Source organism: Flavobacterium sp. YO12 (genome assembly GCF_004119495.1).
Classification (GTDB): Bacteria; Bacteroidota; Bacteroidia; order Flavobacteriales; family Flavobacteriaceae; genus Flavobacterium.
In genome coordinates this window covers 1-57,671 of record NZ_NRQU01000013.1, presented here as the reverse complement: position 1 = coordinate 57,671, position 57,671 = coordinate 1, and the positions used below count along the sequence as shown (strand labels likewise).

Annotated in this window: 46 protein-coding genes, 1 tRNA gene, 1 other RNA gene and 1 pseudogene (1 of these 49 running past the window's edge); 25 read left to right on the top strand and 24 right to left on the bottom strand. The window is 33.3% G+C overall.

The annotated features are described in order from the left end of the window. The 4 genes from BOW55_RS06265 to BOW55_RS06250 all read left to right on the top strand — a co-directional run. Positions 1-1,355: the 3' portion of a hypothetical protein gene (locus tag BOW55_RS06265; protein WP_129023437.1), read on the top strand. 211 nt of this gene lie to the left of the window's left edge; the window shows 1,355 of its 1,566 coding nt (coding positions 212-1,566); its start codon lies off the left edge, out of view; it ends in the stop codon at positions 1,353-1,355. A gap of 11 nt (positions 1,356-1,366) precedes the next feature. Further along, entirely contained in the window at positions 1,367-1,879 is a 513-nt protein-coding gene (locus tag BOW55_RS06260) for a protein-disulfide reductase DsbD family protein (protein WP_129023436.1), read from the top strand. Between the two features lies 1 nt (position 1,880). Then, positions 1,881-4,652, top strand: coding sequence for a pitrilysin family protein (locus tag BOW55_RS06255; protein WP_129023435.1), 2,772 nt, complete (start codon positions 1,881-1,883; stop codon positions 4,650-4,652). 249 nt (positions 4,653-4,901) lie between these two features. Beyond that, positions 4,902-5,903, top strand: a complete 1,002-nt coding sequence (locus tag BOW55_RS06250; RefSeq protein ID WP_129023434.1) for a redoxin family protein — start codon at positions 4,902-4,904, stop codon at positions 5,901-5,903. Positions 5,904-6,467: 564 nt separating this feature from the next. Here BOW55_RS06250 and ssrA read toward each other — a convergent pair. Both ssrA and BOW55_RS06240 read right to left on the bottom strand, forming a co-directional pair. Then, positions 6,468-6,865, bottom strand: a transfer-messenger RNA (tmRNA) gene (gene ssrA / locus BOW55_RS06245). 166 nt (positions 6,866-7,031) lie between these two features. Then, on the bottom strand, positions 7,032-8,234 hold the full coding sequence (locus BOW55_RS06240) for a serine hydrolase (RefSeq protein WP_089053155.1): 1,203 nt from the start codon (positions 8,232-8,234) through the stop codon (positions 7,032-7,034). Between the two features lie 240 nt (positions 8,235-8,474). Between BOW55_RS06240 and BOW55_RS06235 the strand changes: the two genes are divergently transcribed. Continuing rightward, on the top strand, positions 8,475-9,677 hold the full coding sequence (locus BOW55_RS06235) for an NAD(P)-dependent oxidoreductase (RefSeq protein WP_129023433.1): 1,203 nt from the start codon (positions 8,475-8,477) through the stop codon (positions 9,675-9,677). A gap of 182 nt (positions 9,678-9,859) precedes the next feature. On the opposite strand, the gene fumC is transcribed toward BOW55_RS06235, so the two are convergent. Then, positions 9,860-11,245 (bottom strand): class II fumarate hydratase, encoded by a 1,386-nt coding sequence (gene fumC / locus BOW55_RS06230; RefSeq protein WP_129023432.1) that lies wholly within the window; start codon positions 11,243-11,245, stop codon positions 9,860-9,862. A gap of 307 nt (positions 11,246-11,552) precedes the next feature. Between fumC and BOW55_RS06225 the strand changes: the two genes are divergently transcribed. Then, a complete protein-coding gene (locus BOW55_RS06225; RefSeq protein WP_089053158.1) occupies positions 11,553-11,726 on the top strand; it encodes a hypothetical protein in 174 nt (57 codons plus the stop codon). Between the two features lie 527 nt (positions 11,727-12,253). Here BOW55_RS06225 and BOW55_RS06220 read toward each other — a convergent pair. After that, positions 12,254-14,716 carry an outer membrane beta-barrel family protein gene (locus tag BOW55_RS06220; RefSeq protein WP_129023431.1) on the bottom strand — a complete coding sequence of 821 codons (2,463 nt, stop codon included), beginning with the start codon at positions 14,714-14,716 and terminating at the stop codon, positions 12,254-12,256. Between the two features lie 92 nt (positions 14,717-14,808). Continuing rightward, complete coding sequence (gene arsC / locus BOW55_RS06215) at positions 14,809-15,153, bottom strand: arsenate reductase (glutaredoxin) (RefSeq protein WP_129023430.1); 345 nt, start codon at positions 15,151-15,153, stop codon at positions 14,809-14,811. Positions 15,154-15,267: 114 nt separating this feature from the next. On the opposite strand from arsC, the gene BOW55_RS06210 reads away from it, so the two are divergent. Further along, positions 15,268-16,200, top strand: coding sequence for a CPBP family intramembrane glutamic endopeptidase (locus BOW55_RS06210; protein ID WP_129023429.1), 933 nt, complete (start codon positions 15,268-15,270; stop codon positions 16,198-16,200). Between the two features lie 8 nt (positions 16,201-16,208). Beyond that, positions 16,209-17,251, top strand: a pseudogene (locus tag BOW55_RS06205) (AMP-binding protein). An 81-nt stretch (positions 17,252-17,332) separates the two neighbouring features. Here BOW55_RS06205 and BOW55_RS06200 read toward each other — a convergent pair. The 3 genes from BOW55_RS06200 to BOW55_RS06190 all read right to left on the bottom strand — a co-directional run bounded on the left by BOW55_RS06200 (position 17,333) and on the right by BOW55_RS06190 (position 22,164). Beyond that, the gene (locus tag BOW55_RS06200; RefSeq protein ID WP_129023428.1) at positions 17,333-18,550 is read right to left on the bottom strand and encodes an RsmB/NOP family class I SAM-dependent RNA methyltransferase; all 1,218 of its coding nucleotides are present in this window, start codon (positions 18,548-18,550) and stop codon (positions 17,333-17,335) included. A gap of 137 nt (positions 18,551-18,687) precedes the next feature. Further along, the gene (locus BOW55_RS06195) at positions 18,688-20,667 is read right to left on the bottom strand and encodes a KUP/HAK/KT family potassium transporter (protein WP_129023427.1); all 1,980 of its coding nucleotides are present in this window, start codon (positions 20,665-20,667) and stop codon (positions 18,688-18,690) included. A 204-nt stretch (positions 20,668-20,871) separates the two neighbouring features. Continuing rightward, positions 20,872-22,164, bottom strand: a complete 1,293-nt coding sequence (locus tag BOW55_RS06190) for a hypothetical protein (protein WP_241686494.1) — start codon at positions 22,162-22,164, stop codon at positions 20,872-20,874. A 238-nt stretch (positions 22,165-22,402) separates the two neighbouring features. On the opposite strand from BOW55_RS06190, the gene BOW55_RS06185 reads away from it, so the two are divergent. Next, a complete protein-coding gene (locus tag BOW55_RS06185) occupies positions 22,403-23,464 on the top strand; it encodes an oxidoreductase (protein WP_129023426.1) in 1,062 nt (353 codons plus the stop codon). Positions 23,465-23,538: 74 nt separating this feature from the next. On the opposite strand, the gene BOW55_RS06180 is transcribed toward BOW55_RS06185, so the two are convergent. The 4 genes from BOW55_RS06180 to BOW55_RS06165 all read right to left on the bottom strand — a co-directional run bounded on the left by BOW55_RS06180 (position 23,539) and on the right by BOW55_RS06165 (position 26,297). Next, positions 23,539-23,997, bottom strand: coding sequence for a sensor of ECF-type sigma factor (locus BOW55_RS06180; RefSeq protein WP_089053167.1), 459 nt, complete (start codon positions 23,995-23,997; stop codon positions 23,539-23,541). A gap of 18 nt (positions 23,998-24,015) precedes the next feature. Then, positions 24,016-24,429: a hypothetical protein gene (locus BOW55_RS06175; protein WP_129023425.1), complete on the bottom strand. Its 414-nt coding sequence runs from the start codon at positions 24,427-24,429 to the stop codon at positions 24,016-24,018. 33 nt (positions 24,430-24,462) lie between these two features. Further along, positions 24,463-25,005 carry an RNA polymerase sigma factor gene (locus BOW55_RS06170; RefSeq protein ID WP_129023424.1) on the bottom strand — a complete coding sequence of 181 codons (543 nt, stop codon included), beginning with the start codon at positions 25,003-25,005 and terminating at the stop codon, positions 24,463-24,465. A gap of 74 nt (positions 25,006-25,079) precedes the next feature. Then, on the bottom strand, positions 25,080-26,297 hold the full coding sequence (locus BOW55_RS06165; protein ID WP_129023423.1) for an SRPBCC family protein: 1,218 nt from the start codon (positions 26,295-26,297) through the stop codon (positions 25,080-25,082). Between the two features lie 431 nt (positions 26,298-26,728). Here BOW55_RS06165 and BOW55_RS06155 point away from each other — a divergent pair, with 431 nt between their 5' ends. Then, positions 26,729-27,109 carry a nucleoside triphosphate pyrophosphohydrolase family protein gene (locus tag BOW55_RS06155; protein WP_089053172.1) on the top strand — a complete coding sequence of 127 codons (381 nt, stop codon included), beginning with the start codon at positions 26,729-26,731 and terminating at the stop codon, positions 27,107-27,109. Positions 27,110-27,426: 317 nt separating this feature from the next. On the opposite strand, the gene BOW55_RS06150 is transcribed toward BOW55_RS06155, so the two are convergent. Beyond that, entirely contained in the window at positions 27,427-28,497 is a 1,071-nt protein-coding gene (locus BOW55_RS06150) for a branched-chain amino acid aminotransferase (protein WP_129023422.1), read from the bottom strand. Positions 28,498-28,807: 310 nt separating this feature from the next. Between BOW55_RS06150 and mnmD the strand changes: the two genes are divergently transcribed. After that, entirely contained in the window at positions 28,808-29,473 is a 666-nt protein-coding gene (mnmD, locus tag BOW55_RS06145; protein ID WP_129023421.1) for a tRNA (5-methylaminomethyl-2-thiouridine)(34)-methyltransferase MnmD, read from the top strand. Between the two features lie 166 nt (positions 29,474-29,639). Next, complete coding sequence (locus BOW55_RS06140; protein WP_089053175.1) at positions 29,640-29,837, top strand: hypothetical protein; 198 nt, start codon at positions 29,640-29,642, stop codon at positions 29,835-29,837. Between the two features lie 35 nt (positions 29,838-29,872). On the opposite strand, the gene BOW55_RS06135 is transcribed toward BOW55_RS06140, so the two are convergent. Next, the gene (locus BOW55_RS06135) at positions 29,873-30,814 is read right to left on the bottom strand and encodes a LysR substrate-binding domain-containing protein (protein ID WP_089053176.1); all 942 of its coding nucleotides are present in this window, start codon (positions 30,812-30,814) and stop codon (positions 29,873-29,875) included. A gap of 109 nt (positions 30,815-30,923) precedes the next feature. Between BOW55_RS06135 and BOW55_RS06130 the strand changes: the two genes are divergently transcribed. From BOW55_RS06130 to can, 4 genes are all read left to right on the top strand, one after another. Beyond that, on the top strand, positions 30,924-31,403 hold the full coding sequence (locus BOW55_RS06130; RefSeq protein ID WP_089053277.1) for a Dps family protein: 480 nt from the start codon (positions 30,924-30,926) through the stop codon (positions 31,401-31,403). Positions 31,404-31,608: 205 nt separating this feature from the next. Next, positions 31,609-31,821: a hypothetical protein gene (locus BOW55_RS06125; protein WP_233207038.1), complete on the top strand. Its 213-nt coding sequence runs from the start codon at positions 31,609-31,611 to the stop codon at positions 31,819-31,821. A gap of 82 nt (positions 31,822-31,903) precedes the next feature. Then, on the top strand, positions 31,904-33,541 hold the full coding sequence (locus tag BOW55_RS06120) for a SulP family inorganic anion transporter (protein ID WP_129023420.1): 1,638 nt from the start codon (positions 31,904-31,906) through the stop codon (positions 33,539-33,541). A gap of 123 nt (positions 33,542-33,664) precedes the next feature. Then, positions 33,665-34,300 (top strand): carbonate dehydratase, encoded by a 636-nt coding sequence (gene can / locus BOW55_RS06115; RefSeq protein WP_089053179.1) that lies wholly within the window; start codon positions 33,665-33,667, stop codon positions 34,298-34,300. 50 nt (positions 34,301-34,350) lie between these two features. Here can and BOW55_RS06110 read toward each other — a convergent pair whose 3' ends face one another. Further along, on the bottom strand, positions 34,351-35,553 hold the full coding sequence (locus BOW55_RS06110; protein WP_129023419.1) for an LETM1-related biofilm-associated protein: 1,203 nt from the start codon (positions 35,551-35,553) through the stop codon (positions 34,351-34,353). Positions 35,554-35,661: 108 nt separating this feature from the next. Then, complete coding sequence (locus tag BOW55_RS06105; protein WP_089058713.1) at positions 35,662-36,189, bottom strand: superoxide dismutase family protein; 528 nt, start codon at positions 36,187-36,189, stop codon at positions 35,662-35,664. A 212-nt stretch (positions 36,190-36,401) separates the two neighbouring features. Between BOW55_RS06105 and BOW55_RS06100 the strand changes: the two genes are divergently transcribed. The 4 genes from BOW55_RS06100 (at position 36,402) to BOW55_RS06085 (ending at position 38,947) form a co-directional block, all read left to right on the top strand. After that, a complete protein-coding gene (locus tag BOW55_RS06100) occupies positions 36,402-36,752 on the top strand; it encodes an META domain-containing protein (protein WP_241686493.1) in 351 nt (116 codons plus the stop codon). Positions 36,753-36,897: 145 nt separating this feature from the next. Beyond that, positions 36,898-37,416 carry a DUF4251 domain-containing protein gene (locus BOW55_RS06095; protein ID WP_129023418.1) on the top strand — a complete coding sequence of 173 codons (519 nt, stop codon included), beginning with the start codon at positions 36,898-36,900 and terminating at the stop codon, positions 37,414-37,416. A 61-nt stretch (positions 37,417-37,477) separates the two neighbouring features. After that, entirely contained in the window at positions 37,478-38,374 is an 897-nt protein-coding gene (locus tag BOW55_RS06090) for a transporter (RefSeq protein WP_241686492.1), read from the top strand. Positions 38,375-38,461: 87 nt separating this feature from the next. Continuing rightward, complete coding sequence (locus BOW55_RS06085) at positions 38,462-38,947, top strand: hypothetical protein (protein ID WP_129023416.1); 486 nt, start codon at positions 38,462-38,464, stop codon at positions 38,945-38,947. 57 nt (positions 38,948-39,004) lie between these two features. Here BOW55_RS06085 and BOW55_RS06080 read toward each other — a convergent pair whose 3' ends face one another. From BOW55_RS06080 to BOW55_RS06045, 8 genes are all read right to left on the bottom strand, one after another. Then, the gene (locus tag BOW55_RS06080; RefSeq protein WP_129023415.1) at positions 39,005-41,518 is read right to left on the bottom strand and encodes a mechanosensitive ion channel family protein; all 2,514 of its coding nucleotides are present in this window, start codon (positions 41,516-41,518) and stop codon (positions 39,005-39,007) included. A gap of 88 nt (positions 41,519-41,606) precedes the next feature. After that, a complete protein-coding gene (locus BOW55_RS06075; RefSeq protein ID WP_129023414.1) occupies positions 41,607-42,698 on the bottom strand; it encodes a glycoside hydrolase family 18 protein in 1,092 nt (363 codons plus the stop codon). Positions 42,699-42,927: 229 nt separating this feature from the next. Next, positions 42,928-44,733: an acyl-CoA dehydrogenase family protein gene (locus BOW55_RS06070; RefSeq protein WP_129023413.1), complete on the bottom strand. Its 1,806-nt coding sequence runs from the start codon at positions 44,731-44,733 to the stop codon at positions 42,928-42,930. Positions 44,734-44,916: 183 nt separating this feature from the next. After that, positions 44,917-46,098, bottom strand: a complete 1,182-nt coding sequence (locus BOW55_RS06065; RefSeq protein ID WP_129023412.1) for an acetyl-CoA C-acyltransferase — start codon at positions 46,096-46,098, stop codon at positions 44,917-44,919. 4 nt (positions 46,099-46,102) lie between these two features. Continuing rightward, positions 46,103-48,493, bottom strand: a complete 2,391-nt coding sequence (locus tag BOW55_RS06060) for a 3-hydroxyacyl-CoA dehydrogenase/enoyl-CoA hydratase family protein (RefSeq protein ID WP_129023411.1) — start codon at positions 48,491-48,493, stop codon at positions 46,103-46,105. 135 nt (positions 48,494-48,628) lie between these two features. Continuing rightward, positions 48,629-49,087 carry a MarR family winged helix-turn-helix transcriptional regulator gene (locus BOW55_RS06055; protein ID WP_129023410.1) on the bottom strand — a complete coding sequence of 153 codons (459 nt, stop codon included), beginning with the start codon at positions 49,085-49,087 and terminating at the stop codon, positions 48,629-48,631. 221 nt (positions 49,088-49,308) lie between these two features. Further along, positions 49,309-50,346, bottom strand: a complete 1,038-nt coding sequence (locus tag BOW55_RS06050; protein ID WP_129023409.1) for a YafY family protein — start codon at positions 50,344-50,346, stop codon at positions 49,309-49,311. Positions 50,347-50,624: 278 nt separating this feature from the next. Then, complete coding sequence (locus BOW55_RS06045) at positions 50,625-51,248, bottom strand: hypothetical protein (protein ID WP_129023408.1); 624 nt, start codon at positions 51,246-51,248, stop codon at positions 50,625-50,627. Between the two features lie 396 nt (positions 51,249-51,644). Between BOW55_RS06045 and BOW55_RS20770 the strand changes: the two genes are divergently transcribed. The 5 genes from BOW55_RS20770 (at position 51,645) to BOW55_RS06025 (ending at position 57,541) form a co-directional block, all read left to right on the top strand. Next, positions 51,645-51,761: transfer RNA gene (locus BOW55_RS20770), tRNA-OTHER, on the top strand. Between the two features lie 246 nt (positions 51,762-52,007). Continuing rightward, positions 52,008-54,248, top strand: coding sequence for a hypothetical protein (locus BOW55_RS06040; RefSeq protein WP_129023407.1), 2,241 nt, complete (start codon positions 52,008-52,010; stop codon positions 54,246-54,248). Between the two features lie 215 nt (positions 54,249-54,463). Further along, positions 54,464-55,885 (top strand): RtcB family protein, encoded by a 1,422-nt coding sequence (locus BOW55_RS06035; RefSeq protein ID WP_129023406.1) that lies wholly within the window; start codon positions 54,464-54,466, stop codon positions 55,883-55,885. A 358-nt stretch (positions 55,886-56,243) separates the two neighbouring features. Continuing rightward, positions 56,244-56,744 carry a hypothetical protein gene (locus BOW55_RS06030; protein WP_129023405.1) on the top strand — a complete coding sequence of 167 codons (501 nt, stop codon included), beginning with the start codon at positions 56,244-56,246 and terminating at the stop codon, positions 56,742-56,744. Between the two features lie 434 nt (positions 56,745-57,178). Further along, complete coding sequence (locus BOW55_RS06025; protein ID WP_129023404.1) at positions 57,179-57,541, top strand: hypothetical protein; 363 nt, start codon at positions 57,179-57,181, stop codon at positions 57,539-57,541. Positions 57,542-57,671 lie beyond the last annotated feature (130 nt).

Here is a 57,671-nt window from a genome sequence, read left to right as displayed (position 1 = left end):
TACTAGAAAAATACTTCACATCTGTAACAACAGTTGATGCTCGCGAATATAAGGAGGCAATGTCAAAAAATTATGATGTTACCATTTTTGATGAAATGACTACAAAAATAAAAGACAGAGTTATAAAAAATGATCCAGTAACCGGTGAATTAATAAGTTTTGAACCTACTAAGTTTTTAAGCGACGATTTTAACAGCGCATCTATTTTTATAGGGCACACTGCTTCAGTATTAGGTGCTAGTTTAGGTTCTAAACTAGATTGGTACTGCCTATGTCTTGACAGGCATGCACATCATACCAATACCAGCCACGAAATTTTTAAAGGACCTTATAAAACTACTGTAACCATGAAAGATATGGATACACCTTATGGTGTACTTGAAGCTTATGATGGTCTTAATGAACCTGCAAAAATACCAATGTGGGAAGTAGACAAAGAAGGTTACCAAAACGGAAAAGGATATCGCATTGGGTTAGTAGCACGCGGATGGGGTTTTGAAGATGCTCCAAACTCAGAAATAATTTCTGGCGGAGTTTCTTCTAAACAAAAAACGGCAGTTGCTTTAGGCAGACACGGCAATTTCTTTTTATGGGGTTTTGCAGGATCACCAGATTACATGACCGAAGAAGCTAAAGTTGTTTTTGTAAATACGGTAGCGTATATGTACAAGCATAAAAACGATCAGTTAATAGTAAGAAAGTACAATGAGCGTATCGCCACAAAAGATTTTGCTGACGAATTATATTTTTATACCACTGCAAAGTCGTACGAATTCTTTTGTAATGCAATTAATAGAGGCAACGAATCAGATAAAAAGGCTAAAGCAAGAGTGCAAGCCAAAAAAGATCGCGGGGAGGAATTAAATGAAGAAGACAAAATTATTAGTGAAAGCACGGCAAGTCCGTTACTAACCAGAGAAGAATATCTTAAAAAGACCTTTGAAAGAACTTCATGGGGTAAAAGTGTAGGTATAGATACGTTGAAAATAAGAAATTTTATAAAAGAGAATAGACCTTATTTTTATTCTCAGCCTAATGCTTCTTATGATTTAATAGTAGATCAGGATATTAAAAGCTTAAAAACAGCTAATACAGATAGTAAAGTTTTAGATAAAGCCATTACGCTTTTAGAACAAGGAACAGACGTTCAAAAAGCAAAACGAATTTTATTACGCTATACCTTAGAAAATTTTAATTCAGCAAAAGAATGGCGCAGCTGGTATACAAAAAACAAAAAAGACCTGCTCTTTACTGAGGTAGGAGGTTATGTTTGGATTAATAAAGATGAAAATAAAAATCCTAAAACCAGACCAAGAAATAAAGCTCAAATTGAAGAATTAACAAAGTCTCTTTAAATAAAAAAAATATGAGCCTAAAATATTATTTAATTGCCTGCTTGTTTGCTGTAAAAATGTGCTGGAGTCAAAATTTTATGATCCAGCCAAAGTTAAAACAAGATGCATTACAAAAAGTAAAAGTATTGCAAACTGATAAGACAAACGATTTAAATCCAGTTACAGTAAATGCAGATATAGTTTGGTCAGAAGATAAATCACAGTTGGCAATTATCCTTAAAGCTTCAATTAACCCAGGATGGCATACCTATGCTTTCGTGCCAGATACGGAGCCTTATGTTGCTGCTGAGGCTCAATTTACAGTGCCAAACGGTTATTTAAAACATGATAAAGTAGAAGCTTCTCCAAGCAAACCCTATGAAAATGGCGTTTATATCTATGAAGATCAGTCTTATTTTATACAATATTGTAAAGTTGAACAACCTGCTAAAGGTGTTGTAAGTGCGGGTCTTTATTTTCAAGTTTGTGATGCCCGTAAATGTTTTCCACCAGTATTATTATCAAAAGAAATTATTATAAATTAAAATGAAAAAGAACTTTTTATACCATAGCGCTTTTATATTGCTGGCAGCAGCAGCGTTAAATGCACAATCTAATCCAGCTGACTTTAAAAAAGTTCAGGAGTTAGGCGGAATTGAAGAATACCAATACCAACCCAACGGAATGAACATCTTGCTGATACAGGACAATTCTGCTCCCGTAGTTACCGTGCAAATTGTGTATCGTGTGGGATCCAAACATGAAGTTACCGGTAATACAGGTTCTACCCACCTTTTAGAACACCTGAATTTTAAAGGAACCCCTACATTTAACAAGCGTAAAGGAACAGCAATATTTAGCGTCTTGCAAAACATTGGTGCTAATATGAATGCTACTACTTGGTATGACCGTACCAACTATTACGAAACTATTCCTTCAGATCAGATTGAAGTAGCCATGCATATCGAAGCCGACCGTATGCGTAATTCTTTACTTTTAAAAGAAGACAAAGATTCGGAAATGACTGTAGTGCGAAATGAGTTTGAGCGTGCTGAAAATAATCCCAATACAGCGCTTGCTACCGAAATTATGGCTGCCGCTTATATGGCATATCCGTACCATCATGCTACTATTGGATGGCGTGCGGATATTGAAAATATGCCTATGGAAGCCTTGAAAAAATTCTATGATACCTATTATTGGCCTGACAATGCAACCCTAACCATTATTGGTGATTTTCAAAAGGAAAACGTTTTTAAATTAGTAGATAAGTACTTTGGTAAAATTACTAAAGCACCACACAGTATGCCGGAGCCTTATACTACAGAACCAGTCCAGTACGGTCCTCGTCGTGTTGTTATGAAAAAACCAGGACAGCAGTCTGTAGTGCTGGTAGCCTATAAAACACCAGGTCGTATGCACGCCGATAGTCCTGCTTTAGCCGTTTTGTCCGAAATTATTGGTTCAGGCACTTCTTCGCATATCAATAAAACATTTGTAGATACGGGAATTGCTATGTATGGTTATGCTCAAGCTTCCAATTTTAAAGAAGTTAATTTGTTAACAATCGGATTGGGATTAACTCCTGATAAAAAACAAGAAGAGATCAGCTCTCAATTGGCAGCCATGATTGAAAGAATCAAAAAAGATGGTGTCACTCAAGCAGAAGTTGATCGTGTAATAGCAAAACTAAATGCTACAACCATTCTTTCGCGTGACGGTTCAGCGGCTATTGCTGACGAACTTAATGAAGCTATTGCCGGCGGTGACTGGAAAGATTACATAACAGGTTCTGAGCGTTTGAGCAAAGTGACCGTTGCTGATGTCAATCGTGTTGCCAAACAATATTTGGTAGAGGATCAAAGCACTACAGGGTATTTTATTCCAGTTCAAAAAGGTGAGCAGACCAAGACAATGGCTCAAGCCAATAAAGTAAATGAGAATGACTCTAAAGTATTCTTTAGAAATCCAGAACTGGCTGAAACAGAAACAGCAATCCCTTCAACAGTTCAGGCTATGGAGCAAATCCAATCGAATTATGAGACTATTGTATCTTCGGTAAAAGGTGAAAATTATGTCCGAAAATCTGTTGCAGGTATTGATGTTGTATCAGTAAAAACGGGAGCAAAAGACCTTGTAACGGTATCGGCTAGTTTTCCTATTGCTGATTATTTCAATAAAGGCGGTAATAGTTTAGTACCAGGTTTTGTGACTCAATTATTAGAAGCGGGTACTACTAAAAATAATAAATTCCAATTTGCTGAAAAATTAGAAAAAATAGGACTTTCAATAAATGTAGGAGCTGATAAATACAACATTAATATCAATTTCAAATGTCTTAAAAAAGACCTTAACCAAGCGATTGCTTTACTGTCTGAAGAATTGCGTTATCCGTTGTTTGATGAAAAAGAATTCCAGCTTGTTAAAAAACAATTTGCAAGCAGTTTAAAACAACGTTTAGATAATCCTAAAACACAAGGAGGACAGACTTTAATGCAGGCTTTGTACACTAAGGGCAATCCGAACTATAGTTTAGATACTGACGCATCATTAAAAGAATTAGAGGCTATAACTTTAAATGATTTGAAAGCTTTTCACAATACTTATTTTGGAACCAAGGGAATGCATTTAGTAGCAGCAGGTGATGTAGATACTAAAACGTTGTACACTTCTTTAAATAATAATTTCAAAGGATTCATGTCTGGTGAAGTAGCAGGAATTAAATCAGTTGAACCAACAAAAGTGAATGGGCAGACTAAAGTTGTCTTCATCCCGCAAAAATCTTCTGCCGAAATGTTTATTGGCCAGTATACTGGGATAAAACGTAAGGATAAAGACTTTTTGCCTTTTTATATTGCAACGGGTATTTTAGGAGGTGATTTCTCTGGACGATTAATGATGACGGTTCGTGATAATGATGGACTAACGTATAACATCAGCTCTGCACATAGCGGTCATGATTATGCAGGAGGATACTGGTATGTAAATGCATCATTTAATCCTCAATTGTTTCAAAAAGGACTTGATGCAACGATGGTTCAAATAAACAAGTGGGCAAAAGATGGTGTAACAGCAGAAGAACTTACTGCTAAAAAAGCCAACCTTATAGGAAGTTTTAAAGTAGGCTTAGCTACAACATCAGGGTTGTCAGGCACTATTCTTAAAAACTTAGAGCGCGGAAATAATCCAGAATATCTTGAGCAATACGTAAAAGATATTGAAGCAGTAACATTGGATCAGGTTAACCAGTCGATTAAAAAATATGTTGATTTAGATAAACTGGTGATCATCAAAGCAGGTACTTTGGAAGAAAAATAATTAAATGCCATGTAGTTTTTCTAGAGTCGAGATTAAATTGGATAGATTTAAGAAGACTCAAATCAATGAGCAGTGATTGGAAAAATTTAATGGTATTGGGCTTTTGGATTTTGAATTAGTAAGTAAAAATACAAGGCGATAGGGCTGATGTAATAAGCAGCCCTTTAATTTAATCTAAAATGAAAAAGATAGTTTTTGGAAGGAGTATTTAAAATGACTTACAGAAGGAATTAATAAATTGAAATAAAAATGAAGAAAATACTTTTAATACTTGCAATAGCCATTGTTGTTGCAGCCGGAAAAAAAGACACTGCTATTGAGTATGTGACTTTGTCTGGAAAAATCACGAATAAGAACTCAGACTCTTTGGTGATTGGACAGAGAAAAATTATAAAAAAAATAAAAGTTAACAGCGACGGAACTTTTTCAGACACCTTAAAAATAAAAGAAGGAAATTATGTTCTTTTTGACGGAAAAGAAAAGACAAACGTATACCTAAAGAATGGTTATGATTTACAAGTAACTCTTGATGCAAAGCAGTTTGATGAGACAATTAAATATACAGGTAAAGGTGAGTTGGAAAATAATTATTTAGCTGACCGTGCTCGTCTTGAAGAAAAAAAAGTCAATTTTGAGAATTTAATGGCTCTAAGCAGTCTTGAATTTCAAAACAGTATTAAAAGTATAAAAACAGAATTGAGTTCTCTTCTTAGTAATTCAAAAAATATGGAACCGGTTTTTGTAGAAGCTCAGAAAAAAGAAATTGAAAGTTTAGTTAAATATTTGAGTGAAACATTTGAAAGCAAACAAAAACTGCTTGCCTTTAAAGGAAAAGAAACACCAAAATTCAAAGATTACGAGAATTTTTCGGGTGGAAACGTATCGCTGGACGATTTAAAAGGTAAATATGTTTATATTGATTTATGGGCAACTTGGTGCGGACCATGCAAAGCCGAAATTCCATTTTTAAAAGAAGTAGAAAGTAAATACCATGATAAAAATATTGTATTTGTAAGTATATCTGTTGATAGGATAAAAGATCATGATAAGTGGAAAAAAATGGTAATTGACCAGAAACTTTCGGGTATGCAATTGTATGCCAAAGGAGATCAGAATTTTATGAAAGAGTATATGGTTGATGGTATTCCAAGATTTATTCTAATCGATCCAAAAGGATATATTGTTTCAGCTGATGCGCCGAGACCTTCAGAGAAATCGCTTTTAGAATTATTTAAATCATTAGGAATTTAATTTTCGGTTTTAAAATTCTATATTAGTTAAAAAAAGAGATGAGGTTATACTCATCTCTTTTTTTTGTATTTTTTCGCGAAAAATTTATTGATTTTGGTCAACACGATTTTTAAATTGATCAGTACAGTATCATCTCGAACAAATGTTTCGGATTTCGCACCAATAGTGAGAGATTATCATCACCAATACTTAAAAAAAAGACTCAATTATTGATTAACTAAAGTGAATTAATCTCTAATATATTTGAATCCAAAATCGCAATGGTTTTTCTAGTAATTTTTTTAGAATAGTCTACGGGATTAAAGTGACTTTTTTTACTTATCGAACACCTTTTTATATTCTTTTTAGTTTAAATTAAGTTTTTTTTAGAGTTTTTAACTTTTTTTTGAAGTGTTCGATAAATTTGTAAAAATTTAATGAAGTGAAAAACGTGAAGTGCCGTAAATAAAGAGATTTTTAGTTTTTAAAAATTACGAATTTGTGAAATTGAACACTTGTGAGAGCGTTATTTTGTTAGTGGTTAACAATAAAAAAAGCCTGTAAACAAAGAGTTTACAGGCTTTTTTGTGGAGTCGCCGGGAATCGAACCCGGGTCCAAACAAGCAACTAAAGAGCTTTCTACACGCTTATTTCCTGATTAGATTTTCGTTGTTGAGCTAGGCCAGAAACAACCACCCAACACTTATCTTCTTAATTTTCGAAATCCACCCGAAGCTCATGGAAATCTAGGTTTATTTTTACGGTTCCCCTTGACAGAACGCCACAAACCAAGGCTTTCTAGGAGAATCCAGCTTCTCTACCTTGTAGAGACGTGGCGCAATCTTACTATGATTCGGATTATGCAGCTAAAGCGTAATTATTTTCGCCGTGTAAAAGTGTGAGATCTTATATTTACGAGCAAGGTCTCAATGCTCGACGTGCTTACTGTTCAATTCGACTTGCTGTCAAAACCAGTCGACCCCAAAAATGAGTTTGCAAATTTATGCTATTTGAATTTACTTTCTACTAAAATTTTTTAAAAAAAGTCATAAAGCCCAAAGTCGAAAGTCCAAAGTCAGTATTGTCAGCTGTTTTTAAGACTTTCGTCTTTCAACTTTCGACTTTACAACTTTCGACTTTAAGACTATTTTATTCTTCGTCTTTGAAATTAAAAGGATAATCTCCAAAGATTGGTGCTAATTTACGAACAGCATAAGTGTTTCTGTTCATTTTATTAGATAAAGCAATAATCGTTACATTCTCTTTCATTAAAGTAATGTACGATGAAGTATTACCATGCCACCAGCCATTATGAAAATAGAAGTTTTGTCCCGTTTCCCAATTAATCATTCTAATTCCTAAACCGTAATTTTTAGTTCCTTTACGTTCGTTGCTGTATCCCGTGTAAACTTGTTTTAATAGTTCAGGTTTTAAAAAATCAGGTGAGTTTCTAGCTCGGTCAAATTTCAAAAGATCGCGTACAGTCGAGAAAACGTTTTTATCACCGTAAACATTATCTAGATAATCAAAACCAATTTCTACACCATTTCCTTTGTATGATGGAACAATTTTTTTTCTGTCTTTATCATCATCAAAAACATATGTATTTGTCATGCCTAAAGGTTTAAAAATCATTTCAGACATCGCTTCTTTGTATTTAAGCCCTGTGATTTTTTCTATAATCAGCGCCAGCATAGCATAATTAGTATTGCAGTAGCTGAAACGAGTTCCCGTTCTTGATTCTAATCCAATATCTTTTGTAGCCAGAATATCTAGAATGTCTTTATTGGTTAACTGGTTATGTCTGTCCCAAACTGATTTATCTCTGTCTGTAAAATAAGCATAGTTGCGCATTCCAGAACGATGATCTAAAAGCATTCTTATAGTGCAGTCTTCGTAAGGAAACGTTTTTAAAATCGTATTTACTTTTTGATCTAAGTCTATTTTGCCAGCATTTACCAATTTTAAAACCGCGGTAGCCGTCAAAACCTTACTTACCGAAGCAATTTGTACAGGAGTATTGGCTGTAATTTTGGTTCCTTCATTTTTATTAGCAAAACCGTTGTATCTTTCAAATATAATTTGACCATTTCTGGCAACCAAAAAACTGCCGTTCATGCTGTTGTTTGGCCAGTTTTTATTGTAAAAGTGATTTATTCTGCCTGTTACCGAGTTTTTATAGGCCTGTGATATTTTCTTTTCAGGTCCTAAAGGCTTCATTTTAGGTAATGTATCTTCGACTGTTGAGGTAGTAGCGGTATCTGTTTTTTTGTCTTTACCACACGAACTTAAAACTAGTATTGAAAAAAGTATTTGTGGTATCTTTGTCTTTTTAAGGAAAATCATTTGCATCGTTCTTTAAAAACAAATATATAGAATTCAATATTTATGTTTCGTGATTTTTAGAATGCAAATCAGCTTTCTTTAACTTAAAATTAACAAATGTTTTGAGTAGTCGATTGTTAGTCAGCTTTAAACGGTTTTTAAACATTCTAAATTGTATTTTTACAACAAAACTTTAACGAAATTTGTTATATTTGAAACAAAAACGATGTAAAAAGTTATATTAATTAATGTTTTAAACTTGTTTGAATGAAATTTGGAATTATAAAAGAAAGAAAAAACCCACCAGATCGCCGCGTTGTCTTTGCTCCTGATGAATTGGCAAAATTGAAACAGCAGTATCATGAAGCGGTTGTAGAGGTAGAAAGTTCTGATATTAGGATTTTTTCGGATACGCAATATAAAAGTATGGGAATTACGGTTTCTGATGATGTTTCAAATTGTGATGTTTTATTTGGGGTGAAAGAAGTTCCTGTTGAAAATTTAATTCCAAATAAGTCTTATTTCTTTTTTTCTCATACCATCAAAAAACAACCTTATAATAGAAAGCTATTACAGGCAATTTTAGAAAAAAATATTGATTTGTACGATCACGAAACGATTGTTGATGCAAACGATCATCGATTAATTGGTTTCGGAAAGTATGCTGGAATGGTTGGAGTTTATAACGGAATTCGTGCTTTTGGATTAAAGTTTGAATTGTTTAAGCTTCCTAAAGCAGAAACTCTTTCGGGAAAAGATGCTTTGATTATGCATTTAAAGCGTATAACGATGCCGGCTTTGAAATTTGTCGTTACTGGAACGGGGAAAGTAGGCAGCGGAGCTAAAGAAATTTTAGACGCTATTAAAGTAAAAGAAATTACGATTGATAATTATCTGACTAAAAAATACGCGCAGGCTGTTTATGTTCAGTTGGATGTTTTAGAATATAATAAAAGACTTGATGGTCAAATTTTAGATTTTAAAGATTTTGTAAATCATCCAGAAGAATATACTTCAGATTTTGAAAGATTTACTAAAGTTTCAGATATTTATTTTGCAGGTCATTTTTATGCTAACAATGCTCCAATGATTTTGACAAAAGAAATGCTGAATGCGAGTGATTGTAAATTGAAAGTTGTAGCTGATATTTCATGTGATGTTAATGGACCAATTGCTTGTACCATTCGTTCGTCGACCATTGCAGAACCTTTGTACGGTTATTTTCCTTTGGAAGATCGAGAAGTAGATTTTTTTCATCCTGCTGCTGTTGCGGTGATGGCAGTTGATAATTTACCTTGCGAAATTCCAAAAGACGCTAGTGAAGGTTTCGGAGAGCAATTTATGGAACATGTAATTCCCGCTTTTTTCAACGGAGATAAAGACGGGATTTTAAAACGTGCAAAAATTACTGAAAAAGGTAAATTAACTGAAAGATTCAGCTATTTACAAGATTATGTAGATGGTAAATAATGGTGAATTGTTAATTATCAATTATTAATTGAAATTCCGATCGTAATTATACATTGTCATCCTTAGCGAAGTCGAAGGATTTTACAATATCAAAAGCCCTTCGACTTCGCTCAGGGTGACAAGAAGAAAAAAGCCTGAAATTTTATTTCAGGCTTTTTTTGATTAACCATTAACCATTAAATTTAGACCATATCTTCAGGTTTAACCCAAGCGTCAAAATCTTCAGGGGTTACATAGCCTAGATGAATTGCTTCTTCTTTTAGAGTTGTTCCATTTTTGTGAGCGGTTTGAGCAATTTCTGCGGCTTTATAATAACCAATTTTTGTATTTAGCGCTGTTACAAGCATGAGAGAATTGTCTACTAACTCTTTAATTCGTTTGTAATTTGGTTCGATTCCCTGTGCGCAATGTTCATCAAATGAAACGCAGGCATCTCCAAGTAAACGTGCAGATTGCAGGAAGTTGGCAGCCATAACTGGTTTAAAAACATTTAACTCATAATGTCCCTGCATTCCGCCAACGGCAATTGCCATATCGTTTCCAATTACTTGAGCGCATACCATTGTTAAAGCTTCACATTGTGTTGGGTTTACTTTTCCGGGCATGATAGACGATCCGGGTTCGTTTTCTGGAATATGAATTTCGCCAATTCCAGAACGTGGTCCAGAAGCCAACATTCTAACATCATTTGCGATTTTGTTTAAAGAAACGGCTAGTTGTTTTAATGCTCCATGTGTTTCAACAATCGCATCGTGTGCTGCCAAAGCCTCAAATTTGTTTTCGGCAGTTATAAAAGGGTGGTTTGTGAACTTTGCAATATATGCAGCAACTTTTACATCATAGCCTTTTGGAGTGTTTAATCCTGTTCCAACGGCGGTTCCGCCCAAAGCGATTTCTGATAAATGGGCTAAAGTATTTTTTAATGCTTTTAGTCCAAAAGCCAATTGGGCTGCATAGCCTGAAATTTCCTGACCCAGTGTAAGAGGAGTGGCGTCCATTAAATGCGTACGACCAATTTTTACAACATTTTTGAATTCAATGGCTTTTTTGTTCAGTGTAGCATGCAGTTTTTCAACTCCAGGAATTGTGGTTTCTACCACCATTTTGTAAGCAGCGATATGCATTCCGGTTGGGAAAGTATCATTTGATGATTGTGATTTATTAACATCATCATTTGCTTTAATAAATTGCTCGCCTTCGCCAATTTCAAAGCCTTTAAGAACTTGTGCGCGGTTTGCAATTACTTCGTTTACATTCATATTGCTTTGCGTGCCTGAACCTGTCTGCCAAATTACTAATGGAAATTGATCGTCTAATTTTCCTTCTAGAATTTCATCGCAGACTTCGGCAATTGCGTCTCTTTTTTCGATTGGCAAAACACCTAAATCGTAATTCGCATAAGCGGCTGCTTTTTTTAGATAGGCAAATCCTTCGATGATTTCTTTGGGCATCGATCCAGAATTTCCAATTTTAAAATTATTTCGAGAACGTTCTGTTTGTGCACCCCAATATTTATCGGCTGGGACTTGAACTTCGCCCATAGTGTCTTTTTCTATTCTGTATTTCATTTTGTTGTAAATATGTTGTTTGTAAAATGTGTTTCTTTTGAAAATGATTGCCCTAGCCCTGATGGAAGCGGCATCCTTTTGTGGCGGTGTTCGACACAAAAGATATAGCGTACAGCAGGTTTCAGCTCCTAGAAATACTCATGTTGTTCTAATTTAGAGAGTTGAATAATATTCTTTAAAAAAAGCTTATTTAAAATGAATATAAATATACGTATAAATGTTATTTCATGAAAATTGATTTAGATTTTATTGCCAAGGAAGAATTTATAACCTACATTTGTCGTAACATTCAAAAATTCCGGAAAACATGTTTGAATTTTCACAGTACTTAGGCTTTTTACTTTTCTTAACCGTACTAACTATAGGGTTTTGGTTAATGTTTTTCTTAGTTGGTTTCGTATCTTATTGGGTTACGGGAGCAAGCTGGGAAATGTTCAAAGAAAAAAGAGCCAAAAAAAGACAAGAAGAACAATCAATTTAATTTTAGATTGATTTCATAAAAAAGAACCCTTTGGGTTCTTTTTTTTGTGCCAAAAAAAGAAATTGCATTCAGATGGCTTGATATAATTAAGTTAAGCTTTTAGGAGACAAAATTAATCTCGCAATTTCGATAGCTATCGGGAGCTTAGACGCAAAATTTAAACATAATATTGTCATTCCGAGGTACGAGGAATCTTCGCGAGAAACTCGACAAAGATTGGCAATACAGATTACGGAGCTGCTTGTGGAGATTGCTTCGTCAATTCGCTAACGCTCATGCAATGTCATTAAGGAAAAATAAAAAAATAGCACGCAGATTTGGCAGATCCAGCAGATTTTTTTTTTTTCTGCGTAAATCTGCGAGAAAGTAAAAATACCAAGTCCTTAACTTAATGACATTGCCCGATAGCTATCGGAATGAAATTCCAAATTCCAATCTTAATTGGTACAGATTCAAAAAAAGAAATTCCAAATTCCAACTGTGAAAGATTGGAATTTGGAATTTTTAGTATTGGAGTTTAATATAGCTTATCCAGGGAAATCGCCGCCGCCGTCACCGCCGCCGTCATTTCTTGGTGCCTTTTCTCTATCATTTTTAGGTTTGTTAAAACGATAAGTAAATGATAAATTGAATTGGCGCTTACGAAATTGCATTTCACCATATGATCTCTGACTTTCAAGAGTGGTATCATTTTGAAGGTAAGTGTACGATCTCATAATTCTTGAGTTGAAAATATCACTGATGTTGAAAGCAATTGTAGCTTTGTCTTTCATAACATCTTTGCTTAATGCAGTGTTCATTCCAAACTGACCTAAGTTTTTACCTTGAGCTGTTTTTTGTTCGCCATTGTAAGTAGCATTCAATTGCCAGTCAATTTTGTATGGTAAAGTCAGTTTAGAGTTGATTCTTGCAAACCAAGAATTAGCTTGATTGTCAAGATTTTGTACTACAGTATTGCCTTTAGTATCAACATAAGTATTTTCTCCTGTTGTTTTTACGTTGTAAAGATTGAAGTTACTGTTTACTCTCCACCATTTAAACGGAGTATAATTTAAGGTAAACTCAAAACCAAATTTTTGTTCTTTACCTAAGTTAATAGGTCTGCTTAAAATAACTGGAATTCCGTTTACTTCTTCTCCATTTGGAGTTCTAACAAAGCTGAATACATCTTTTGTGTCTTCAAAATAAGCTGAAGTATTGAAAGTTACTTTGTCCCAACGTTTGATATAACCAATGTCATATTTGTCTGTTAATGATGGATCTAAATCAGGATTTCCTTGAAAAATGTTAACATTACTTGAGTAGTTAACAGCTGGATTCATAAAACGACCTCTTGGTCTTGTTAAACGCTTGCTGTAACTTGCTGTAAAGTTGCTTTGATCTGAAATTTCATAACTGATAAAAGCACTTGGAAACAAGTTGTTGTACTTTTTAGTATTGAAATCGTTGTTGTCTAATAAGTTTACTTGAATATTCGTGTCTTCCCAACGTAAGCCAAATAAATACGAGAATTTATTTACTTTAAAGCCATATTGAGTGTAAAGAGCATTAATATTCTCTTTGTATTCTAAAGTGTTTGATAAGTTTGGATCTTTTGCTCCTGAATCATCTGTAACGAAGTATTCATTATTTAAATCACCAAAACTACCTTTATATCCTGCTTCAAACTGACCGCCTTTTCCTAAAGGCAATACATAATCTGCTTGCAATTGTACTTGTTTTTGTACTTGATCGTTTAGTGTTGTATTGTAGTTTGGCGAAGCGGTAATAATACTGCTGTTGTTATCTGTGTTTCTTGAAATAGATAAATCAGCTGTAAGTTTGTGTCCTTTATCGTTGAAATTTTTAATCAAATTCGAAGTATATTCTACATTTTGACTATTGGTTTCTCCGTTATTTAAACGAAACGAATTACCTGTAGGATTACTATTTGAGTCAAAATTACTGTAATTAATTAAGTCTCTAGTGTCACCAGAATTTTTTTGGTAATTAATGGCGTTTGTCCAGAAAGTATTTGGCGCAACAGTCCATTCGATTCCTGCTCTTCCATTAAATCCATCAGATTCTCTTTTAGTGTCACGATCTTCATCTAAGAAACCTTTTGGCGTACCATCAGCATTATAGTAAGATGTATTAGTTAAACCTCCTCCTTCATTAGTTCTGTGGTTATAACCTAGAGTAGTAAAATAGTTTAATTTTTCTGTTTTATAATTTAGATTTCCTGTTAACCCATAAGCTTCTGGGATACCTGTAGAAGCAATAAATGTTCCGTTGAAACCTTGGTTTTTACCCTTTTTTAGAACTATGTTGATGATTCCAGATCCTCCTTCGGCATCGTATCGCGCTGATGGATTTGTAATAACTTCAACTTTATCAATTGCATCTGCAGGAAGCTGGCGTAAAGCTTCGGCAACATTTATAGCGTTAGAAGGTCTTCCGTCAATTAAAATTCGAATATTGTCGCTTCCTCTTAAACTTACATTTCCTTCGGTATCAACAGAAACTGATGGTACATTGTCTAGGACGTCACTAACAGTTCCGCCTTTTACAATCATATCTTGACCAACATTATAAACCTTTTTGTCTAGTTTAATTTCTACTGTTGATTTTTCTGCACGAACCACAACTTCATTTAATTGAGCAGCATCTTCAGATAAATTTATAACACCTAAATTAGTGTCATCTTTAATGCTTTTTTGCTTTAATTCGGTTGATTTAAACGAAATAAATTCAATCTTAATATCATAAGTTCCCGGTGCAACAGCTACATCAAATTCACCTTTTGGATTGGTGATTCCACCAGCAATAACTTTAGTATCGTTTGGAGCAGTTATTGAAATTGTTGCATATTCCAACGGTTGTTTGCTTACTTTTTCTAAAACTTTTCCAGTAACTTTTACCTTGTTTTTTGCGGGCGGTCCCTGCTGTGCATAGTTGTAAAAACTTGTAAAAAGCAATACAAGTATTACAGCGAATTTGATTTTCTTCATTTTTTTTTGGTTTCTTTGATTCTTTAGACCGCAAATGTAGCTTTTGGTTTAAAGTGTAAGATCATAAAAAAATGTTAATTTGGTATTTAGTATTAATCTAAAAAAGAAGCCACTTTATCTAAATCTCTCCCAATAATTGCTTTTCCATCTTTTATAACAATTGGACGTTCAATTAGGATTGGGTTATCTGTCATTGCTTGAATAATTTCATCATTAGTCAATGTTTTTTCTTTGTAGTTTTCTATCCAAATTTTTTCTTTGGTTCTAACTAATTCTATAGGTTGCAGGTTTAATTTTTTAAGAAGTTCTTTTAATTCACTAAAGCTTGGTGTTTCAGTTAAATATGGAATTATTTCATATTCTTGATTTGTCTGGTCAATAAAAGCGAGGCAGTTTCTTGATTTTCCGCAGCGTGGATTGTGATAAATTTGTATCATTTTGTTATATTTAAAGTGTGCTGAAATAGGTTCTGTAAAAAAGCGGTATTTTAGCAATAACAAAAATAGGATTTACTATTTAAATAGAATTCTCATTTTAAAAATTTTAAATATATGTTTTTAGAGCAAGGTGTTAAACCTGAAAATAAATTTTGGAAGTATCTTTTAGGATCTGTTTTTATTATTACAGCTTCATTTGTAGGGCAGGTGCCTTTTACGATTGCAGTTTTTTGGAAAAGTTTCTCCGATAAAACTGGTTTTCCAACCGATAATGATGCGGCATTAAAAATATTTGAACCAAATCTTACTTTGTTCTTAATAATGATTTCATTTGTTTTTGCTCTAGCAGGTGTTTATTTTGTTGTAAAATACATACATCATCAAACCGTGTTGTCAGTTACAACAGGGAGAAAAAAAGTCGATTGGAGTCGTATTTTGTTCTCTTTTATTTTATGGTCGGTTTTTTCTATTGCAAGTTTTTCTGTCTTGTATTTTCAAGCTCCCGAAAAGTTTGTGTGGAATTTTAAGCTGATTCCATTTTTGATTTTAGTAGTTATTGGCGGTATTTTAATTCCTATTCAAACAAGTACAGAGGAATATGTTTTTAGAGGCTATTTAATGCAGGGCTTCGCAAATTTAGCGCAGAATAAGTGGTTTCCGCTTATGATGACTTCATTGATATTTGGATTTATGCATATCTTAAATCCCGAGGTTACAAAAATGGGATATATAATAATGGTGTATTATATAGGAACAGGTTTGTTTCTAGGAATTATTACATTAATGGATGATGGGATGGAACTGGCTTTGGGTTTTCATGCTGCTAATAATCTGGTAGGAGCTTTATTGGTTACTTCAGATTGGACGGTTTTTCAGACACATTCTATTTTTATTGATCTATCAGAACCTTCTGCTGGTTTTGATGTTATTTTTCCAGTTGTAGTGGTGTATCCGATATTGCTTTTTGTTTATAGTAAAAAATACAATTGGACTAATTGGAAAGAAAAATTAACGGGTAAAATTAATCTAACAGAATTATCAAATTAAATACAATCATGCAAAACTTAACACATAAAAATGTACACAATTATTTTAAATTAGATGGTTATCATTTGAATGCAGCCGATTTGTGTCAAATTGGATATAGTTTTATCAAAGAAGGCGATGCATATGAGCGATCTATTGGTGAATTTTTTCTGGATTGGTTTGATCATAAGGATTATATCGAAATGACGACTTCTGGAACAACTGGTCTTCCTAAGTTAGTTAGACTTGAGAAACAAGCCATGATTCAATCGGCTTTGGCAACAGGAGATTTCTTTGGTTTAAAACCGGGAGATAAAGCACTGCTTTGTTTGCCAACTCAGTTTATTGCTGGAAAAATGATGCTGGTTCGAAGTTTAATATTAGGTTTAGAGCTTGATGTGGTAGTGCCAAGTACGGAGCCTTTGGCTTATAATAACAAGCAGTATGATTTTGTGGCAATGGTGCCTTTGCAGGTTCAAAATTCAATTGAAAAATTAAAAATATTAAAAAGTTAATTATTGGAGGAGCAAAAATTGACAGCTCACTTGAAGAGAAATTACTGCCTTTAAAAACGGAGATTTATGAGACTTATGGGATGACGGAAACCATAACGCATATTGCAGCTAAAAGAGTAGGGGAAAGTGTTTTTTCAATTTTACCAAATGTAAAGATTGAAAAAGATGATCGCGGTTGTTTGGTTATTTATGTGTCTTCAATTTCTGATGAACCTATAATTACTAATGATTTAGTAGATTTAGTAAATGAGAATAAGTTTAGTTTTTTAGGAAGATTTGATAATGTAATTAACAGCGGCGGCGTAAAGCTTATTCCTGAGCAGATAGAAGCGAAGTTAACAGGCAAAATTAATAATCGTTTTTTTGTGACTGGTGTACCGGATACAACTTTAGGCGAAAAACTAATTTTAGTGATTGAAGGCGAAAAACAAGATTTTGCACCAGATTTTTTTGATGTTTTAGGAAAATTTGAAAAGCCAAAAGAAATTGTTTTTGTTCCGAAATTTAAAGAAAATGAAAACGGAAAACTGCTGCGTAAACCGAGTTTACAATCTTAAAAAAGTTAAATAAAAAATCCCAAATTCCAAGTTTGAAAATTGGAATTTGGGATTTATCCCGATAGCTATCGGGAATGGAATTTATTTAGCTTTTCTTTCCAAAAGGGCCATGTAAAATCCGTCAAAACCAGATTCTGAAGCCAATAATTTACGATCTTCTACAAAAGTAAATTGTTGCCCGATTTCGGTTTTTAAGAACTTTTGTACTTGCTCTTGATTCTCAGATGGTAAAACAGAGCAAGTTGCGTAAACTAATTTTCCGCCTGGTTTTACAATTTTAGAATAGCTTTCTAAAACTTCACTCTGAACTTTACGGATATTGTCGATAAACTCAGGTTGTAATTTCCATTTAGAATCAGGGTTTCTTTTTAAAACTCCTAATCCGCTGCAAGGCGCATCAATTAATACGCGATCTGCTTTTTCATGCAGTTTCTTGATCACTTTTGTAGAGTCAATTATGCGGTATTCAATATTAAAAGCACCATTTCTTTTTGCTCTTAATTTTAATTGCTTTAGTTTGCTTTCATACAAATCCATTGCGATCAATTGTCCTTTATTTTCCATTAAAGAAGCAATATGCAAAGTTTTTCCACCTGCTCCAGCGCAAGTATCTACCACTCGCATTCCAGGCTTAACATCTAGAAAACCGGCAACCAATTGTGAGTTAGCATCCTGAACTTCAAAAAGTCCTTGTTTAAAAGCATCTGTCAAAAATACGTTTGCTCTCTCTTTTAAAACTAAAGCTTCTGGCTGATCTTTTAAATATTCTGTTTCAATATTTAAATCCATCAAGGTGTTTCTTAAGTTTTCTTTGGTACCTTTTAATGTGTTAGTTCTTAGAATAACTTTAGCAGGCTGGTTTTGAGCTGTAATTTCTTTCGACCAAATCTTTTCGCCAAGTTCTTTTACACCCAATTCATCCATCCAGTCTGGAATAGATTCTTTTAAAGCTCTCACTTTCGAAAGTTCGTCAAAACGTCCTTTGATTTTTCTTTCAGGAGTTCCTTCTAATTGTCTCCAATCTGGGATTGGGTATCCTCTTAAAACAGCCCAAACAGCAAACATTCTCCATAGATTGTCTCTGTCATAAGGTTCTTTAACTTCTGCGATTTCTCCGTATAATCTTTTCCAACGAACAATTTCGTATATCGTTTCAGCAACAAACTTCCTGTCAGAACTTCCCCAACGTTTGTCTTTTTTTAATGCTCTGGCTACCACTTTGTCTGCGTATTCTCCTTCATTGAAAATTGCGTTCAAAGAATCGATGGTAGTATAAACTAAATTTCTGTGTAATCTCATTTCTAATATTTGAGTTGCAAAGGTACTATTAATTGATTGAAAGTTAAATTTTTAATACTGAATCTTATTTCTGATTCTCATTAAAAGAAAAAACACTCTTAATTAGAGTGTTTTTTTTGAAATATTTTGGACGCTTTTTATTCTTTAGGAACAATACGTGTTAATCCAATGTTTTCTGGAGCATGAAGCACCATTGGGAATTTCTCTACTTTAACAGAACTGCTGTCTAAGCCAAAAGCTCTTTCTTCAGACAAACTCAGTTTTTTGATAAAGAAATACGAGTTCATGATGATGTTTTCGTGCCATCTTAAATCGTTGTCATTTGATAAAAATTTCTCAGACAATACAAATTTAAAGTCTCCAATAATATTGTTTTTATTCAATGATTCGTAACGACTTGTAATATCAACTTCACCGCGTTTCACCATATCTCGAATTACTTCTCTAAACATTAAATTGATTTTTGTAGGTTCTCTAAAACCTAAATTAAAATCAATTCTGTAAATGTCGTCTTTAGCAATTTCGGTAACTTTATATTGTGTTTTATAAGGTTCAGTAAGAATGTTTACGTGTACAAACCAATAGATATCGGCTCTTTTTGGACGTTTTTGTAAGATCGAATAAATTACTTTTTCCTCTAATTCGTCAACGCGATTTGCATTAGTCATGTAGACTAAGTGCGTAGCATATTTAGGAATAGAAAGGTCTTCGCTCAACTCCATTAATACCTTTTTGTAATCGTCAATTTTGACAACTTTAGTATAGTTTTTGTTGATTTTCTTAGCAAGATACCAAATCGTCATTATAGAAATAAGTATACTCGCAATGATTAAAGTTACATAACCTCCTTCGGCAAATTTTGTAATGTTTGCGATAAGGAAACTGAATTCGATTAATAAATAAATCGTAATAAGAGGCACCATGAAATACAGTTTTACACGTTTCATGATTAGGTAATAATTCAGCAAAATGGTAGTCATGATCATACATAAAATAATCGCAAGACCATAGGCATGCTCCATGTTTCCTGATTTTTCAAAGTGCAATACAATACCAACACAACCAAAAAACAATAACCAGTTTATTGACGGAATATATAATTGACCTTTAACTTCAGTAGGATATTTGATTTTTACTTTTGGCCAGAAATTCAAACGCATTGCTTCATTGATCAAAGTAAATGATCCGCTTATAAGTGCTTGAGAAGCAATAACTGCAGCCAAAGTTGCTACAACAATACCAAATGGTAAAAACCAATGCGGCATAATAAGGTAAAACGGATTTCCGTTTTCTCCGCCTAATTGCTGTAGAGTACTTCCTTCATGGTGAATAAGATATGCAGCTTGACCAAAGTAATTTAATACCAAAGTCGTTTTTACAAACATCCAGCTTATTCTAATATTTTTTCGACCGCAATGTCCCATATCTGAATACAAAGCTTCAGCTCCAGTAGTACATAAAAATACAAAACCAAGAACAAAGAAACCATCAGGATGAACAGACAATAAGTGATAAGCGTAGTAAGGATTTATAGCTTTAATAACTTCAGGGAAGTTCATAATCTGAATAAATCCTAATGTTCCTAACATGGCAAACCAAATCAGCATCATTGGAGCGAAAAACTTCCCAACTAGTTTGGTTCCAAATTGTTGTATCGTGAATAGGACAAAAAGAATGGCAATTACAATATAAACAATGGTTTGAGTTTCCATTGTTGGGTAGAATGCTCTAATTCCTTCAACCGCTGATGAAATTGAGATTGGCGGCGTAATAATACCATCTGCAAGCAGTGCGCTTCCTCCAATAATCGCGGGCACAATGAGCCATTGTATTTTGGTTTTTTTCACTAAAGCGTATAAAGCAAAAATACCGCCTTCGCCGTGATTGTCCGCACTTAAAGTTATAAGCACATATTTTATAGTGGTTTGTAAAGTCAAAGTCCAAAACACACATGAAATACCGCCTAATACAATGTCGGCATTAATGGTATGGTCGCCAAGAATAGCTTTCATTACGTACAATGGAGATGTACCAATATCTCCATAAATAATCCCTAATGTTATCAATAAACCCCCTATAGACAACTTACTATGTAAGTTTTTATGCGATGCGCTCATGTATATTTTTATAAAAGACGGTTGCAAATTTACTGTTTTAAAACAAATTAGCAGCAATTATAATTAAAAAGATAAAAAAAAGCACAATCCCCAAATTGTGCTTTTAGTTTTAAATAAAAAATTGAAATATTTAAGTTATCCTCTTCGTCCGCCTTCTCTTGAGCCAGAACCGCTTTCTCTCTGTGGCTGGTTGCTTCTTGATTCCTAACTTCCTCTTGATGATTCAGAACGCTGTGCGCTTTGAGGTCTTGAGTAAGAGGAGTTGTCAGAACTACCTCTGTTTTGAGAATAGCTTCTTGGTGATTCTGTTCTTTGTACAGGTGCAGCTGATTGATTGACAGTTCTGTTTGTTGAACTTCTGTCAGAATAGCTTCTTGATGATTCTGTTCTTTGTACAGGAACACTTCTTTCAGTGCTCATTCTATTGTTTGAATTTGATCTGCTTTCAGAATAATCTCTAGACGACTGATTTGTTTGCTCAGACACTCTGTTTGTTCTAGTTTCATAAGAAGTTCTTGGAGAAGATACATTCGAATTGTTTCTATTGTTGTCTGTTCTTACCGGATTTGATACAACTGTTGAATTTTCTCTGCTAGAATTTGTTGAACGATTTGTGTTGTTATAATTTCTGCTAGATGTTGATCTGTTATCGTTATAACTTCTGCTGTTTCCAAAATCACTGTTAGAAGATACTCTGTTTGTGTTTGATCTGTTTGAATTATAAGTGTTTTGAGATCTGTTTGATTCTCTGCTTGCAATTCGTCTTTGATCTAAATCATATCTGTTTCCAGTATTAGCGTGTCTTTGCTCAAAACTATAATTTGGTCTAATTTTTTCGTAACCATAAGTACGTCTTGATTCATAAAGTACGGGAGCTCTATAGCTTCTTCTGTAGTTTACATAGTTGTAACGGTTGTTTACGTTGATGCAAACGTTGATGTTATTTCTATATCTGTAAACTGGATATGGACTCCAAGCAGCATAATATGTTGGATAATAATTCCAATACCATGATGAATAATAAGGTCTGTAATTGGTAACCCAGAATGAAGAATAAATTACTGGAACGACATTGTAAACAGGCTCATAAATATAGTTTGTACCGTATAAATAAGAGTTTCCTACAATCTGAACGCTTACTTTGTTGTAATTGTCTCTTTCTACATCAATAGTAGCTACATCTTGATAAACGTCACGATCTAATACAGCTTGAATAATTACAACGTGCGTTCTATTTTCTACAGATTCAATTACACGTAAATAATCAACCTGATCATCGCCGTTTAAATCTAGATTTGAAATTTGATATTTAGGATCATTTAAACGTCTTTCAAAGTCTTGAAGATTTGCTGATTCTCCAAACATCGAAGCAACCGCTCTAAGATCTAAGTTATCACTTATGTCTGAGTTTTTTGCGTAAACAGTAGTTTGGCTTTGTGCAGAACAAGAACCTAAAACTAATGCTGAGAGCGCTATAAAAAGTAGTTTAGTTTTCATGATAAAATCATATTAAGTATTAATGTTTTGAGATATCCAATTACTATGCCACAAATTTGTTTGTTGGATTTTGTGTTGTTAAGTATTAGTATTTCAGTGGTTTATGTTTTGTTGTTTAGGAAATGAGTTTTTATTTGTTAGATAATAGGTTATAAAAATGTTGTTTTATAAAAAAGCGAAAACTTATTTGAAATGTTATAATAAATTGTATTTTAGCAACAGCCAAATCTTATTTTATATGAAAAAACTAGTTTTATTTTGTGGTATTTTTATTTTATTGATGTCATTTCGAACATTTAATTATAAAACCGAAGTTACTTTCAGCAGTGGTTTTACATCAATGACAATAGATACTTTGTTTAAAGATAAAATAAGTATAAGAGCGATCTTAATTGATAAAAATAAAGTTTGGTATGGAGCTGATAATTCTCGTTTTGGATACTATGATTTAGATAAAAAAGAGAAGTTTGAAGAACATATTTATCGTGATACACTTAAATTAGAATTTAGAAGCATTGCGCAAACTTCAAAAAATGTGTTTCTATTAAGTGTGGCAAATCCTGCTTTGCTTTATTCCGTTGATAAAAAAGACAAAAAAGTAAAACTGGTTTACAAAGAGATTAATCCGAAAGTTTTTTACGACAGCATGCAATTTTGGAATGATAAAGAAGGTATCGCTATAGGAGATCCAACAGAAGATACTTTTTCTATAATTGTTACTCGTGATGGCGGAGAAACTTGGACTAAAATATTATCTGATAAATTGCCAACAAATGCAGTGGGAGAGGCCGCTTTTGCAGCAAGTAATACAAATATTGTTATAAAAGGAAATGATACTTGGCTGGTTTCGGGTGGAAAAAGAGCACGTGTTTTTTATTCAGCAGATAAAGCAAAAACATGGAAAGTTGTTGAGACTCCTATTGTGCAAGGAAAAGCGATGACAGGTATTTTTACTGCAGACTTTTATGATTCTAAACACGGTTTTATTGCAGGCGGTGATTATGAGATTCCGAGCAGAAAAGTAGATAACAAGGCTTTTACAAAAGATGGCGGAAAAACTTGGGAATTGATAGGGCAGAATATGGGGTTTGGTTATGCGTCATGTGTGCAATATGTTCCTGGAGGAAATGGAAAAGAAATTATTTGCGTAGGTTCTGAGGGAATTCAGTATTCTCAAAATGGAGGTGAAAACTGGACGCAATTATCTACAGATACTAAATTTTTTACTGTTCGTTTTATTAACAGAAATACTGCAATAGCTGCAGGTCATAATAAAGTAGTTCGACTTAATTTTAAGTAAAAAAATAAGAACCCTAAATAATAAAGTAAGTATTATTATATAGGGTTCTTATCGCTGTTGTATTTTTAAGAAGCTTAATTTTTTCCTGCTTTGTCTCGATATTGTTTTAACAATTTTCGATTAAAATCATCTTCTGATTTTTTAAGCTTTAATATTTTCTTTGCCGAAAGTATTTTTTTAAGGTTTGCGGTGTATTTTTCGCGTAAAAGATAAAGTTCTTTATCTGTAGATTCAATTTGAGATAATAATGCAGCTGCTTCTTTTTCTGAAAGAGAACTTAGATTATCGTCATCTAGTTTACGCAGGTAAGTTTTCATTTTGTTATGACGCAGTTCGTATTGTTTGTCGTCATAAGTATTATAAATAGGCCAAAATTTTTCAGCTTCAGTTGAAGTAAGTTCTAATTCAGTTGTTAAAAAAGAAACCTTATATGCTTTGATTTTTTCACGTTTATCATCTGCTTTGTCATTTTGAGCATAAAATGAAAAGCTTACTAAAAACAGAAGGAATGTTAGTATATTTTTAGTTTTCATATTTTAATTTTTATGTTTTTATTCAGAAATTAAATTTTCAATATTTGGATTAGAAGATAAAATGTCTTCTAGAGTTTCTTGCTCCAACGCAACATTTTTATTCAGCTTTTCAATGTCTTTAGTGTCTAATTCTCGAATTAAATCGTATTGATTTAAATTTGATTGATAAGATAAATAAGTTTCTAAAGTCGCTTCATCAAGTTCTTTTGATGTTGCATTGTAATTGTTGATAACAGGAATCATTAATGCAATACCAACTACAGCAGCAGCAATAAGTGTGATCGTTTTTTTGCGTTTGTAAATCGGAATTACTTTAACTTCTTCTTCGTTTATCTGCTGTAAAACTTTTGCCGAAAGTGTATCAAAATAATTTTCAGGAGTTTTAAATCCTGATGATATTTTCGGTTCGTTTTCTAATTTAAATGCTTTCATAATAACAATAAGATAAGTTTTGCTACAAAAGGTTTAATTTGATGTAACATATATTTCTATTTTTTTTACGGCATGATGATAAGATGCTTTTAATGCACCAACGGATGTTCCAAGAATTTCTGAAATTTCTTCGTATTTTAATTCTTCAAAATACTTCATTTTAAAAACTAACTGCTGTTTCTCTGGTAATGTAATTATTGCCTTTTGAAGTTTGATCTGAATTTCATCACCATCAAAATAAACATCTGATTTTAAATTATCAATTGTTCTGTTTTGCAGGCTTTCAGAAGTAATACCATTTAGTTTTGCCTTCTGATTTAAAAAAGTCAAAGCTTCATTTGTTGCAATGCGATACATCCAGGAAAAAAGTCTGCTTTCTTCCTTGAAGTTTTTTAAGTATTGAAATACTTTAACGAAAGTGTTTTGTAAAACATCGTCAGCATCATCATGATTCAAAACAATATTTCGAATATGAGAATACAATGGTTTTTGATAATCAGATAGGAGCTTTTGAAACGCTGTATTTTGCGTTTTAGGATTTAATAATTGTTGTATAAATTCCTTCTCGTCTGTCAAACTTTTTGATTTATCAAACCTTTATATAGTGTTAGAATGAATTTTAAACAAAAGGTTTAATGACCTTCGAAAGTTTAAAATTCTGATTGCTCTTCTTCTTGAGTTTGTGTTGGTGGTGTTGCAGGTTTTGGAGTTGCAGGTTTTGGAGTTGCCGGCTTTGGTGTAGCAGGTTTCGTTACTGCAGGTTTTGCGGCTTCAGGTCGAACAGTGTCAACACCTTCTTCTGGTTCAGACGAATAAACGGGTGAACTAACAGGCGCCGCTGGAACGATTTTAGGAATAATAGGGAAATAAATCTCTGTTAGTAATTTAGATGGACTTTTTATATCTAATTTACTGATCGATAAAACTTCAAGATGCGACCAGCTTAATTCTGGTTTTATCTTTTGATTGTTGATATATGCTGTTGTTTTTGAAATAGCTTCGTTAGTATGCGAATAATCACCTTTTAAAGTGGTTTTTACAGCATCAAAACCATTTAGTTTTCCTGATAAAATATCACTTCCAGAACTAATTGAGATTTCTTTGTTTATAGGAAGACATATCGAAATTTTTGCCAATCCTGATGCAGTGTCGTAAGTATGATAAATAATAAACGGTTTTCCAGTTGCAGTTAAACCATTGGTCTCGCTAAACTGAATAAGTTTCGGAATAACAATTCTGGCATTTTTATTTACTTTCTGAATTTCACTTGTAAAAGTCTGTTTGATATAAGGAGTTTCAGTTTTCTTTACAACTCCATTTACTTCTACAGCATAAGTTTTTGTTTCGTAATCTAAATTCTTGTCAATATTCGCGAGGCTTTTTTCGTAAATAGTTCCAATAACTTTGTCAGAACCGCCATTTAGCGCCGTGTATATTTTAAACAAAAAGCTCATAGTTCCTTTTGCTTTCCAAGTAACTTTTGTTTTACCTGCCAAAGTATCTTTAAAAGTCCAAGTTACATCAGCTTCCGTGCCGTCGTATTTCATCTTTTGTTCAATACTTTCACCTTCTTTTGTTTTTAAGGTAATTGCATTTCCATTGCCTTCATCACCTGACCAGTAAAATGATGCTCCATTTCCGCTGGTTTTGTTCGGAAAAGTCATTTTTATTGATGGATCTTCTGTAGACCAAGATTCAAAATCTTCATAGTTTCTAAAATCATTTACATAATTATAGACTGTAGCTTTTGGCGAATTGATGACTTTGCTTCTTTCAACAGAAAAAATCCCTTTTTGGGTAGCAACAAAAACGGTTAGAGCGACTAAACTTAATAATAGTAAAAGAAATAAATATTTTAGAATCTTCATTGATGCAGGTTTTGCGTAAAGTTATAAATTTTATTGCGAGTCCAAACTAATAACAAAAATAAAAGTTGGATTCAATTTTGTTTCCAATTTCAGGATTTTATAAAATAACGATTTGGGAAAGGTTAAATTGTGCTTTTCTTGAAAGTTTAAGTTTTGGGCTTATCTTTTTAGAAAGACTTTAATCACGAATAAAATCGCAATAAAAAGAAGAAATGCAATAAGGACTTTGTAATTTCCTTTGTAAAAAACTTTATGCAGTGCTAAATCTTTACGATAAGCAAAAATCATTATGATTACAAAAGCGATAAAAAAACAGAGTCCGAAAATTAATTGTCCTTGACTAAACATACTTTAAAAATTATTTTTGACAAATTTAGAGAATTGTATACGATTTGTTGCTAATTTGCCATTTCATTTAATCAAATAAAAACATGAAGAAACAACTGGATGCAGTTACAGAATTTCATACTGCTTTTAAAATAGGTCACAGTCATACTCCAATTGCTGATTTAGGAGAAACTAAAAAACTGCTTCGTTATAATTTAATGAAAGAAGAAAATGAAGAATATCTTGAAGCGGTTCAAAATAATGATTTAGTTGAAATTGCTGATGCTCTTGGTGATATGATGTATATTTTGTGCGGAACAATTATTGAACATGGTTTGCAGGATAAAATTGAAGCTGTTTTTGATGAAATTCAGCGTAGTAATATGAGTAAACTTGGAGAAGATGGGAAGCCGATTTATCGTGAAGACGGAAAAGTAATGAAGGGGCCAAATTATTTTAAACCTGATTTTTCGAAGTTGCTGTAAAGAAGATTAAACGAAATCCCGATAGCTATCGAGAGTTAAGTTTTTTTGCTGTTCTTATAAAAACGCAAAATTCGCAAAGTTTTGCGTTATTTTTGTCATTTCGACGAAGGAGAAATCTTCGCGAGTAGCTCGACAAAAATTGTCGAGTTGCTATGTGGAGTTTCTTGCTAAGATTTCTCCTTCGTCGAAATGACAAGATTGTGATTAAACTTTAGGGGCTTTGTGGTAAAATTACCAGACATTTTAGAAATCATATATAACAGAAAACCCGACAAGTTTTAAAATCTGTCGGGTTTTTATATTTAAATCTCTTTAGATTATTGAACCTTAACAGTCCATCCGTAAGTATCTTCAGAAAGTTTGTTTTGAAGACTTGTTAGTTTTTCTTTCAAGAAAGAAGCATATGAATTCTCTACTGGAGTCATTTCATAATATTCACCTTTATATGAGAATCCTTTAATTACACTGATAACTGCAGCAGTACCAGCTCCAAAAATTTCTTTTAAAGATCCGTTTTTAGCAGCTTCAACTAGTTCAGAAACAATTACTGGACGAACTTCAACATTTAAACCTTCTTTTTCAGCCATTGCAATTAAACTTTTTCTAGTAATACCATCTAAAATTCTTTCGCTTGTTGGAGCTGTCAATAAAGTATCATTAATTCTGAAGAAAACGTTCATTGTTCCAGCTTCTTCTAATTTTGTATGCGTGGCATCGTCAGTCCAAATAACTTGTTGAAAACCGTCTTTGTTTGCTAAGTTAGTTGGGTAAAACTGAGCGGCGTAGTTTCCAGCTGCTTTTGCAGCACCAATTCCACCATTTGCAGCTCTACTGTAATGTTCAGCAATAATTACTTTTACTTCACCTCCATAGTAAGATTTTGCAGGAGAAAGTAAGATCATAAATTTATATTCGTCAGATGGATTTGCAATTACTCCAGGTCCTGTAGCGATCATAAAAGGACGAATGTACATACTTGCACCATTTCCTCTTTGAATCCATTCTTGGTCGATTTTTAATAATTCGTTCAAACCTTCCATAAATACATCTTCCGGAACTTCTGGCATTGCCATACGTACAGCAGAACTGTTGAAACGCTTGTAGTTTTCATCAGGTCTAAACAACCAAACATCATTATTTTCATCTTTGTAAGCTTTCATTCCTTCAAAAATTGCTTGTCCATAATGAAAGACTTTAGAAGATGGATCCATTAAAATAGGAGCATAAGGCTTAATGACCGGAGTCTGCCATTTCCCGTCTTTATAATCACATTCTAATAAATGGTCTGTAAATACAGCACCAAAGCTTAAGTTTTCAAAGTCTACAGAGCTTATCTTAGACGATTCAGCTTTTCTGATTTCAATTTTGCTTGTTTGAGTTGTACTCATAATTATGTAAAGTTTTTATCTAATTTGTATTCTTTCAAATGAAAATCTAACGTAATGATCTGATGAAGAATAGGTTTTGTTGAATGCAAAATTACGGAAAAATATATAATTTGTTTAGTAAAACTGCATTAATTCCTGTATTTGACTGAGATTTGTTTATCTTATAATAAACCTAAAATTTTAGCGAAGTTTTATAAAGATTTTATGAAAAAAGTGTCTTTTTTTAAGGCTTTACGCATTTGTTTTGACTAATTTTGACTGAGAAAATGAACTATAAATCAATGTAAAGGCATTGTAAAATTTGAAAATAGTGAAAAGAGAAATAATTAAAACGCTAGATGGTTCAACAACAATTCATTTGGAAGAATGGAACGAAAGTTACCATTCTAAACATGGTGCTATTCAAGAAGCAAAACACGTGTTTATAAAAAATGGGTTGTCGTTATTTGAAAGTAATCCGGTTTCTATTCTTGAAATTGGTTTTGGAACTGGTTTAAATACTTTTATTACTTTTTTAGAATCAGAACAGAAACAGCAGCATATTAATTATGTTGGAGTAGAAGCATATCCGATTGCTGCAAGTGAAGTTTTGGCAATGAATTATGTTGAAGAATTAGAGGCAGAAGGTTTTTCGGAAGTATTTAAAAAAATGCATGAAAGCGAGTGGAATGAAGAAGTGAAAATTAACTCAAGATTTTCGTTAACTAAAAGAAAACAATTTTTTGATGAAATCGACGATTTAGAAATTTTTGATTTGATTTATTTTGATGCCTTCGGATATAGAGTGCAGCCAGAGCTTTGGAGTACAGCCATTTTTCAGAAAATGTACAATAGTTTAAAGCCAAATGGCGTTCTTGTTACATACGCCGCTCGAGGAGTTGTTAAAAGGAGCATGATTGAGGTTGGTTTTACTGTTGAAAAATTAACAGGACCTCCTGGTAAAAGAGAAATGTTTCGAGCTTTTAAAAAGGTTTAAATGAGTTGTTTAGAACGATTCTATATTGATTTATGTGTAGTAAGAAAACGTATTCGCTGCTAAAGTTTTTAAAAAAATAAGTTAAAAATTGTCTTTATGAATGATATTTGCTTAAATTTGGCTCGAGTTTAAAATAATAGATAACCCCCGAAAATCTTATTTTATTATGTCAAAAATAATGTTTGATTACACGAAATCAATACTTGAAAGAGTAAGTTTCGATCCGATACTTTTCTGTAAAGAACTAGAAAAAGCTATCAAAACACTGTTGCCATACGAAATGGAACAATTGCAAGAATGGTTATTAAATTTTATAATTGAAAAACCAGAACTAAAACAAAGTCTACTACTAATTAAAGTATAAAAGAAAAGGAGCCGAAATTGGCTCCTTTTTTATTTTTATTTCTTTTGCAGCGGACTGATGATTTGCACGTTTTGAAAAACAATGGCTCCTTTTACGACGCCGGCAATTGTTGATCTAAGTGCATCAATAATTTGCATTTTTAATTCGCTCTTCGGGTAAATTAAACTTACTTCGCGAGCAGGTTTTGGTTCCTTAAAATTTCGTAGTTTCAGTTTGTCGGATTCTTTTAAATCTAAAGTGTGCAAATACGGAAGTAGTGTTGTACCCAAACCTTCGTCGGCTAGTTTTATCAAAGTTTCAAAACTTCCGCTTTGAATTTGAAAATTATTTTGATCAGCATCAGCACTGTGTTTGCATAAATTCAAAATTCCATCTCTAAAACAATGTCCGTCTTGTAAAAGTAAAATTTCATTGATGTTTAAATCAGCAACTTCGATTTCTTCTTTTTGAAAACTGCTGTGATGTTCTGGAATATAGGCTACAAATGGCTCAAAGTATAAGACGATCTCTTTTATTTTTTCATCTTCAAGCGGAGTTGCTGCAATAGCAGCATCCAAATGACCGTTTTTTAATTTTACAATAATTTCATCCGTATTAAGCTCTTCAATTAAAAGTTTAACTTTTGGATATTTCTTAATGAAGTTATTTAAAAACATAGGTAAAAGAGTCGGCATAATGGTTGGGATAATTCCTAGTCGAAATTCTCCGCCAATAAAACCTTTTTGCTGCTCAACAATATCTTTAATTCGGTCAGCTTCGTTTACAATATTCTTTGCTTGGTTTACGATCTTTTGTCCAATATCTGTAAGCTGAATAGGTTTTTTACTTCGGTCGAATATTAAAATATTTAGTTCTTCTTCAATTTTTTGGATCTGCATACTTAAAGTAGGCTGAGTCACAAAGCATTTTTCAGCAGCAAGCGTAAAATTTTTATGCTCTGCAACGGCTAATACATATTGTAATTGAGTTATCGTCATTTTAATAGAATTTTTTGATGCAAAAATAACTAAATATAATTTTTTTTTATGTTTTTTTTGAAGAAGTTAGCTTAAATTTGTAGTAAACTCATTATAAAAAATGAAAATTATGAAAACAAATATTTTAGGACTTCCAGTAAAAGAATCAGAGTTATTAGTAAAAGAACTAAATGTTCTATTGTCAAATTTTCAAGTTTATTATCAAAATCTAAGAGGAATTCATTGGAATATTAGAGGAAAGCGTTTTTTTGATCTGCATGTTAAGTTCGAAGAATTGTATACAGATTCACAATTAAAAATTGATATGATCGCCGAAAGAGTTTTGACAATTGGAGGAACACCTTTACATACATTTGAGGATTATATTAAAAATAACAAATTAACTGTTGGGAAAAATATATCAAATGATGAGAAAGCAGTTCATTTAATTGTGAGTTCTTTATCGGATTTGCTAAAAATTGAACGTGAAATCTTGAATAAATCTGCAGAAATTAACGATGAAGGTACGAATTCGATGATGAGTGATTTTATTGCAGAGCAGGAAAAAACGATCTGGATGATGAATGCTTGGCTTGATGAAGAGTTATAATAACTTGTTTGTTAGTAAATTAAGAGGCAGAATGAGTAGGTTACCCATTCTGCCTTTTTTATGAATGTTAAATTTCTATGAAAATTTTGATTGGATGCTTTGATTTTGTTTGTATAACGTTATTTTTGCTGGAATGAAATTAGTTGCTCGCATATTATTATTCATATTCATTGCTTTCTTATCTACCCCTACAATTATTACGGTGATGAAGAAAAGCACGGATACGTCTATATTTTTCAGTTTTTCTGAAGAAGAGCATTCTCATAAAGAACTTAAGGCTGCTGTATATCCAGCAATACTTCAACACGAAGTTGTTATGCCTGTTTATATTGAAAAAAAGACGATTGCGTCTGAAAATATTGTAAAACTAGACAATATTTCTCCGAGCATTTTTGCTCCACCTCCCAACTTGGCATAATACTTCCGATTTATTTTGAACTAACTGCATTTTTGATTAAATGCGGTAAAACTTTGATGAATAATTTATTTAGTATTGTATTATGACAAAAAAAATTAATCTTTTTGCCAACCTTAAGTCTGACTTTGCTTCAGGTTTAGTGGTTTTCTTGGTCGCTCTTCCGTTGTGTTTAGGTATTGCAATGGCTTCTGGAGCGCCTTTATTTTCTGGAATTATTGCAGGTGTTATTGGTGGTATAGTGGTTGGTTATTTGAGCCAGTCGCATATCAGCGTTTCAGGACCAGCAGCCGGACTAACAGCTATTATTTTAACCGCGATTACTGATTTAGGTGCTTTTGATGTGTTTTTGATGTCTGTTTTTATTGCAGGACTAATTCAATTAGCATTAGGGTTTTTAAAAGCCGGAAGTATCTCCAATTATTTTCCAACAAATGTTATTGAAGGAATGTTGGCAGGTATTGGAATTATCATTATTTTAAAACAATTACCTCACGCATTTGGTTACGATGCAGATTTTGAAGGTGATCAGGCTTTTGTTCAAAATGACGGAAGTAATTCATTTTCATTTCTGTTTGATGTAGTTAATCACATTCACTTAGGGGCAGTGGTAATTTCGCTTGTCTCTCTTGCAATTTTAATTTCTTGGGATAAAGTTCCTTTTTTAAAGAAATTAAAGTTAGTTCCAGGTGCGCTTGTTGCTGTTGTCTTAGGAGTAGTTTTAAATGAATTTTTTGTTTCTTCAGGAAGCTCATTGGCGATTGCAAAAGAACATTTGGTTTCATTGCCAGTTCCAAAATCTTTTGACGAATTTAAATCTATTTTAATTACACCAAATTTTGCTGCGGTTACAAATCCTCAAGTTTGGGTAGTTGCTATTACAATTGCCATTGTAGCTTCTATTGAGACACTTTTATGTATTGAGGCTGCAGACAGAATGGATGTTCAAAAACGTTATACTAATACAAATGTTGAGCTTAGAGCGCAAGGTATTGGTAATATTGTGAGTTCACTTTTAGGAGGTTTACCAATGACTTCTGTAGTAGTGAGATCTTCTGCAAATAATAACGCAGGAGCAAAATCAAAAATGTCGGCTATTATTCACGGTGTATTGTTATTGATAAGTGTTTTATCGATTCCTACTATTTTGAATAAAATTCCATTAGCAACATTAGCAACAGTTTTAATTTTAGTGGGATACAAATTAGCTAAACCAGCTACATTTAAACATTTCTGGGAAAAAGGAAAATATCAGTTCATACCTTTTGTTGCAACCTTAGTATTTGTTGTGGCTACAGATTTACTTAAAGGTGTGGCGTTAGGAATTATTATTAGTGTTATTTTTGTATTAAGAGGAAACTTAAAAAGAGCATACAGCTTTAAAAAAGAAGAATACGAAGACGGAGATATTATTCATATCGATTTAGCACAAGAAGTTTCTTTCTTGAACAAAGCTGCAATTAAATTGACATTGAGTGAGATTCCTGAAAACTCTAAAGTGGTTATTAGCGCAGAAGATACTGAGTATATTGCGCATGATGTTTTAGATTTAATTCGTGAGTTTAAAGAAACACGCGCGATTGACGAAAACATCGAAGTGAAGCTGAAAGGATTTAAAGAAGCTTACGAACTTGAAAACACTCCAGAAAATAATAATCATGTCTCTATAGAACATTATTACGATGTTGCTAAAAGAGAAATAGTACTAAAAGAAAAAGTTTAAATAAATTATATTAATTAAAGGTATTTCTTCATGGTGAGAAGTATTAGAAAATTAGATAACTTTACCGTAAGTTATTTTTAATATGTTTAAACATGTTGAAGTACCAATCAAAAAATCAAAAAAATGAAAGAGTTTTATAAGCAGTTACTAGAGAACAATAAGCAATGGGTTGAGAAATCATTAGCATTAGATCCTAATTTTTTTGCTGATTTAGCAAAAGGGCAGACTCCGCCTTTATTATGGATTGGGTGTTCTGACAGTCGTGTTCCTGCAAACGAAATTATTGGAGCAAAAGCGGGTGAAGTTTTTGTGCACAGAAATATTGCAAATATGGTTGTTCACTCAGATATGAATATGTTGAGTGTTCTGGATTATGCAGTTAATGTTTTAAAAGTAAAACACGTTATTGTTTGTGGACATTACGGTTGTGGCGGCGTAAAAGCGGCTATGGGTCAGCAATCTGTTGGAATTATCGATAACTGGATTCGTCATATTAAAGATGAGTATCGTTTACACGATAAATATTTAAACTCAATTCAAGATGAAACAGAGCGCTTTAATGCTTTTGTTGAAATCAATGCTAAAGAGCAGGTTTATAACTTGGCAAAAACTTCGATTGTACAAGGTGCATGGAAAAGCGGTCAAGATTTAATGCTTCACGGATGGGTTTACGGATTAAATTCAGGTTTTGTTACTGATTTAAATGTAAATATTAGTTCAAACGAAGAGCTTGATGAAGTTTATCAGCTTGATCTTTAATAGTTAAATAAAAATTGTTATAAAAAATCGCCTCAAAAGGGCGATTTTTTTTATTCGTTTTCGTCTAGATTTTCATTAAAAGCAGACGGCAATAATGTTGGTATAAACTTGATTAGAATAGGCAGTAATAAACTTCCGCCGGGAAGTAAAAAGATGGTAAGCGACGGAATGGTTTTACAAATATCTAAAAGCTGTTTTTTTACTTTCTTCTTTTCCTTGGCATCCAAATCTCTCGTAGTAGAATAAGCCAATAAAACCATTAATTCCTTACTCTGGATAATTTCTTTAACCAATCTGTTTTTGTTTCTTACAATCAATTTTACAACGCTGTGCGTCATTTGATCATAAAAATGTTTGACAGGATTGGAGTAGTTAAAATAGGGAATTTTCTTTTTATGAGTGGTAATAAAAGCGTTTGTTGTTGCAATACTATTTGAAACAAAATCATCAGAAACGCCCATCATTGATCCTAATGAATACAAAAAGTAAGCTTCTTCGTTTTCTACAACACCATCACTCCATAAAGCCATTCCGGCCATATCAATTAAGTAATATTGTTCTAATTTGTTGCTGAAATAATCCAGTTGTAAGGTCTCTAAAGTTTCAACAGTAACTTTCGAGAATTTCGAATAACGAATAGATGCTTCAAAAAGTTTAATTAATAAATCATCGTGCTGAGATTTGATAGTTTTGGTTTTTAATGCCAGCGCAACAATTCCAAGAACAGTTTCTTCAATTCGTTTTAAATATTTTTCAGGTATGTGGCCATGCGCTAAATATTGTCTAAATGCCAAAACATCAATAAACAAAAGAGCATTAGTTACCAGATGCGAAAAGTTCTTACTGATAATACTATCGTTTGTTTGTACTCTTTGATCTATTATATTTTCTAAAGATAAAGAAGGAGTATCTTTTGGCAGTAAAATTTTAAACAAATTGAAACCTTCAGGATTCATTTGTTTGTAAAATTTTAAAACTTCGGTAATAAAATGAAGAGGTTCAAAATCTCTTTTTTCTAGACAAAAAACATTGTAAAGTGTATTTAGTAAAGCGACTTTAGAAATTTCGGTTTTAAACCAGCCTTTTATCGGAATTGGAATTCGCGAATCAATAGCAATAATATGTCCATAAATAAAACCAGTTTCTCTAACTTTATAATAAAACGAATCAGTAGTTTCAAAAGGGATTGCTTCTGAAAACTTTTGTTCGCTAAAATACTTGTCTATCCAGCCTGGTGCAGATGGGTTAATCATTGACTTCAATTTATAGCTGCAAAGCTATATCTTTTTCTTGTTTTAGTGTGAATATAAAATAAAATAACCACTAGATTTTTGTGAAAAAATAGTGGTTATCGGTTTTATTTATTTGATAATTCCTGCGCAAGCAACTCTTCCGCCGGCATTTCCAGTTGGTTGAGTCGTAAAGTCATCAGTACCTTGATGAACAATTAAACCTTTTCCTAGAATATTTTTTGTTTCATCTTCGCAGCCAATGCACCATTCGTCAGTTGTCATTGTAATAGTTCCATTTCCTTTTTCATCAGCAGTAAAATTTCCAATATCACCTTTGTGATACTCTCCAACGCCCCATTTTCCATGCTTTTTAAAGGTTGGATTCCAGTGTCCTCCTGCGGAACTTCCATCAGCCGAAGTACAATCTGCTTTTTCGTGAATGTGTATAGCGTGAACACCTGGTGTTAATCCTGATATTTTTGCTGTAAAAGTCACCTTACCGTTTTTCTCTGTAAAAGTTGCCGTTCCTGCTACCTTGCTGTTGCTTTTAGGTTCTAAAGCTACAGTCAGAGTTTTGGCATCACTTGATTTTGTATTTGTTTTACAACCAATGACTAAAGCTGTAATTATAGCGAAAGACGCGATTATTTTTTTCATATTTATGGGCATTTAAATTAAATATTAAGTAAATTTAACATAAAATAACGACAAAGCGAGGTTGTAAAAGTTAAATAAAAGTCAAACTATTCCTTGTAATTTATTGAATGCACCAATACGAAACGGATTATATTGCGTAAATTAGTAGTGATTTTGAGTCCTGATTTTGTTCAAAAAAAGACTCAGTATGTTTAAATTTAATACTTTATTTTATGATGAAAAGAATTTTTACCATAGCCTTTCTAAGTGTATTGCTGATTTCTTGTAGTGCTTCTAAAGGCAAAAAAAGTGATACAACAGCTAAACTTGATGGAAGTTGGGAACTTAATTTTATTACAGGTCCAAGAATTGCCTTTGAAGGATTATATCCAAACAAAAAACCAACGATAAATTTTAATACAAAGGATAGTCAGGTTTCGGGTAATAATAGTTGTAATTCGTATACAGGAAAACTTGTTTTGGACGGTAATAAAACCGATTTTACACAACCTATGGCAGTTACCAAAATGATGTGCCTTGACGGACAGGGAGAAAGTGTGTATATGAATACGCTTCAAAAATAACTTCGTATGATATTACAGATGATGGAAAAACACTTCTATTTATTTCTGGAGATATTGTCATGATGAGATTTACGAAAAACAGTAAGGTTGCTTACTGTTTTTTTTGATTTGGTTTATTGTTAAACAATATAAATGCTATTTAAAAATGAAAACTAAATTATCTATTTTATTAGTATTACTGGTCTTTCTGAATTTTTCTGTCTCAGCGCAGCAAAAATCTAAAAAAGAACTAAAGGCCGAGAGAGAACTGCAAAAACAGAAAGAAATTGAAGCTTTGATCGATGCTAAAGATTTTGTTTTTGAAGCGCAAAAAGCTACTCCTACAGGAGGCAGGATTATTGATTTAGATTATAAAACTTATTTTTTAAATTTTAATACTGTAAAAACAACTTGTGATTTACCCTTTTTTGGACGTGGATTTAATGTAGGATATGGAACAGACGGAGGAATTAAATTTGAAGGAGTACCTGATAATTTAAAGATTGAAAAGAATAAAAAAAACTATGTTGTGAAAGCAACAGTTAAAGGGAAAAATGATGTTTTTGATTTGGTATTTACCATCTTTTTTAATGGAAACAGTTCTCTTTCTGTCAACAGTAACAATAGATCTTCTATTTTTTATGATGGTATAGTAAGCGCGCCGAAGAAGGCTGTGAATAAGTAGTAAAGAGTTAGTATTAATGATGCCCTGAATTATTTTTATGCTAAAAAAGTCGTCTTGTTTTTTGTCTGTAAAGTGGTTGTTTGTATTATTATTTTTCTTTGGGGTATTATATTCCTATAGTCAAGATTTAGAACCAAGAGTTTACGCTAATGTTGCTAAAGATTTGAATGTTGTAGCAATTGGTTATGTTTTTATGAATGGTAATGTGCTTACAGATCCTTCGCTGCCAATTACAGATTTTACGCTTCACAGCCACAATTTAGCAGTAAATTATATTCGGACTTTTGCAGTTTCTGATAAATTGGCTCGTGTACAAGTTGTGTTGCCTTATACATTCATGGATGGTTCGCAAACACGCACAAATGGTGATGTTTTAACAGGATCAAGAACTGGATTTGCAGATATGAAAGTTCGGTTAGGAATTAATTTATTGGGTTCGCCTGCACTCGATAAGACAGAATTTAGAAATTTTGAGCAAAAAACGATTTTAGGGATAAGTTTAGTAACTTCAATACCAACGGGCAGATATTATGATGATAAACAAGTTAATATAGGAACGAACCGCTGGGGATTTAAACCCGAAATTGGAGTTTCAAAACGTTTTGCACATGTATATGCTGAAGCCTATGGCGGTATTTGGTTTTATACTAATAATAATGATTTTCTTGGAAAAAAATTAGAGCAAAAGCCAACTTATAGTTTACAAGCGCATGCCAGTTATTATTTTCAAAATAAAATGTGGGTAGGATTTAATACAAACTGGTTTTTTGGCGGAAAAACAATTACAGATGGTGTTTCTGATGACAGCCAAATTGATAATTGGCGGGTAGGAGCAACATTTTCAACTCCTATAGCAAAAGGGCAGTCTATAAAATTTCAGTATCATGTTGGAGCATATACTAATAACGGATTTAATTATTATGCTTTATCAGCTGCTTATCAATATTCATTTTTTTAGACAGAAAAAAAATGTACGATTAATGTGTTAAAAATCAGTATATTTGAGTATGCATAATCCACTAAGAACAAATTTAAAATCAAAATTATGAAAAAATTAAGTCTTATTTTTATTTTGGCTGCGGCCACGTTTTCTTCTTATGCTCAATCTTCTTTCAAAGAAGATTTAGATGTTGTACAAAGTGTTTATGGAAAATCGAAAAGTGATCTTGTAAAAGAATACATGAATTTATCTGATACCCAATCTGCAGCATTTACAAAAGTTTATGACAGCTATGAAGCGCAGCGTAAAGCTCTTGGTCAAACAAAATTTCAACTGCTTAATGATTATGCGGCCAATTACGCAACATTAACAGATGAAAAAGCAGATCAATTGGCAAAGGCGGCTTTGAAAAATGAAATTGATTTCGAAAAGTTATTTTCAAAAACGTATGGTCAGGCAAAAAAAGCTGTTGGATCTATAAATGCGGCAAAATTTATTCAGTTAGAAGTTTATCTTCAAACAACAATTCGTAACGAAATACAAAATTCAATTCCGTTTATTGGAGAATTAGACAAAGCAAAATTGAATTAAGAGATTTATATTGGCATAAAAAAGGCAGTTATTGTACTAACTGCCTTTTTTTTATACTCAATTTTCATTTTCGTCTTTCCTTTTATTTTGATCCTGTTTGATATAAATATCTTGTTGCGGAAAAGGAATTTCGATATTATTTGCTCTAAAAACTTTATCAATTTCAATAATTAAGTCACTCTTTACATCACTTGCAAAATTTATATTTCCAACCCAATATTTAATAACAATATCAATAGAACTGCTGTTGAAAGTGGTTATCCAAATAATTGGTTCTGGATATTGAAGTACCAAAGAGTGGTTTCTTAATATTTCATTCAACAAGGATTTTACATTTTCTAAATTAGTTCCGTACGCCACTCCAATAGAAATGTCTGTTCGTTTTTTATTGTTTGAAAGCGTCCAATTCGTTAAATGCTGGCTTAACAAATCTCCATTAGGTATTATAACATCGGCGCCGTCAAAAGTTCCCACAACACTGCTTCGGATACCAATAGATTTCATTTTTACCATTTGACCGCCTATTTCAATTGTATCATTTATATTAACAGGTTTTTCAAAAGCAATTATTAAACCGCTGACAATATTATTTACTAAAGTTTGAAGTCCAAATCCGATACCAACACCTAAAGCACTAATAATAATAGTTAAACGGTCAACAGGAATACCAGATGATATAAAAGCAAGACTTATTCCGATACTAAATATGGCAATTTGTATGAAAAGCATCCAGCTGCCAAATTTGTTTTTTTTAACGCCAGAAGATGAATTGATAGAAGTGCTGGTTAAAAACGCAACAATTTTAGCAATGACTACAGAAGCAATAATGATAAAAAAGAAAACCACAATACTTTGATAAGAATAATTGAAATCACCAATGTTTCGTGGTTCTGTAAAAAAGCCAATAATTGGATCAAGAATGGCTTGAAATAGATATGAATTCTTGCCTATAGACACCAGCCATCCAAGAACAAATAGAGTGTTAATTTTAGGATTAGTACTTATTTTTTCTAATTCGTTGCTGTTTAATAATTTCTCTTCGTTTGATTCTCTTAAATAATTAGAATAGTTTATAATGTCAGCAAGCAAACGGTACGTTGTGGTGAATAAATAATACATCAAAACTGTTATAATACCGTTTATAGCTAGAAGCTTTCCTAAATTATAGTTTTTACCAATTAGGATGAATAATATAGAAGCGATCTCAAAAGTTATTAAAACATATAAGCTGTATTTGAAAAAGGGATTTAAAATCTCTTTATTATTTTTTAGATTATAAACTGTAAATGCAATTGATGAAAAAGCTATTATTAAAATTAAAATGACCTCTTTTACAGAGTGTGTTAGAATATTATTGTCATACAATCCTAGAAGAATAATAATGACATAAGCTTTCCAGACAAACTTTTCTTTTGGCGTAAAATATTCTTTATTTACTATGGTTAAAGCAATTATCGATACCAGCCAAATGAGCGCTGTAAAAGCAAAAGGAGGGTAGGTGAAGAAAAAATTGAACAAAGTAAATGAAACTAATACCGCACACGAAATGGGATGTCTGAATATTTGTTTGGAGAGCTTAGTAGTATTGTAAACGCCTTCTTTTTTATACTTATTTTTAAGAAACAATAGATAAATGACTAGAACGACCGCAAGCAGAAGCATTAAAACAATTGTTTTAAAATGATTTGAAATGAAGAATATTAATATGATCGATTCTTTGGTAAGCGAGTAAAAAAACGATTCATAAAAAGACATTTCACTTGAGTTGGTACTAAAAATTGTTCCATCAGAATCTAATAGATTTTGAAATTCGTTCTTTCGTATATTATCCGTCTCAATGATGTCGTTTTGCAGATCATACTTAAAATGTCTCGCGGTAATTTGCAGTTTACTGATACTGTCAAGTGCATCCTTAAATCGTTTATTAAGCGAGTTGACATTAGAGTACATTTGAGAATAACGATCATAATATAGAATCTTTCGCAATGAATCTTTTGGAAGTACAAACAGCGATTTTTGAATCGTTAAAGAATCAATTTTTCCTTGTATTTTGCTTAACTCGATGCTGTTGTTTTTGATCTTAGAAAGTTGAATTTCAAGACGCGTCTGTAATTCATTAAGCATAATCGATGTAACGGTTATGTTTCTAAGCGTTTGAAAATCATTTTGATTTTTGATTATACCATCTATGGCTGTTTTTTTTAGTTTGATGGCATAATCTAGTTCTGTGGTGAAAGCTTTGTAATCAATACCCGTTTTTAAAATGACATTGGCATCCTGAATATTTTTAGAAATGGCATCAAATAATAAATTATGATTTTTGGTTATTTTATTTTCGATGTAAAGCTGTCTGCTTTTCTCTTCATCTAATTTGAGTAAACTTTCAATTTTAGTATTTTTAGGAATCTCATTTTTTAGTTTTAGACTATCTTCTAAAATTGAATTTTGAGCATAAGATGTATAAACTGGACTTGCAGTTAAAAGTATAATTGCAAGTACTTTTAAAACAGTAAAGTTAATTATGATGTTTTTATAAAAAATAGTATTGCGAATTATAGTCGAAAATATCATAATACTTTGCTTTTGGGAGTTACCCCAAAAATACTATAAAAAAAAACAACCTAAAAAAAGTTTTTTTAGGTTGCTTAGTATTCTGATTTTATTTGTTTCTAGTTTCGTATATGGTATTTACCATTCCGTTACGAGGAGCATCTAGTGGAAGTTCCCAGAACATGATACCGCCAAGTTTCTTAGCTTTTGCATATTCTGTTTTTGCTTTTATTGAAGTTAAATCGTCTCCAGTAGCAAATGTTTTTTCTTTTTCATTATACCAGTAAGGCGCTTTAGCTTTATCATCCCAAAAATATTTCCATCCGTTAGCTTCCGTGTAATAAGTAGCGAAGTTTTTAAAATCAACCCCTTGAATATGTTCTCCAGCTTGATAAAGACCATTGTTTACATTAGCAACATTTTTCCATGTTCTAGTGTAAAAAGCACCTCCAATAACTAATTTTTCAGCAGGAATTCCAAGTTTTAGCAAGTAACTAACAGCTCTGTCTGTTGATTCTTCTTTTGGATTTGTACTGTACAATGGAGTATGATGTCCAGTTACCTTAGAATAACCGTTTACTAAATCATAACTCATAATATTAATACGATTTACGTATGGCGCAACTGCTTTCCAGTCTATAGATTCATCCAGACATTTTTGAAAACCACCTGCAGCAAAACTTAGTTCATATTTTTTACCCATTGTTGAGCGTAAAATTTTAAGAAGTTCTGTAAAATTTGGCTTGTCAGCTGCCTGATATAAATGACCAGGAAGACCTTCTATAGATGGATATTCCCAATCTAAATCTAAACCATCAACTTTAAAATAGTTGCTGACTTCTTTTACAGATTTAGCAAATGTTAATCTTCCCTCAGCAGTAGAAAATGCAGCAGAGCAAGGTTCGCAGCCACCCCAGCCGCCAAGTGAAAGTATGATTTTTAATTGCGGATTTTTAGCTTTTAAAGAAACTAAATGTTTAATAGTAATTGAGTCTTTAGGAGAGTCAACACCTAATTTTCCATCTCTTAAATGGCAAAAACTAAAGATAATTTGATCCAGCTTATTTACTTCGTATTCGTTTATTAGTTTATCATCGCCTGTATAATAAGCTATGATATCCATTTTTTTGTTTTTCTGTGCAAAAAGATTTGTTGATAAACAGCACAGCAAAAGCATGGCAATCAGGTTAATTTGTTTCATTTTATGTTTTTTTAGCGTTTTTAGAATGCTAAATATAAAGGAATACAATCGATATTTAACTATTTCATTGACCTTAAAAAGTTAATTTTAACGAATATTTTGCAAATCGTTGCAAAAATATTGCGCTTAATCATTGAGCATGTTTACGTAAAGAACAAAAAAAATAAACCCGCACAGTTTCGGAGTTGTGCGGGTCTAAACAAATTAAAAGCTAAAAACTATTTTTATATTAGAAGCAGTAAGTATCTTCTGCAACTAATTTTGTGGCAATTTTTTCTCTCAACGCCACTACGTTTGGCAAGTTGGTGTATTTAGTGAAACGTTTAAGTCCCATTAACATCATACGTTGTTCGTCGCCTTCAGCAAAAGAAGCAATTCCTTCTTTTCCTCTTAAGTTTACGATATCTACAGCTTTGTATAAGTATAATTTTGCCATAGCGATTTGCTCCTGAACTTTGTCTTCGCCTTGAGCTTTTGCTAATTTTTCAGTTCTCAAAATTGTACTTTCAGCCATGTAGATTTCGATTAAGATATCAGAAGCAGCCATCAATAATTGTTGGTGAGAATCTAAATCCGGACCATATTTTTGAACAGCGCTACCAGCAACCATTAAGAAAACTTTTTTCAAGTTAGCAACGATTCCTTTTTCCTCAGCAAATAACTCAGAGAAATCTGGAGTATCAAAAGATGGAATTCCCATTAATTCTTCTTGAACTTTCATTGCTGGTCCAAGTAAATCAACGTGACCTTTCATTGCTTTTTTGATCAACATACCTACAGAAAGCATTCTGTTGATTTCGTTTGTACCTTCGTAGATACGAGCGATACGAGCATCTCTCCAAGCACTTTCCATTGGAGTATCTTCAGAGAATCCCATTCCACCAAAAATCTGAATTCCTTCGTCAGAACAAGATTGAACGTCTTCAGAAACCGCTACTTTCAAGATAGAACACTCGATAGCATATTCTTCAACACCTTTCAATTCAGCTTCTTGGTGAGAAGTTCCTTCAGCTTCACGAGCAGCGATTCTATCTTCGATATCTTTTGCAGCACGGTAAGAAGCACTTTCTCCAGCGTAAGCATTAGTCGCCATTTCAGCTAATTTAGAACGGATAGCTCCAAAAGATGAAATAGATGTATTGAACTGAATTCTTTCGTTAGCATATTTTACAGCTCCAGAAGTAACTCTTCTTTGAGCATCTAAACAAGCTGCAGCCAATTTAATACGACCAACATTCAAAGCATTCATTGCAATTTTGAAACCGTTTCCTCTTTCAGACAACATGTTCTCAACTGGAACTTTTGTTTCATTGAAGAAAACCTGACGAGTAGAAGAAGCACGGATTCCTAATTTATGCTCTTCTTCATTCATAGAAATTCCGTTTGCTGGATCGTTTTCTACGATGAAACCTGTAATATTTTTATCATCACCAATACGAGCAAAAACGATGAAAACCGAACAGAAACCTGCATTCGAAATCCACATTTTTTGTCCAGTAATAGAGTAATATTTTCCATCTTCAGATAAAACTGCTTTTGTTTTTCCTGAGTTAGCATCAGATCCTGCGCCTGGCTCAGTTAAGCAATAAGCGCCAAACCATTCTCCAGAAGCCAATTTCGGAACGTATTTTTTCTTTTGTTCTTCAGATCCATAAAGAGTAATTGGCATAGTTCCAATTCCTGTGTGTGCACCAAAAGCAGTTGAGAAAGAACCAGTTGCTCCAGAAATGTAGTCACAAACTAACATTGTAGAAACAAATCCCATTCCTAATCCACCGTATTCTTCCGGAACTGCAACTCCAAGAAGTCCTAGTTCACCAGCTTTACGCATAGATGATTCTGTATAAGCGTAATCTTTTTTCTCAAAACGATCTTTATGCGCCCATAATTCTTTGTCAACGAACTCTTTTACAGAGTCACGCATCATTAACTGCTCTTCCGAGAAATCTTCTGGTGTGAAGATATCCTCGCATTTTGTTTCTTTAACTAAAAACTGACCACCACGAGTCACGTTTTTTTCGATTGTATCTGCCATTGCTAATGTTTTTTTGTATGTTTTTTATTTATGGTTTTTGTACACAATCTTGTCATTTCGACGAAGGAGAAATCTTCGCAAGTAGCTCTAAAACGAGATTCCAATCTTTGTCGAGTTTCTCGTGAAGATTTCTCCTTCGTCGAAATGACAAACTGAATGTATACTTTACTTAATAATACTTTCTTATAATACTTCGTAGATCCCAGCGCTCCCTTGTCCAGTTCCCACACACATTGAAACAATTCCGTATTTGTTACCTCTGCGTTTCATTTCATCAAATAATTGAACAGAAAGTTTAGCTCCTGTACAACCTAGAGGGTGACCTAAAGAGATCGCTCCACCGTTTACGTTTACGATTTCTGGGTTGATGTTTAACTCGCGAGTTACAGCTAAAGCTTGTGAGGCAAAAGCCTCGTTTAATTCAATTAACTCAATATCGTTCAATGTTAATCCCGCTTGTTTCAAGGCTTTCGGAATTGCTTTTACAGGACCGATACCCATGATTCTTGGTTCAACACCAGAAGAAGCAAAGTTTACCAAACGTGCGATTGGCTCAAGATTTAATTCTTTTACCATTTCTTCGCTCATGATTAAAACGAATGCAGCACCGTCGCTCATTTGAGAAGAGTTACCAGCTGTTACACTTCCGTTAGCAGCAAAAACTGGTCTTAAACCTGCTAAAGCTTCTTTAGTAGTTCCGGCTCTTGGTCCTTCGTCTTTATTTACAACGTATGATTTTGTTTCTTTTTTGCCATTTTCATTGATGAAAGTCTGCTCAACAGTAATTGGAACAATTTGTTTGTCAAATTTTCCTTCTGCTTGCGCTTTTAAAGCTTTCATGTGAGAGTTGTAAGCAAACTCATCCTGATCTTCTCTTGAGATTTTGTATTGATTGGCAACCGCTTCAGCAGTTAAACCCATTCCCCAGTAGTAATCTTCGTGACCTGCAGCAGCAACTTTATAATCCGGAGTTGGTTTGTAACCTCCCATCGGAATAAAACTCATACTTTCTGCACCACCAGCGATGATACAATCTGCCATTCCTGATTGGATTTTAGCAGTTGCCATTCCGATAGTTTCTAATCCAGATGCACAGTAACGGTTTACTGTAACTCCAGGAACGTCTTCAACTTTTAATCCCATCAAAGAGATTAAACGACCAACGTTAAGACCTTGTTCCGCTTCCGGCATGGCATTTCCTACCATAACGTCATCGATACGTTTTTTATCGAAATCAGGCAGTTCGTCCATCATAAACTGAATGGTTTCTGCTGCTAATTCGTCAGGTCTTTTAAATCTAAAAACACCTTTTGGAGCTTTTCCAACTGCTGTTCTATATGCTTTTACTATATATGCTGTTTTCATTTTCTTAGTTTCTAAGAGGTTTCCCTTTGGTTAACATGTATTGAATTCTTTCTAAAGTTTTTCTCTCAGTACAAAGAGATAAGAAAGCTTCACGTTCGATATCTAATAAATATTGTTCAGATACTAAAGTCGCTTCAGATAAATCACCACCGGCCATTACGTAAGCCAGTTTGTTGGCGATTTTTTTGTCGTGCTCAGAAATGTATTTTCCAGCTTCCATTTGATCTGTTCCAACTAAGAACATACCTAAAGCTTGTTTTCCTAATACTTTAACATCCGTTCTTCTGATTGGTTGTGTGTAACCAGCTTCTGCCATTAATAAAGCATGTTTTTTAGCTTCAGCAATCTGACGATCTTTGTTTACTACGATAACGTCTTTTCCATGTTGAAGAAGTCCAGTATCAAAAGCTTCATAACCAGAAGTCGAAACTTTTGCCATAGCGATAGTCAAGAAATACTCTTGAAGAACGTTCAATTCCACATCATTTTTGCGGAATAAATCGGAAGCTCTTAAAGCCATTTCTTTAGATCCACCACCACCAGGAAGTACACCAACTCCAAATTCAACTAATCCCATATAAGTTTCTGCAGCGGCAACTACTTTGTCAGCGTGCAAGCTCATCTCGCATCCACCACCAAAAGTCATTCCGTGAGGCGCTACGACAACTGGAATAGAAGAATAACGAACACGCATCATAGTGTCTTGGAACAATTTAATTGCCATGTTCAATTCGTCATATTCCTGCTCAACCGCCATCATGAAAATCATTCCGATATTAGCTCCAACAGAGAAATTCGCTGCCTGGTTTCCAATAACTAAACCTTGGTATTCTTTTTCAGATAAGTCGATTGCTTTGTTGATAGCTTGTAAAACATCGCCACCAATTGTATTCATTTTAGATTGGAATTCTAAGTTCAAGATTCCGTCTCCTAAATCCTGAATAATGGCTCCACTGTTGCTCCAAACTTTTTTGCTTTCGCGAATGTTGTTCAGAATAATAAATGAATCTTGTCCAGGAACTTTTACTTGTGATTTTGTTGGAATGTTATAGAAATAAGTTGCTCCTTCTTTTACAGTATAGAAACTATCGCTTCCAGAAGCCAGCATTTCAGTAACCCACGCAGCAGGCTCAAGACCTTCAGCTTTCATGATTTCAATTCCTTTGGCAACACCAATTGCATCCCAGATTTCGAATGGACCATTTTCCCATCCAAAACCAGCTTTCATGGCATCGTCAATTTTGTATAATTCGTCTGAAATTTCAGGAATTCTGTTTGACACATAAGCAAACATTCCAGCGAAACTCTTACGGTAGAATTCTCCCGCTTTGTCTGTTCCTTTAACTAAAACTTTAAAACGGTTGATTGGTTTATCAATAGTTTTTGTTAGTTCAAGCGTAGCAAAATTTGCTTTTTTCGCAGCACGGTATTCTAATGTATTTAAGTCTAAAGAAAGAATATCTTTATCTACTTTTTTATAAAAACCTTGTCCAGTTTTGCTTCCCAACCAATTATTTTCCATCATTTTTGTAATGAAATCAGGAAGTTTGAACAATTCGTGTTGTTCGTCAGTTGGGCAGTTTTCATAAATACCATTGGCAACGTGTACCAAAGTATCCAAACCAACAACGTCAACCGTACGGAAAGTAGCTGATTTTGGACGACCAATTACCGGACCAGTCAATTTATCAACTTCTTCAATCGTTAATCCCATTTCTTTAACTAAATGGAATAAACTCTGGATTCCGTAAATACCAATTCTGTTTCCAATAAATGCCGGAGTATCTTTAGCAACAACCGAAGTTTTTCCTAAGAATTTAGATCCGTATTCGTTTAAGAAATCTAATACTTCAGTAGAAGTTTTTGGACCAGGAATAATTTCAAATAATTTTAAGTAACGCGCAGGGTTAAAAAAGTGTGTTCCGCAGAAGTGTTGTTGAAAATCTTCGCTTCTTCCTTCGCTCATAAAGTGAATTGGAATACCAGAAGTGTTAGAAGTAACTAAAGTTCCCGGTTTACGGAATTTCTCGATTTGTTCAAAAACTAATTTCTTAATGTCTAAACGCTCTACAACAACCTCGATAATCCAATCAACATTGGCAATTTTTGCCATATCATCAGTCGTATTTCCAGTCGTAATTCTGTTTGCGAATTTTTGGCTGTAAATAGGAGAGGGCTTCGATTTTAATGAATTCGCCAAATGTTCGTTTACCACACGGTTGCGAACGGCTTTACTTTCAAGTGTTAATCCTTTTTTAGCTTCAGCTTCGGTCAGTTCACGCGGTACAATGTCAAGAAGTAAAACTTCGACACCAATGTTAGCAAAATGACAAGCTATACCTGAACCCATAATTCCGGATCCAATTACAGCAACTTTTTTAATTGTGCGTTTCATATTTGTTAATTTTATTTTCTATTGGTCAAATATGTTATCGCCTTTTTATTAATTGGAAAAAACTTTATTGTTGGCGATTTCATAATTTGTTACTATTTGTTTGTAGGAGAAAATGAATTTTCTTTCTAAAAAAGACTATTCCTTTTCTGTGTTTTCTGTTTGATTAAATATGTTTTTATCGTGAATCAGTTCGTTGATGATTTCAGAAACTTCGATAAAATGATTCAGTTTTTCTTCTGAAACATGTTTTCTAACGCTTTCATTAAACTTCAGAACTGTATTTTTAGATAAATCTCTTTTTTCTTTTCCAAATTCAGTTAGGTAGATTAGAACACCTCGGCCGTCGCTTGGGTTTTTCTTGCGAACAATTAAACCCTTTTCTTCCATAGATTTAAGTGTTCTTGTTAAACTGGTTGCTTCCATGCCCATTCTTGGACCAAGAGCCGTTGATGGAGTTCCTTCTTCTTTATCCATACTTAAAAGAGCAAATCCCGTTGCCATTGTAGCATCGTATTTTGCAGCCTCTTCATTATACATTCTTGAAACAGCTTGCCATGTAGCTCTTAAAATATAATCTATTGTTTTGTCTTTCATAGGTAACTATATCGATTTCAAATATAATTAAAAAATACTATGCACGCATATAATTTTTTAATAAATTTTTGGTTAATTAAAAAACATCCCTGATTTAGAGGGTTTTGCTGGTTTATTTATAGTGAAATATACTATTCTTTTTTTAGATTTTAACACTTTTTGTGTTGTAAAAAGCTTTTTTTAGTTTTTAAAACGTTTTTTATTCTGTATTCTGTAAAAAACTATGCATTTAATTCAGTGCCGTTTTCGGTTTCATATCTTGAGATTGCCTTTTTTAGAATCGTTTTCATGCGATTTCTTAGATTTTCAGGCCTTAAAATTTCTATAGAATCTCCAAAACCTAATAGAAGCCGTTCCATTTCATAATTAGGTGAAATAAACAAATGCACAATAATACTTTTATCTTCATTTTCCTTAATCAATCGCTGCGACGAATGCAGCGGTTTTGTTAACACATAAGGTGCATTTATTGCGTCAATCCAAAGCTCAATGCGTCTGGGCTGTAAACCAGAATTTACAGTTACACCGATTATATCCTTATAATAAGTATCAGCATCAAAATGTTCTTCTAAATAAGGAATGTTAAAATCGTAATCAATTGCAATAATTCTGTCTAATGCTAAATTGGTAATTGGTTGTGAAGCTTTTGTTTTACCAATCAAAAACCAGCGATTGTTGAATTCCTTTAATATAAAGGGATGAAAATGAAATTTACTCTCTTCTTTTGATTTGAACGATTTGTAAGTAATCACAAGTACAACTTTTTTAATGATTGCCTGATAAACTTCGTCTAAATAGTGCAAACCTTTTAGACTCTCATTTTTATCCAAATAAATAACAGGTTTGGTGTGCGATTTTTCGGCATAGATTTTATCTTCTAAACGTTGTAAGATATCCGATACATCATTAAATAGAGAGAAATCTTTAAACTGCTTCAACATCGAAACGGTTTCTGTTAAAACATTCATATCGGTTTCCGTCAGCGGAATATCGGTTATCGAAAAATCTTCGTCTTCATATTTATAATACTTTTTATCGTAAACCACGATTGGTGCATTATAACCGAGCTTTTCACTTCGCATCAATTGAATATCCATTTGAATGGTTCGCTTGCTGATTGGGTTTTGTCGTCCTTCATATTCAAATAATGCTTCAGAGCAACATTCGATTAAATCTTCTAATGTCCATTGCCTGTATTTATTCTGAAGGCATTTGTCGATGGTTTTGTATCGGATTAAGGCGTTTTTGTTTTGTGACATTTTTTTGTGTTTTGCCACAAAGGCACGAGGGCGCAAAGTTTTTATTTTTTTATGCCGCAGATTAAAGGATTAAAATGATTTTCCTCATTTTTTGTCATTTCGACGAAGGAGAAATCTTCGCGAGAAGCTCGACAAAGATTGGACTTTCGTTGCGGAGTTACTTGTGGAGATTTGCTTCGCCAGTTCGCTATCGCTCGAGTCTCCTTCGTCGAAATGACAAACTGTGCATTTAATTAATATTTTAAATAAAAACTTTGCGACTCTGCGTCTTTGCGAGATTATTTTTTGCTTTCTAAAATGCTTATTTCTTTTTCAATATTCGCTCTCGCTTTCTCTTCATGCAAACTCCTAAACTCATCAGTCTGAAAAATAAATTCATTCTCCAGAAAATGCTTCAACGCTTTTGCGCGCCCAGGTTTGTATAGAAAATCAGGATAAATGCGATATTCTTTTCTAATTTGTTCAAAATAGATTTTATAATCTTCCCAATCTTTAGCGAGTATTTTCAAATCAAAATCGATTAGCCAATTAATGTCTTCAATTTCATTTTGCTGATGTTGTTGTGTAGCACAAATGGCATCAAAAATTAATTGTTTATTCAGATTGATATTTTTAGATAGGATTGCCAAAGCAAATTCGGCACTTTTGAGTTCATTATCTTTTTTGGAAGCCGAATACACAAAATCATGATAAAAGATTGAAAATAATATTTCGTTCGGGCTTTGAAGTTTATCTCGATAGATTTCAAAATTGGCAATCATTTCTTTTAAATGGGTAAGATTATGATAATGCCTTGATTTTTTGGAATATGCCTTTTCTAAATCCAACCATTTTTGCTGAATTTCATTTGCTGAAAAGCCAATGTTCGAAAGTAATTCAGAATAGATTTCTTCTAAATTCATAATCATAAGAAGATTTAATTAAGCTCCAGTGGAGCTAAATATTTATAGCTAATTTATAAGACCCAATCATAAAGCTCCAGCGGAGCGATACTTAAGTTTGGCTTTATCAAAAAACATGTCGCCCCGCTGGGGCTCTTTTTAGGCATGATCAAAAAGCTATAAATATTCCGTCCCGCTGGGACTTATTTGATTTTTGTAAATAAATGTTTTATTCAAATTTAAAATTCTTTTTTAACTGCGCAAAATAATTGCGCACTAGTTTAGAAATCTTTGTTCAAGAAATAAAAAACAAACGTTCATAGAAATAAAATAAAGAATAAAACAGGTCAAGTTTGAGTTACTTCGAAAACTTTCCACGTACACACTTACGCCATTACCTTTTTATTCAATTATTATGAAGCAGTAGCTCAGCGGTAGAGCAGGTAGTTTTGAAATTATCCCTCAAAGGTCAATCAAAACTTACTTCGTACACTTCTAATGTCCGGGTCGTGGGTTCGAATCCCATCTGCTTCACAATTAATGGTCAATTAAAACTTACTTCAGACAACGGCTAATTTCGGTTCGAATCCGAACATAGTTTTAAAATCATCATTAATAAAAACGAGGGTCAAGATTAACTTACTTCTTTCGCGGTAGCCCGCTCCATTTTAGCTTAGTTAATCCATTATCGTCAAATTTCAGGTCAAGTGTTTCTTACTTCAAAACTCTTTTAGGTAGAACTCAGAAACGCAATTATCTAAATTTTAAAAATTAAAAAAAATGAAAACAAGAGAATTATTAAAAATCAGTTTACGTCAAAATGCTATTTTCATTCCATCAGAAATGATTGCAAATGATGTTAAAAAATTATCAGGAACAACTTCAGTTTTGTTAGCCAATGTTTCTAAACTTGGATTCACATTTTCTGAATCTTTGCTTCATGCTTTAAACAATGTAAACCCAAAATACAAAATCGAGGTTTTAGAAGTTTTAAGAGAAGTTTTAGGAACTGATAAAAATTGGACACCATTGGTAAAAGAATGGAATATCCCGACAGGTGAGTCTGTTTTGGATCATATTATCACATATTTCGGAAATGTTTTTAAAACTAAAAACGGAACAACTTTACAATGCGGCCATACTATTCCAGATAATACTTTTCCATTAGAAAGATACAACGGTTGTCCGTTCTGCGGAACTCCGTTTGAATTCGGAAAACTGGAAAATATCGGACAAGGAAGCAAATTAAAAATGCTGGAATTATGGTCAGAAAAAGATTTAAATGATTTCTATATATCATTATTGCAATCTAAAACCGCTTTAGACGCTACTCAGGTAGATAGTTTAAAAATGGCAATGCAATACTTGCCTTTACCAAAAACAGAAGTAGCAATGAAGGAAACTTTAATGCTGGTAATCGATCTTTTGATCGAAAACGGTAAAGAAGACCAAGCGTCTCAGTTTTTGAAAACACCAACTGATATCTTACGATACTTGTGGTATAAAAACACAGCAATGCTTCAGATTATCGAGCCAAAAACGATTATCAAAAGAACATCAAAAAATGCACAGCATTTCCATAATGTTTTAGATACAAGCGTTCAGGCGAGAATTGCGTCTCAAACAGATTTGAAACTAAAATATTCCCGAAAAGAATGTTTAATGGTGGCGAATTGGCTGAATAATATGAATATGGAAGTTGAAGCGATGTGCGAAACGATGCATCCAAAAAGAGGAATGTGGGTTCGTTTTATCCGAGCGTTGCGTTTGGCAGAATACAGCAAAAGAAAAGGGTTTGAGAAATTAATTGCTTTAATGGATGTATTTTACAATAAGGTTTATGATGTTTGGCAAAGTGAAGTGAATGCTTCAAGATTGAAATTTGATGCCGATAAAACATTTGCGTTATTAAAACAGCGTCCAGGATTATTTGCCCGTTCGTTATTCTCGAATATGTTATGGTTTGGAGCTGAAGAAACTATTGCCCATTTTGAAGAAATCATCGATAAAGTTCCGGCTCGATTGGTGTTTACTTTAAACATGTATGCTCAAAATTATTTTGATAAAAACATGCAAAGAAGTGTGAAACCTTTAGGAGGAATAAACAAACGAATTGGTGCAAATCAGTTATTAGGATTATATGAAGATTTTCAGTTGGAAGCAATGAAAAATCAAATCGAAGAATTGTGTCTTTTGGCTATGAAAAAACGATTTTCTAAAATTGCGAACACAAACAAAACAATCTACATCGATCCGCAATTGTTTAACATTCCGGTTTCTATAGGAGATCGAAGCGAAACCGTTCAGGATTTGCCAGTTGCTTTAATGGGAACACGTTTCTCAGTTGAAGGTAACGAAGTGCGATTGTTTATGCAATGGGGAAAAGATTTGCCAGCGCAACATTTAGATATGGATTTGAGCTGTCATATTGCTTACGAAGATCGTTCTGATATTTGTTCTTTCAGCCGATTGACTACAACAGGTTGTCAGCATAGCGGTGATATCCGAAGCATTCCGAATAAAATTGGAACTGCTGAATATATCAACATCAATATCGACGAATTGGCGAAAGCCAAAGCTAAATTTGTAACTTTTACTTGTAATGCATACATCAAGGGAAGTATTACGCCAAATTTGGTTGTAGGTTGGATGAACAGCAAACACCCGATGAAAATTTCGGAGAAAACAGGTGTAGCATACGATCCGTCGTGTGTAGATCATCAGGTTCGTGTGACGCAGAATCTTGCCAAAGGTTTGGTTTTTGGAGTGTTGGATGTAGCCAAAAGAGAAATCGTTTGGTTAGAGATGACTTTCGGAGGTCAGGTTGTAGGTGGTTTGGATTTCAAAGGCGTTCAGGCGTTGTTGTCAAAACTAAACAGCAAATTGAATATTGGTAGTTTGTTACAGCTTAAAGCGGAAGCCCAAGGTTTAACCATCACCGAAGATCAAAATGCCGATGAGGTTTATACAGCGCAATGGGCAATGAATCCAGCGGTTGTGACGCAATTATTGGTTGATTAGTAGCAAAGTAACAAAGGGACAAAGGTGCAAAGGTTTCACGCAGATTTTGCAGATTTAAGCAGATCTAAAAGGATTTTTTATTAATAATCTGCGCTTATCTGCTAAAATCTTTTTAGATCTGCGTGAAATAAAAAACCTACGCAAAATAACTGCGCAGCAGTGTAAAACCTTTGCACCTATGAACCTCTGGACCTTTGTCCCTTAAAAAAGAAAAAATGAAAACACAAATAAACGGTACAGATATATTAGAATTAGGATTTCCAGAAGGAAAAATAATCGGGATTGCCTTAAAAATAAACAGCAAAAGAAACGGATTCACAAGAGACGAAATGATCACAAATTTCAAAAACGTCTTAGAAACTCCTGAGCATTATATAGACGATAAAATCTTCAGCAAACTGGCTGTTGCTTTAATCGAAAAATCGAATGAAAAACCAGAAGATTTCATCGCTTTAAATGAAAATCCGAATGCGTATTCGGCTTACGGATTAGATCATATCGAAGACGGAGCCAGAAAACAAATGGAAATTGCCATGAAATTGCCTGTGACGGTTGCAGGAGCTTTAATGCCAGACGCGCATCAAGGTTACGGATTACCGATTGGCGGAGTTTTAGCCACAAAAAATGCCATTATTCCGTATGGTGTTGGCGTTGATATTGGATGTAGAATGGCGTTGTCGGTTTATGATATTCCAGAAGCTTTTTACTTTGAAAATGAAGCTAAATTCAAAAAAGAATTAATTGCGCATTCTAAGTTTGGAGCAGGTCACGGATTTCACGGTCAGTATAAATCAGATCATGCGGTTTTGGAGAACGAAACGTTCAATATGAATCCGTTTGTGAAGAATTTGAAAGATAAAGCTTGGTCGCAATTAGGATCTTCGGGTGGTGGAAATCACTTTGTGGAATTCGGAATCATGGAATTTGCAAAAGACGATGCGGTTTTGAATATCCCAAAAGGAAAATACGTCGCTTTGTTAACGCATTCTGGTTCACGAGGAATGGGTGCCACAATTGCCGGACATTATACTAAAATCGCCAAAGACGAATGTAAACTTCCAGAAGTGGCAAAAAACTTGGCGTATTTAGATATGAACTCACAATTAGGTCAGGAATATTGGCTGGCGATGAATTTGGCGGGAGATTACGCTTCGGCTTGTCACGAGATTATCCATAACAAAATGGAACGCGCTTTGGGTGCAACGATTTTAGCCAAAGTCGAAAACCACCATAATTTTGCCTGGAAAGAAATCTGGAACGGCGAAGAAGTGATCGTACATAGAAAAGGAGCAACCCCAGCAGGAAAAGGCGTTATGGGAATCATTCCGGGAAGTATGACCGCACCAGGATTTTTGGTGAGAGGAAAAGGCGAGGAGAACGCCATTAATTCCGCTTCGCATGGAGCAGGAAGACAAATGAGTAGAACCCAAGCCATAAAAAACATCACACAATCCGAAATGAAATCGATCCTGAGAGATCATGGCGTTACGCTTATCGGAGCAGGTCTTGACGAAGCTCCAATGGCGTATAAAGATATCAATCAGGTCATGGAAGCACAACAGGATTTAGTAGATGTTGTAGCAAAGTTTACACCTAAATTAGTGAGAATGGCAGATGATGGAAGCAGGGAGGATTAGTGGTCAGTGATCAGTTTTTTAGTGTTCAGTGTAGAGACGCACTGCAGTGCGTCTAACATAACGTTTTCTCATTTTATGTCATTTCGATGTAAGGAGAAATCACACGCGGGATTCCACAAAGATTGGCGACATTTTGTGCGGAGTTTCTAGTGCGATTTACTTCGTCTGTTCGCTATCGCTCGAGTCTCCCTTCGGTCGAAATGACAAACTTTGTGGTTACTTTGACTGTAAAGATTTTTTTACGCAGATTTAAAAAGATTTAAGCAGATGCTCGCAGATTATTTATAAAAATTATTTTAAATGTGCTGGAATCTGTAATCTAGATGGTTATCGGGATTGCGCAATAAAAAAAATGAACATGGAAATAGTAAATAGAGATTTTGAAATACTGACAGATTACATTCTGACCTTTCATATTTATAAATTTCTAAATATTGATTTAATTGAAGACTGGGCAATCGAATTGATCAATTCAGGCTATGAGAGCGAAGCTATTTATACGCTTGCTTGTTTCTATAAACCAATTGATTCTGATGAAATTCAACCTTATCTAGAAGCCGTTTTTTCAGAATTAAATTTAACGGCAAAAAATGAAGAAGAGTCTCAAAAAAGTCATATAAGATATTTTCTAAACAAAATAGCGAAACAAGAGAATGTGAGAGGCAATTTGAAAAATATGCTGCATTTCTATTTCGAATTTGCTGTAGACAAAGAAATAGTTGATTTCTCGGTTCTTCAATATGTTTGGGATGATTTATCAGCAGGCGAAGTCAATTGGTATTACAAAGATCTTAATTTAGATACTATCGAGGGAGAAGTGATCGAAAAGGCTGAGAAATGGCTAAATGAAAACTTGTAATTTCAAATAATAGTGTTACAAAAGTACAAAGGTTTTTCCTCATTTTATGTCATTTCGACGAAGGAGAAATCACACGCGGGATTCAACAAAGATTGGTGACATTCTGTGCGGAGTTTCTAGTGCGATTTGCTTCGCCAGTTCGCTATCGCTCGAGTCTCCTTCCTCGAAATGACAAACTTTGCGTCTTAGCGCCTTTGTGGCAAAAAAAGTTGGCTTTTAAATCAGGTGTTTGTACTTGGTTTGAAGGCTTTTTGATTGTATATATTTGAAATAAAGATTATCAATTTACTTAAGATTACGGTTTACCGTAAAATTACTAGAGAAATCTAATGCATCTTTGGACAATAGGTGATTTTTATAAATTGAAATTGTACCAAATAGAGAAATGAATAAAAATTTGAATTTGTTTTTAATGATTTAATAACTTTTTATAGATGAATATTTTTGCAGAAAAACAGATTGTGCTATCAAAAAGTATAACTCTTAATTTTATAAATATTGAGAATTATTCCCCAGAATTATTTTCATTAATAAATGATGAAATTGCAAAAATATGGGATGGGGATTTGGATGATAATGATTGTGAAACTGTAAAATTAGAATTCAAAGATTGGTTAGATAAAAAAAAACCTTTTCAGAAATATGGGTTTATTTCTGAATTTATATGTCATCTATACTTGCGATATCAAAAGTTTGATCAGCATTTTTTATTTAGAAATTTAGAAGAAAAGGGACCTAAAAAAGGATTTGATGGAATTTTTATGTACGATACTGAATTTTGGATATATGAAAAGTAAGTGTACCTATGCCAGACACTAAAATTCTGGATCATAATGTTAATATAAGTTAGTGCTTATAATGATATAAATAAGAAAATAACAGGAGTAAAATAATAAAAATAATCCATGGAAAAATGCTTATAACACT

Excerpts from the sequence above, each read along its gene's own strand:
- BOW55_RS06080 (WP_129023415.1), bottom strand. The coding sequence starts at position 41,518 with ATGATATTTTCGACTATAATTCGCAATACTATTTTTTATAAAAACATC.
- BOW55_RS06100 (WP_241686493.1), top strand. The coding sequence starts at position 36,402 with ATGATGAAAAGAATTTTTACCATAGCCTTTCTAAGTGTATTGCTGATT.
- BOW55_RS06250 (WP_129023434.1), top strand. The coding sequence starts at position 4,902 with ATGAAGAAAATACTTTTAATACTTGCAATAGCCATTGTTGTTGCAGCC.
- BOW55_RS06035 (WP_129023406.1), top strand. The coding sequence starts at position 54,464 with ATGAAAACACAAATAAACGGTACAGATATATTAGAATTAGGATTTCCA.
- BOW55_RS06210 (WP_129023429.1), top strand. The coding sequence starts at position 15,268 with ATGTTTTTAGAGCAAGGTGTTAAACCTGAAAATAAATTTTGGAAGTAT.
- BOW55_RS06030 (WP_129023405.1), top strand. The coding sequence starts at position 56,244 with ATGGAAATAGTAAATAGAGATTTTGAAATACTGACAGATTACATTCTG.
- BOW55_RS06050 (WP_129023409.1), bottom strand. The coding sequence starts at position 50,346 with ATGTCACAAAACAAAAACGCCTTAATCCGATACAAAACCATCGACAAA.
- BOW55_RS06120 (WP_129023420.1), top strand. The coding sequence starts at position 31,904 with ATGACAAAAAAAATTAATCTTTTTGCCAACCTTAAGTCTGACTTTGCT.
- BOW55_RS06155 (WP_089053172.1), top strand. The coding sequence starts at position 26,729 with ATGAAGAAACAACTGGATGCAGTTACAGAATTTCATACTGCTTTTAAA.
- BOW55_RS06055 (WP_129023410.1), bottom strand. The coding sequence starts at position 49,087 with ATGAAAGACAAAACAATAGATTATATTTTAAGAGCTACATGGCAAGCT.
- BOW55_RS06195 (WP_129023427.1), bottom strand. The coding sequence starts at position 20,667 with ATGAGCGCATCGCATAAAAACTTACATAGTAAGTTGTCTATAGGGGGT.
- BOW55_RS06135 (WP_089053176.1), bottom strand. The coding sequence starts at position 30,814 with ATGACGATAACTCAATTACAATATGTATTAGCCGTTGCAGAGCATAAA.
- can (WP_089053179.1), top strand. The coding sequence starts at position 33,665 with ATGAAAGAGTTTTATAAGCAGTTACTAGAGAACAATAAGCAATGGGTT.
- BOW55_RS06095 (WP_129023418.1), top strand. The coding sequence starts at position 36,898 with ATGAAAACTAAATTATCTATTTTATTAGTATTACTGGTCTTTCTGAAT.
- BOW55_RS06255 (WP_129023435.1), top strand. The coding sequence starts at position 1,881 with ATGAAAAAGAACTTTTTATACCATAGCGCTTTTATATTGCTGGCAGCA.
- BOW55_RS06125 (WP_233207038.1), top strand. The coding sequence starts at position 31,609 with ATGAAGAAAAGCACGGATACGTCTATATTTTTCAGTTTTTCTGAAGAA.
- BOW55_RS06240 (WP_089053155.1), bottom strand. The coding sequence starts at position 8,234 with ATGCAAATGATTTTCCTTAAAAAGACAAAGATACCACAAATACTTTTT.
- BOW55_RS06200 (WP_129023428.1), bottom strand. The coding sequence starts at position 18,550 with ATGAGATTACACAGAAATTTAGTTTATACTACCATCGATTCTTTGAAC.
- BOW55_RS06175 (WP_129023425.1), bottom strand. The coding sequence starts at position 24,429 with ATGAAAGCATTTAAATTAGAAAACGAACCGAAAATATCATCAGGATTT.
- BOW55_RS06220 (WP_129023431.1), bottom strand. The coding sequence starts at position 14,716 with ATGAAGAAAATCAAATTCGCTGTAATACTTGTATTGCTTTTTACAAGT.
- BOW55_RS06085 (WP_129023416.1), top strand. The coding sequence starts at position 38,462 with ATGAAAAAATTAAGTCTTATTTTTATTTTGGCTGCGGCCACGTTTTCT.
- BOW55_RS06130 (WP_089053277.1), top strand. The coding sequence starts at position 30,924 with ATGAAAACAAATATTTTAGGACTTCCAGTAAAAGAATCAGAGTTATTA.
- BOW55_RS06045 (WP_129023408.1), bottom strand. The coding sequence starts at position 51,248 with ATGAATTTAGAAGAAATCTATTCTGAATTACTTTCGAACATTGGCTTT.
- BOW55_RS06180 (WP_089053167.1), bottom strand. The coding sequence starts at position 23,997 with ATGAAAACTAAAAATATACTAACATTCCTTCTGTTTTTAGTAAGCTTT.
- BOW55_RS06070 (WP_129023413.1), bottom strand. The coding sequence starts at position 44,733 with ATGGCAGATACAATCGAAAAAAACGTGACTCGTGGTGGTCAGTTTTTA.
- BOW55_RS06110 (WP_129023419.1), bottom strand. The coding sequence starts at position 35,553 with ATGATTAACCCATCTGCACCAGGCTGGATAGACAAGTATTTTAGCGAA.
- BOW55_RS06165 (WP_129023423.1), bottom strand. The coding sequence starts at position 26,297 with ATGAAGATTCTAAAATATTTATTTCTTTTACTATTATTAAGTTTAGTC.
- BOW55_RS06075 (WP_129023414.1), bottom strand. The coding sequence starts at position 42,698 with ATGAAACAAATTAACCTGATTGCCATGCTTTTGCTGTGCTGTTTATCA.
- BOW55_RS06025 (WP_129023404.1), top strand. The coding sequence starts at position 57,179 with ATGAATATTTTTGCAGAAAAACAGATTGTGCTATCAAAAAGTATAACT.
- BOW55_RS06065 (WP_129023412.1), bottom strand. The coding sequence starts at position 46,098 with ATGAAAACAGCATATATAGTAAAAGCATATAGAACAGCAGTTGGAAAA.
- BOW55_RS06150 (WP_129023422.1), bottom strand. The coding sequence starts at position 28,497 with ATGAGTACAACTCAAACAAGCAAAATTGAAATCAGAAAAGCTGAATCG.
- BOW55_RS06060 (WP_129023411.1), bottom strand. The coding sequence starts at position 48,493 with ATGAAACGCACAATTAAAAAAGTTGCTGTAATTGGATCCGGAATTATG.
- BOW55_RS06105 (WP_089058713.1), bottom strand. The coding sequence starts at position 36,189 with ATGAAAAAAATAATCGCGTCTTTCGCTATAATTACAGCTTTAGTCATT.
- BOW55_RS06260 (WP_129023436.1), top strand. The coding sequence starts at position 1,367 with ATGAGCCTAAAATATTATTTAATTGCCTGCTTGTTTGCTGTAAAAATG.
- BOW55_RS06140 (WP_089053175.1), top strand. The coding sequence starts at position 29,640 with ATGTCAAAAATAATGTTTGATTACACGAAATCAATACTTGAAAGAGTA.
- BOW55_RS06040 (WP_129023407.1), top strand. The coding sequence starts at position 52,008 with ATGAAAACAAGAGAATTATTAAAAATCAGTTTACGTCAAAATGCTATT.
- BOW55_RS06185 (WP_129023426.1), top strand. The coding sequence starts at position 22,403 with ATGAAAAAACTAGTTTTATTTTGTGGTATTTTTATTTTATTGATGTCA.
- BOW55_RS06225 (WP_089053158.1), top strand. The coding sequence starts at position 11,553 with ATGTTTGAATTTTCACAGTACTTAGGCTTTTTACTTTTCTTAACCGTA.
- BOW55_RS06235 (WP_129023433.1), top strand. The coding sequence starts at position 8,475 with ATGAAATTTGGAATTATAAAAGAAAGAAAAAACCCACCAGATCGCCGC.
- arsC (WP_129023430.1), bottom strand. The coding sequence starts at position 15,153 with ATGATACAAATTTATCACAATCCACGCTGCGGAAAATCAAGAAACTGC.
- fumC (WP_129023432.1), bottom strand. The coding sequence starts at position 11,245 with ATGAAATACAGAATAGAAAAAGACACTATGGGCGAAGTTCAAGTCCCA.
- BOW55_RS06190 (WP_241686494.1), bottom strand. The coding sequence starts at position 22,164 with ATGAAAACTAAACTACTTTTTATAGCGCTCTCAGCATTAGTTTTAGGT.